This window comes from Vibrio sp. GLN_1 (genome assembly GCF_043106015.1).
GTDB classification, from domain to species: domain Bacteria; phylum Pseudomonadota; class Gammaproteobacteria; order Enterobacterales; family Vibrionaceae; genus Vibrio; species Vibrio parahaemolyticus.
Map to the genome: position 1 here is coordinate 1 of NZ_JBICMD010000031.1, position 50,166 is coordinate 50,166.

Genomic DNA, 50,166 nt, shown 5'->3' on the forward strand with positions numbered 1-50,166 from the left:
TAGTCAGCGTGTCCTGGACAGTCAACGTGCGCGTAGTGACGGCTTGGAGTGTCGTACTCTACGTGAGAAGTTGCGATTGTGATACCGCGCTCACGCTCTTCTGGAGCGTTATCGATAGATGCGAAGTCTTTCGCTTCACCGCCGTACACTTTAGCTAGAGTAGTACAGATAGCAGCAGTTAGAGTTGTTTTACCGTGGTCAACGTGGCCGATTGTACCAACGTTAACGTGCGGTTTCGTACGTTCAAATTTTTCTTTAGACACGATCGTGTTCCTTCCTAGTTATGATTCGCCGTGATCATTATTGATCTACGACGCGCCAGAAATTGTTATTTTATGCGCCAACGCCCGTTAGCGCAATATTTGGACGGCTTGATCTCGCAAAAAGTCGTAAACTTTTTGTAGTTCAATCGTCAATTAGTAACCACGCTCTGCAATAATTTTATCTGCGAAGTTTTTCGGCACTTCAGCGTACTCGTTAAACTCCATAGAGTAAGACGCACGGCCTTGAGTTGCAGAACGTAGGTCAGTTGCGTAACCAAACATCTCAGATAGTGGAACTTGAGCACGGATGATCTTAAGACCAGCCACACCTTCATCCATACCTTCGATCATACCGCGACGACGGTTTAGGTCACCAACAACGTCACCCATCCAATCTTCCGGAGTGGTTACTTCGACATTCATCATTGGTTCTAGAATCACAGGTTGTGCTTCTAGTGCACCTTTCTTGAATGCCATCGAGCCAGCGATCTTAAACGCCATCTCGCTTGAGTCTACATCGTGGTAAGAGCCATCAAATAGTGTAGCTTTAATATCTAGGACAGGGTAACCCGCTAGAACACCACTATTCATTTGCTCTTCGATACCTTTCGCTACCGAACTAATGTATTCCTTAGGAATCACACCACCCACGATTTCGTCTACGAATACGAAACCTTCACCAGGTTCTGAAGGCTCAAGTTTGACCCATACGTGACCGTATTGACCGCGACCGCCAGATTGACGAACGAACTTACCTTCCACTTCCGCTTTACCACGAATGGTTTCACGGTAAGCAACCTGAGGTTTACCAACGTTACAATCAACGCTGAATTCACGCTTCATACGATCAACGATGATATCTAGGTGAAGTTCACCCATACCAGAGATCAGAGTCTGACCTGTTTCGTCGTCCGTTTCTACGCGGAATGATGGATCTTCCGCAGCCAGTTTACCTAGCGCGATACCCATTTTCTCTTGGTCTGCTTTAGAACGAGGTTCTACAGCGATCTGAATAACTGGTTCAGGGAATTCCATGCGCTCCAGAATCACTTTGTGGTTCTGGTCACACAGTGTGTCACCTGTCGTTACATCTTTCAGACCGATAGCAGCAGCAATATCACCAGCGCGAACTTCTTTGATTTCTTCACGCTTGTTTGCATGCATCTGAACGATACGACCAAAACGCTCTTTCTTCTCTTTTACAGAGTTGTAAACCGCGTCACCTGAGTTAACAACACCAGAATAAACACGCATGAAAGTAAGCGTACCCACGAATGGGTCTGTCGCGATCTTGAACGCCAGTGCTGAGAACGGTTCATTGTCGTCTGCGTGACGCTCAATTTCGTTATCTTTCTCGTCAACACCTTTAATTGCAGGTACGTCAGATGGCGATGGCAAAAATTCGATTACTGCATCCAGTACCGCTTGAACACCTTTGTTTTTGAACGCACTACCACAAGTAGCCAGTACGATTTCGTTGTTTAGTGTGCGAGTACGTAGAGCTTGTTTGATCTCAGCTTCGGTCAATTCACCTTCTTCAAGGTACTTGTCCATCAGCTCTTCACTTGCTTCTGCTGCAGACTCAATCATGTGATTGCGCCACTCTTCAGCAAGCTCGATCATGTCTGCTGGAATGTCTTCGTAAGTGAACGACATGCCTTGATCGGCATCATTCCAGTTGATCATCTTCATCTTGATAAGGTCGATAACACCACGGAAGTCCTCTTCAGCACCAACGTTTAGTTGGATTGGAACAGGGTTCGCACCAAGACGGTTTTTAATTTGATCCACAACGCGTAGGAAGTCTGCACCTGCACGGTCCATCTTGTTTACAAACACCATGCGAGGAACGTGGTATTTGTCAGCTTGACGCCATACTGTTTCAGACTGAGGTTCAACACCAGACGAGCCACAGAACACAACCACTGCACCATCAAGTACACGAAGAGAACGCTCTACTTCGATCGTAAAGTCAACGTGTCCTGGAGTATCAATGATGTTTACGCGATGCTCAGGGAACTGTGCTTCCATACCACGCCAGAAAGTAGTCGTCGCAGCTGAAGTGATAGTGATACCACGTTCCTGCTCCTGCTCCATCCAGTCCATGGTTGCTGCACCATCGTGAACTTCACCGATTTTATGAGACAGACCAGTGTAGAACAGAATACGTTCAGTAGTGGTTGTTTTACCTGCATCTACGTGAGCACAGATACCGATATTGCGGTAGTGCTCAATAGGAGTTTTGCGAGCCACGATTGAATCCTCTTAACTTAGAGATAGGGACTATTGCTATAGCTAAAAAATGCTATCCCCTAGATATAGCAATAGTTCCTAGCATAGGCATAGGAACTAAAGAAGTGCTGCAAGGAACCTTGCAGCACTGAAAAGGTATTACCAACGGTAATGTGCAAACGCTTTGTTCGCTTCTGCCATACGGTGAACGTCTTCACGTTTCTTAACAGCAGTACCTTTGTTCTCAGACGCGTCTAGCATTTCAGCAGCTAGGCGTTGAGCCATAGATTTTTCACCACGCTTACGCGCAGCTTCAACCAACCAACGCATAGCAAGTGCGTTACGGCGAACCGGACGTACTTCTACAGGAACTTGGTAAGTTGAACCACCAACACGGCGAGATTTAACCTCTACCGCTGGGCGAACGTTTTCAAGAGCTTCTTCAAAAATAGCTAAGTGGTCTTTACCAGACTTTTCAGCCATAGAATCTAGTGCAGTGTAAACGATTTTCTCTGCAGTAGATTTTTTACCGTCAACCATTAGGATGTTAACGAATTTTGCCAGCAATTCAGATTTGAATTTTGGATCTGGAAGGATCTTACGCTGACCAATGACGCGACGACGTGGCATGGATTTATCTCCGTTGTCTTCTTCAGGTTTTATCCAAAACTTTTCAGTTTTTTCAAAAAATTAAAAATAATTTAGTGTTTGGCCTTACTTAACGGAATCCATTAAGACTTAGGACGCTTCACACCGTACTTAGAACGACCTTGTTTACGGTCATTTACGCCAGCACAGTCTAGTGCGCCGCGAACAGTGTGGTAACGCACACCTGGAAGGTCTTTAACACGACCACCACGGATTAGAACAACTGAGTGCTCTTGAAGGTTGTGACCTTCACCGCCGATGTACGAAGTAACTTCGAAGCCGTTTGTCAGACGTACACGACAAACTTTACGAAGTGCTGAGTTAGGTTTTTTAGGTGTAGTAGTGTAAACACGAGTACATACACCACGTTTTTGTGGGCACGCTTCTAGTGCAGGCACGTTGCTTTTAACAACTTGCTTTGCACGTGGCTTACGTACCAACTGGTTAATAGTTGCCATTAACTAGCTCCTGATTTACTTGAAAGTAAGCTTTGTGAAAAATCTATCCCTAGCCACCATTGGCAGTTAGGGACGCAAAATTCTATGCAGCAGTGAGAGGTGTGTCAAGAAATATACGGATCTTTTTTGTTCAATTAAAGCAATTCATCCGTAAAGCTTTATCGACAGGAAAGGTGTATTAATCCCAGGTGAGAGATTTATCGTGTTTTGCCGTCAATTCGACAAAGCCAACGTAGTCTACGACAGTCACTGATGGACTGATACGATTTGCCATTCCACGCGCTTGAATATCGCTTTCTAATGCGAACACAGTGGCGTGTTTTACATGGCTAAACGCCTTGTGCTGTGGATTTGCGGCGTAGACGGCATCTTCAATCAGCAAGGCAGCATCTTGTTCGCTATACAATGCGAATGCATCTTCTAAGGCTGAAACAGTTTTGATGATGTGTAACATAGCGTCCTCAGAATGACAGTAACTTGCCAGCTTGCTGCAGTTTTTCTTTTACTTGCTCAAGGCTGAGTGCTTGAGCATCTATAACGAGATCAGCTTGAGCCAATCCTCTCTGCGCTAACGATTCTGAACACACAAACACCTGTTCGATGTCGTATAGATCGAATAACTTGAGCATCGGCGCGTAATCTTTGCTTAAGATACCACTAGGTTCTTGCCCCAATAGAAGCTGATACACGCCATCTCCGATAAAGATCACGGTGATATCTTCGCAATACGCGGAAGCCGCCAAAAGCGCATCAACGCCTTCGCGACCAGCTGCGCTGCCATGCGGTGCGCTTCGAAATAGATAAGTTAACTGACTCAAAACTGTACCACTCTGTCTTGGGTTAACATCGCTTCGGCTAGACTGCCCAAACCCGCTTGTACAAAACCTTCTGCAAGATTGTTTTGTGTTAAACCATGTTGAGTGGCTTCATCCTCACTAATGATGCCACGACGCAGCGCTGCAGCGACACACGTTTCCAAACGCACATCATGTTCTTTAGCGAGACCTTGCCATGCTTTAGTCAAATCAAACTCATCATTAGCTGGCACACTTAACGCAGTACCGTTGGTCACACCATCTTGATAAAAGAACACACTCACCAGAGTATGCCCTTGTTCAATGACTGCTTGTGCGAATTGGTATGCGCTGCGTGCCGATTGGCTGCCGTAAACAGAGCCATTTACCACCAGCGTGTAAGTTAATCCACCCACGCTTATTCGTCCTCGGTTTTACGTTGACGAATGTATAAGTACACGGTGTGTTTTGAAATGTTAAGACGATCGGCAACACGGTTGATGGCATCTTTGATGTCGAAGATGCCTTTATCGTACAACTCCATCACGATCTGACGATTCTTAGTGTTGTTCGATACCGATTTATCCGCATTGATTTCTTCAATCGTACGTTCAACGGTTTGGTCCACCAGCTCTTCTACGTCACTCGCGAAGTTCACCGATGAAGCGGCTTCTTTCGCTTCTTGCGTTGGCATGAAAGATTGCAACACTTGCGAAAATGGCGCATCAAGGTTGACGTTGATACACAGCAAACCAATTACGCGATTTTCACCGTTGCGGATCGCAACAGTGATTGACTTCATTAGTACGCCGCCTTTGGCACGTGTGAAGTAAGAACGTGAGAAATTACGCTCAGAGCCTTCAATGTCTTTCAGCATTTTTAGCGCTAAGTCAGTAATAGGCGAACCTACTTGGCGGCCGGTGTTTTCGCCATTAGCGATTTTGATTGCAGAGGTATTTAAGTCTTCCAGAGAGTGAAGAACGATTTCACAAAACGGACCGATCAGGCTCGCGATACCGTCCACGACCGCTTCGTAAGATCTCAAGATGATTTTGTCGTGCTCAGTAAATGGCATCACGTTAACCGATTCCATTTCGAGCAACATCTCCGCATTTATTGTTTCTGTAGTTGTCATAAGCCTTCGAGCGAAAAATCAACAAATTGGTGTAAGTTTATCAGAAAATTTGAAACGCAACCTAGCAAACTCACCAACTAGTGACCTAGAACAAAAAAGGCCCGTTAAACGGACCTTTTTCAATAACTTAGCTCAGCTCGTTCTTATTGCTCAGCTTTGTCATTCTCAACTTTTAGTAGCTCAACTTCAAATACAAGTGTTGAGTTTGCTGGAATGCTTGGTGTGTCTTGGTCACCGTATGCAAGCTCTGGCGGGATAACAAATTTGAATTTAGAACCCACAGGCATTAGCTGAACACCTTCTGTCCAACCTGGGATAACGCGGTTTAGAGGGAACGTTGCTGGCTCACCACGATCGTAAGAGCTGTCGAACTGAGTACCGTCAATCAACGTACCTTTGTAGTGTACTTGTACAGTGTCAGTGTCTTTTGGCTTCTCGCCTTCAGCAGGTGTGATTACTTGGTATAGAAGACCGGTGTCTGTTTTCACTACGCCTTCTTGCTTTTCGAATTCCGCACGGAAATCATCGCCAGCTTTTTTCGCTGCCGCTGCTTTTTCTGCTGCTTGTGCTTGCATCTTCTCAGCAACACGCTTGTCTAGAGATTCTAGAGCAGCACGTGTTTCTTCTTCGTTTAGCTCTGCGTTGCCTTTAAAGACATCTTCGATACCTTTAAGAACAAGGTCTTTGTTTAGGTTGATACCGATTTCGCTTGGTTTTTCGATGCTAGTGCTTAGGTAGTTAGCAAATGAAACACCGATTGCGTATGCCGCTTTGTCGTCGTCGGTTTTAAAGTGAACCGCTTTACCTGTTTCTGCTTGAACTTGTTCTGCTTGAGGTGCTGCTTCTGGTTTTGTTTCTTCTTTCTGACAACCTACCGCTAGCATTACTGTTGCAGCAAGTAGCGACACTTTTAAAACTGATTTCATTAAATTCTCCCAATAATGGCTTCGCCATTGGTTATTGTGCACAAATCTTATATGAGACTGGTGAAGACAATCGTTATACCAATATACTAGCTATATGTCTTAAGACACAAACCGGATTATTAGATGTGATGCAAAGAATTTCTCATTTATTCCTATATTTAATTGTCATCACCACGTTAAATGGTTGCTTTTTTACCGAGCATGAAGTTCAACGTTGGCCACTCGAACCGCAGGGCTCAACGAGCTTTGGACTCAGCCGAGATGGTCGATTTGCCCTGCTCTACTCTGAAGAACACCACTTGGTTTTGTGGGACCTAGAGCAAAACAAAAAACTCGCAACGCTCGGAGAGCTTGATGCCGATGGCAACGCGGTATCTCATATTCGTATTTCAGACAACGGCCGTTTTGCTGTAACCGCAGGTCAAATCAACTTTGCCGTTTGGGACCTTGGCTGGACGCAAGCACAAGGGCTGTGGTCCATTTCTGACGCGTTAATTCGCGACATCGACATCACCAGCAACGGTGAACAAGTGCTACTCGGGCTCTCAAACGGTAAAGCCATTTACGTCAACTTAGTCACCGGTCGTCGCTTGGAGTTCCTCGCTCACCGAGAAAAAGTCAACTCTGTCGCCATCTCTCCCAATGGTCGATTCGCATTAACAGGCGGTAACGACTACAAAGCTTACCTCTGGGATACTGAATCTGGTCAGGTATTACGAACTTTTGAACATGAACAACGTGTTGTGCGCGTAGCACTACAACGAGATGGCAAACTCGCCATGACGTCAGACGGTGGCAATCAAGCGATCATTTGGAATTTAGAAACAGGTCAAAAGGTTTCGCAACTCAGCAGTTGGTCGCGCCAGCTGATTTTCTCTACCGCGCGTTTTTCTGATGATGGTTCTCAACTGGTGACGGGAACACCTTCAGGCCGCGTCTCGATTTGGGATACGCAGAGCGGAAAGCGCATTGACGGATTTGAAGTCGAGCCGAAAAAAGATACTCGCCCTCCTCGCGCGGTCGTGTATGATGCTGCCTTTGATTCTAAGCAACGTGTAATTACTGCCACATCGGCGGGCATCGCCCAAGCTTGGCAACTAGAGAACGGGTCATGACAGAAAAACTCATTGAGCAATTGGAAGCACGCATCAACGACTTAGAGTGTCAGGTGGCGTTCCAAGAGCAAACAATCGAAGATCTGAACAGTGCATTGTCACAACAACAATTGCAGATCACGAAGATGCAAGATCAAATGAAGTACGTAGTAGGCAAAGTGAAAAATATGGATTCTTCGAATATGGAAGATCCAGCCAACGAGCCACCGCCGCCGCATTACTGATCAATACGCGAAAGACAAAACAAAGCCCAGACTTATGCTGGGCTTTGTTGTAATTGCACGGTGGCTCGTCGTGAAATAATCGAACGGTTAGTCGTTAGCGTAGATTTTCACACTCAACTCACCGCGAGTATTGATACCCGCACGATACATCCCCGTACTGTTCATAGCGAAATGCAACGCCCCATTCGCATCAATGGCAATCAGGCCACCTTCTCCGCCCATGGTTTTGAGATCTCCCTGAATAATGGCTTCACACGCGGTATGTACGTCCTCTTGCAGATAACGCATACGTGCTGCTACATCTTCCGCAACACGTTTACGAATAAAGAACTCACCAACACCCGTAGTTGAAACTGCCACCACGCCATTCTCAGCCACCGTGCCACAGCCTATCAGTGCAGAATCTCCAACACGACCATATTGCTTATTGGTTACCCCACCCGTACTGGTCGCCGCAGCTAAGTTGCCTTGCTGGTCTAACGCCACTGCGCCTACAGTGCCGTGTTTACGATCATCCGGGTAACGAGACTCAGATAACGCAAACAAACCTTTCTCACGCATTGAGAGCAGCTGTTCATAACGGCGATCTGTGAAGAAGTAATCTTGTTCGGTGTATTGATGGCCTTGTTCAAAAGCAAACTTCTCAGCACCTTCACCAACCAACAACACATGGTTGCTGCGAAGCATCACATCCCGAGCCAACTCGATCGGGTTTTTAATGTGTCTAACGCCCGCGACAGCACCTGCGGCAAGGTTGCGACCATCCATCACAGAGGCATCCATTTCTACCATTTCGTTGTGAGTAAGAACCGAGCCTTTACCCGCATTAAAGTTGGGAGAGTCTTCCAGTACTTTTACCGCAGCGACCACCGCATCAAGCGCTTCTCCACCTTGTTCGAGTATTTGGTGTCCTGCTTTTACCGCAGCTTCTAAGTCTGCCAAGATGGATTGCTGAAGTTCATCACTCATTTGTTCACGCAAAATGGTGCCTGCTCCGCCGTGAATGGCAATTGAGAACGGTTTCGTCATCGCTTTGTCCAACTGTTATTCCTTGTATGATTTGCACTACACCGCAGATAAACAAAAAGCGCAAGTTGAAACCTCAACTTGCGCTTTTTTAAAGCTTTACTAGATGCGTTTATCTAGTGAAGAGCATGCGATTAGTGAGAACCGCAACCGCCGCCGCCACAACATTCGTGGTCGTCGCCTTTCTCTTCGCCGCCACAGCAACCGCCTTCATGGTCGTGATCGTGGTCATGACCACCACAACAACCACCAGCTTGGTGAATGTGACCGTGTTCGATCTCTTCTGCTGTTGCTTCACGAGTTGCCATTACTTCAACTTCGAATGTTAGCGTTTGACCTGCTAGCATGTGGTTACCATCAACAACCACTTCGTCGCCGTCTACTTCAGTCACTTCTACAGGGATTGGACCTTGGTCAGTGTCTGCTAGGAAACGCATGCCAACTTCGATTTGCTCAACACCTTGGAATACGTCAGCAGGAACGCGCTGAACTAGAGCGTCGTTGTGCTCACCGTATGCATCTTCAGGAGCTACAGTTACTGAGAACTTGTCGCCAGCCACTTTGCCTTCAAGCTCTTTTTCAAGACCTGTGATTAGGTTGTTGTGACCGTGAAGGTAATCTAGAGGCGCGTCTGCAGTTGATTGGTCAACTACTACACCGTCTTCCATCATTACTTTGTATGCAAGGCTTGCAACAACGTTCTTTTCAATTTTCATACTAACTCCAGAGAGATTAATTGACTTAACCAGAATGGGGTTAAGTACTGCGATGGTAGTATTATGGGGATCAATTATCGAAGTTCAATTACTCAGGCTTAAAAATCCCAATCATTTCCTGCGCGGAGTGTTTATTTTTCTCTACAGATTGCGGTTTACGCTGCTCGGTGTAGTCACACTCAACGCACTCGACTAACTCAATATTGTTTTCTATCCACCAGCGTAGGGTATCTTGCTGGCTGCACTGTGGGCAATTTGCCCCCGCAATAAAACGTTTCTTGGCTTTCACTTTTGTTCCTTTTCCCGCTTAGGTCTGCGGGTACTACTTCCAATGATTAGGCGACTGGTGATCACTTTCCATCTCACGACCAAAAATTTCTTCTAGCTCTTTACGAGCTTCTTTGGCTCTTTGGGCGAGCTTCTTATCTTCATTATGCTGAGGCAGCAAGTCTTTAAGCATAGCATTATCGAGCTTACGAAAATGTGCTTCTGCCCGCTTTGCTTGATATGGGTGCATGCCTAACTCAACCAGAGTTTGACGACCAAGATCCAGTGCGCCTAAAAAGGTCTCACGTGAATAGTTTTGCACACCATGGCTCATCAACTGATAGGCCTCAACTCGGCTTCGAGCACGAGCGAGCAATTTGAGATTCGGAAAATGCGTACGGCAGATATCGACAATCGCCATCACTTCATCCGGCGAGTCTGTACAAATCACTAACGCTTCCGCTTTGTCTGCGCCAGCGGCGCGCAACAAATCGATTTGCGTGGCATCGCCATAAAATACTTTGTAGCCGTACTTACGCAGTAAGTGAATTTGGCTGGCGTCACTTTCCAATACCGTAACTTTGATTTTATTGGCGTACATTAAGCGCCCAACGATTTGCCCAAAACGACCAAAACCCGCAATGATGACGCGAGGACGACGATCAACCACGTGACTGGTGACGCTCTCTTCTTCCTGATTAAGCGTATGAGCGAACCACTTCTTTTGTCCCATCAACAAGAGTGGCGTGGTCACCATCGATAGGCTCACCACAACCAACAAAAACGCCACTTGTTCTTTGGATAAAATGCCTTCTTGGCTTGCCGCGGTGAAAATCACAAAAGCAAACTCACCACCTTGGCTCAAGATGGCGGCCATACGGCTACGTGCTTTTTCTCGCACTCGCCCCGCCCTGGCTAGGGCGTACAACACCAAACCTTTCACCACAACCAAAGCCACCACCGCACCAAGAATTTCAAGAGGATGCAACGCCAGTAAGCCTAAGTTTACCGCCATGCCAACCGCGATAAAAAACAGACCAAGCAGCAAGCCTTTAAACGGCTCGATAGCGATTTCTAACTCATGGCGATATTCACTTTCGGCCAGCAACACTCCAGCTAAGAAAGTTCCTAGCGCCATGGACAAGCCCAGTTTTTGCATCACCACAGAAATGCCTAGCACCACCAAGAGTGAAGCCACAGTAAATAGCTCGCGAACCCCACTCATCACGACAAAACGAAACAGAGGACGCAATAAAAAGTGACCACCAATCAACAAGGCTACGACACTACCTAAAACGGTAAAAGCATCGAACCAACTACCTACATTCTGTTCACCAGCCAAAAGCGGTAACATAGCCAACATCGGTATGACGGCGATATCTTGAAAAAGCAGCACAGCAAAACCAGACTGGCCCGTTTCGGTGCCATTGAGGCCTTGCTCTTCAATCACTTTAAGTGCAATAGCCGTAGAGGAAAGGGCTAGCCCCATGCCGATGACCAAACTCACCTGCATACTCAAGCCAAACAAACTGACAATGCTACCAATAACCGCCGTCGTCACTACAACTTGCGCGCCGCCAAGACCTAAAATCGGCCCTCGCATTTGCCATAATTTTTTCGGGTTCAATTCCAAGCCAATTAAGAACAGCAGTAACACCACCCCGAGCTCGGCAAAATGCAGAATCGCATCGACATCGCTAATCAGGCGTAATCCCCATGGGCCAATCAATACCCCTGCCAACAAATAGCCAAGCACTGAACCTAAGCCAAATCGCTGCGCCAAAGGAACAGCAATCACCGCCGCCGACAGAAACACGACACTGCTTTGTAGAAACTCACTGGTTATCGCCATGCTGACCTCCTTGGTGCAACGCTTCCCACTCATCAAGAGGATTACTCAGCCATCGACGATACTGCTCCGCGTGGTCATAGCGTTCAATATCAGAAACATTGCGCGACCAATACAACACCAGCGGCTCCATCCAATGCATCTGACATAGTGCAGCCGTCAACTCGAACGGTTGCAGAATCTGCTCTAACGGATACTTGTTATACCCCCTAGCACTGAAGGCTTCTTCTTTACCACCCGTGGTGATCACACTGCGCCAATATTTGCCTTCCAGTGCAGAACCGTCGCCAAACGCAAAGCCCTTGCCGAGCACACGGTCTAACCACTCTTTCAACAACGCCGGACATGAATACATATAAAGAGGATGATGAAAGACAATCACATCATGATTCATCAGTAGATCATGTTCGTGATTCACATCGATAAAGAAATCAGGATAAGCGCCATAAAGATCGTGCACCGTCACGTGCTCAAGTGATTGCACTCGCTTTATCATCACTTGATTAGCAATGGAGTTGTGCGGCTCTGGGTGAGCATAAATGACCAGAACTCTTGGGAGAATAGACGCTGCTACAGCCAAATGGTCGTCCTTGTGGTGATTTTTATCCGTTATCAAATTGTTATACTTTTTTGTATAGCATAATGCAATTAAAGCTCAGTGATCGACTTTTCCCGTCAATAGCCCTACTATTCATCGCGAGATCAACGACCAAGAAACGCGCGCTGCGCAAAGTGAACAAAAACCCTATGATTACCTTCTCTGATATTCAGTTACTGCGTGGCGGTAAACCTCTTTTAGACCAAGCATCGGCAACCATTCACCCAGGTGACAAAGTAGGTCTGGTTGGCAAAAACGGCTGTGGTAAATCGACCTTATTTGCTCTACTGAAAGATGAACTGTCGATTGACGCGGGCTCGTTCAGCCAACCTCAGCATTGGGAATTGGCGTGGGTAGCGCAGGAAACACCGGCTTTAGAACGCAGCGCACTGGAATACGTCATTGATGGTGATCGCGAATACCGCGGTCTTGAGCAACAGCTAGCGGTTGCCGAAGAAAAAGACAACGGTACGCTGGTGGCAGAAATTCACGGCAAGATCGAAACCATTGGCGGCTATAGCATCCGTGCCCGTGCGGCAGAACTGCTTGACGGCCTTGGCTTTAGCCAAGAACAGATGAGCTGGAACTTAACTCAGTTCTCTGGTGGTTGGCGTATGCGCCTTAACTTAGCTCAAGCACTATTGTGTCGTTCCGATCTACTACTGCTCGACGAACCAACCAACCACTTGGATTTGGACGCCGTAATGTGGCTAGAACGCTGGCTGCAAAACTACCCTGGCACGCTGATCTTGATCTCGCACGACCGAGATTTCCTAGATCCGATCGTTGGTCGCATCATCCATATCGAAAACCAACAGCTGAACGAATACACGGGCAACTACTCGTCATTCGAAAATCAACGTGCGCAAAAAATGATGCTGCAACAAGCGATGTTCGAGAAGCAACAAAAGCAAATGTCGCACATGCAAAGCTACATCGACCGCTTCCGCTACAAAGCGTCGAAAGCGCGCCAAGCGCAAAGCCGAATCAAAGCGCTAGAACGCATGGAAAAAGTCTTGCCCGCGCAGTTCGATAACCCATTCAGCTTTGAATTCCGTCAACCAGCTGCGCTGCCAAATCCAATCATGATGATGGACGACGTATCGGCAGGTTACGGCGACAACCTAATTTTAGAAAAGATTCGTCTGAACTTAGTACCGGGCAGCCGTATTGGTTTGCTTGGCCGCAACGGCGCAGGTAAATCGACCTTAATCAAACTGCTTTCAGGTGAACTTAAAGCGCAAGGCGGCGATCTCACCTATTCGCAAGGCGTAAAGATCGGCTACTTTGCTCAGCACCAGTTGGAAACGTTGCACCCAGAAGAAACACCACTGCAGCACATGATGCAGATTGCACCGGATCAAACAGAGCAGCAACTGCGCGATTACCTAGGTAGTTTTGGTTTCCAAGGCGACAAAGCGCTAGAAAAAGTCGCACCGTTCTCTGGTGGTGAAAAGGCACGCTTGGTGTTGGCATTGATCGTGTGGCAAAAACCAAACCTATTGCTACTCGACGAACCAACCAACCACCTAGACTTAGACATGCGCCAAGCGTTAACCATGGCTCTGCAAACGTTCGAAGGTGCGATGGTGATTGTTTCACACGACCGTTACTTACTGCGCGCAACCACCGATGATTTGTACTTAGTGCATGATCGTCAAGTTGCGCCATTCGATGGTGACCTAAACGACTACTACAAGTGGCTGACTGAACAACAAAAAGCCGAGCGAAAAGAAGCACAAGCGTCGCAACCAGTTAAAGATACCGCAAACAGTGCCGCTGCGAAGAAAGAGCAAAAACGTCGCGAAGCGGAATTTCGTAAACTGACGGCGCCAATTCGCAAAACCCTGACACAATTAGAAAATAAAATGGATAAGTTAGGTGTAGCACTGGCAGAGGCTGAAGAACAATTGGCGGATAACTCACTGTATGAAGCCGAAAATAAAGCTAAACTAAATGAAGTGCTGGCCCTTCAAGCTTCGAGCAAATCAGAACTTGAAGAAGTGGAAATGGAATGGATGTCTGCTCAGGAAGAACTGGAGCAGATGGAGCTAGAGTTTAACCAATGACAAACAAACACGCGGAATACACTCTTACCCTAGAACACCTTTGGCAGTTCAGCCTGCAGTTTTATGGCGTGCGAGAAGTAAAAGAAGCGTGTTTATCATTGCAAAACAATTACCACGGTAACGTGAATCTATTACTGCTGCTCCGTTGGCTCGACGAGCAGCAGCTTATCTTCCAAGAGAAAGATTGGCATTTGGTTCAAAGCTGCCTTGGCCGTAGTGAAACGCTGCTACACTCTTTTCGCGACCTGCGACGTCATCTAAAATCCCAAGTGAACGATGCGTTATATCGAGAAAGCCTGCAGTTTGAACTGCAACTCGAAAAGCAACAACAAGCCGATTTGGTCGACTGTATTAACTCACTTACACTGATTAAAAACGATGGCGATCCACTCACGCTCAGATACTGTCGTCAGCTTGGTGGAGAGCATTTGCAACAAGCCTTTGCTATCCCTGTGCCAAACATTCACCCACCAAAACACTCATAACGCTGTAGAATACCTATAATCTTTATAAAGGATTATATTAATAAGTTCTTCAACTGACATGAAGGACCATATAAGAGCAGTTAGGTATGACACAATTTTTCGCAGCCGCCGGGATCAAGAACCCGCACCTTCAGACCCTTTTACCGCGCTTTATTCGTAAAAAAGCGCTGTTTACGCCTATTTGGCAGACGCTGGATACCGACGATGGCGACTTCCTCGATCTCGCTTGGAGTGAAGATCCCACCAAAGAACGTGCGCAGAACAAACCCATCTTCGTTTTGTTTCATGGTTTGGAAGGATGCTTCTACAGCCCGTATGCAAACGGCCTGATGAATGCGTTTGCGAAATCTGGTTGGTTATCGGTGATGATGCATTTTCGTGGCTGTAGCGGCAAACCGAACAAAAAAGCTCGCGCATACCATTCAGGAGAAGTAACGGACGCTCGCTTCTTTTTGGAACACCTTCATCTGCGCTTTCCAAACAATCCAAAAGTCGCCGTCGGCATCTCCCTTGGTGGCAATATGCTGGCGAACTACTTAGCCCAATACAAAGATGACCCGATTTTAAAAGCGGCCACCATCGTCTCTGCACCACTGGATCTGGCAGCTTGTGCCAATCGAATTGAGCAGGGCTTTTCCAAAGTGTATCGCCGTTACCTACTCTCTTCGCTCAAACGGAATGCTCTACAAAAACATCATTTACTGCATGGAGAATTGGCGCTGTCGTACAACTCCATCAAGCGCGTCACTCGTCTGTACGAATTTGATGACTTGATCACTGCACCTCTGCATGGTTTTAAGGATGCACAAGATTATTACGATCAATGCTCAGGATTGAGCAAGTTACAGCGGATCACCTTGCCAACTTTGATCATCCACGCCAAAGACGACCCGTTCATGACCGAAGAGGTGATCCCCAAATTTGTTCTGCCAGATAACATTGATTACCGTCTGTTTGAGCACGGCGGACACGTTGGTTTTCTGACTGGTACAGCATTAAAACCAAAGTTCTGGTTAGAGGAAGCCCTGCCCGCGTACTACGAAAGTGTCGCGGCAGAGTACCTTTCAGCTGTATCCAAACCGCGAACACAGTAAACTAGCCTTTCATCATAAAAGTTTGAGGTATTTATGATCATTCCTTGGCAAGACATCGCGCCAGAAACACTGGAAAATCTAATTCGTGAGTTCGTGCTACGCGAAGGCACCGACTATGGCGCGGTTGAAATTTCACTGCAAAACAAAATCGATCAAGTGAAGACGCAACTAGAAAAAGGTGAAGCCGTCATCGTGTTCTCAGAACTGCATGAAACGGTTGATATTCAACTCAAAGCAAAGTTTTAGCACGTTCACATTTTTACCGTATCCCACTCGATGACAAGTCGTTGTTACATGCTATAGTGGGTTATCGACCGTGCAGCGGTTCGCTGCTGCACTTTACAGGTACGTAATTTTCGACAAGGTTTGTCATGTCAGCTAAACACCCAATCATTGCGGTTACTGGTTCATCCGGTGCCGGCACAACCACGACGTCTGAAGCATTCCGCAAGATGTTCAATATGATGAACATCAGGCCAGCATGGGTGGAAGGAGACAGCTTCCATCGCTTTACTCGCCCTGAAATGGACATCGAAATTCGCAAAGCCCGCGAGCAAGGCCGACACATCAGTTACTTTGGTCCGCAAGCGAATGACTTCCCGGGATTAGAAGAGTTTTTCCGTAAGTTCGGTCATGACGGCACTGGCAGCGTGCGCCGTTATCTGCATACGTTTGACGAAGCGGTTCCCTACAATCAAATGCCAGGCACATTTACACCGTGGCAAGACTTACCTGAAAACAGCGACGTGCTGTTTTATGAAGGGCTGCATGGTGGTGTGGTTGATGGCGATGTTAATGTTGCTCAGCATGTGGATTTCTTGATTGGCATGGTGCCAATTGTGAACTTAGAGTGGATCCAAAAATTCGTGCGCGACACTCGCGATCGCGGCCATTCGCGTGAAGCGGTGATGGACTCAATCGTGCGATCAATGGACGATTACCTCAATTACATCACTCCGCAGTTTTCTCGTACTCACATCAACTTTCAACGCGTCCCAACCGTCGATACCTCCAACCCGCTTAACGCCAAAGGCATTCCGAGTTTAGATGAAAGCTTTGTGGTGATTCGTCTGCGCGGCATTAAGAATGTCGACTTCCCATATCTACTGGCCATGATTGATGGCTCATTTATGTCGCGCCACAACACCATTGTTGTCCCAGGCGGCAAAATGAGCTTTGCAATGGAGCTCATAGTTAGGCCTATCCTACAACAGCTGATTGAAACAGGAAAAATTGGCTAAAAACGTAGCGGGCTAGATGTTTACTTTTCATACCGTGATCATGTGCACAGTTTTGCTTACAAAATCTCAATCATGGCACGATTAAAATCAAGAAATCGTTTTCGAAAAAGGATACTATTTCTTACCGAAACACAAGAGAGCTTGCAGCATATAAAAAGTGCTCTTATTCTAGTAAGCCTAATTCAGGCTTAGCTAAAATATGGATAGCGCAAGCGTACCCTGCAGAGGAAGTGAGATATTATGGTTCTAGGTAAACCTCAAACCGACCCAACATTAGAGTGGTTTCTTTCACACTGTCATATTCATAAGTACCCATCAAAGAGCACGCTAATTCACGCAGGTGAAAAAGCTGAAACGTTGTACTACATCGTTAAAGGCTCTGTTGCGGTTCTTATCAAGGACGAAGAAGGTAAGGAAATGATTCTTTCTTACCTAAACCAAGGTGACTTTATTGGTGAACTTGGTCTATTCGAAGAAGACCAAGAGCGTACAGCTTGGGTTCGCGCTAAATCTCCTTGTGAAGTTGCTGAAATTTCTTTCAAGAAGTTCCGTCAGCTTATCCAAGTAAACCCAGACATCCTAATGCGTCTTTCTGCGCAGATGGCTCGTCGTCTTCAAGTAACTAGCCAAAAAGTGGGTGACCTAGCGTTCCTAGACGTAACTGGTCGTATCGCTCAGACGCTTCTGAACCTTGCTAAACAACCAGATGCGATGACTCACCCAGACGGCATGCAAATCAAGATCACTCGTCAAGAAATCGGTCAAATCGTTGGCTGTTCTCGTGAGACGGTAGGTCGTATCTTGAAGATGCTAGAAGAGCAGAACCTAATCTCTGCGCACGGTAAAACTATCGTTGTTTACGGTACTCGTTAATCTCAATTTAGAGTGACACGAACAAAATTATAAAAGCCACCAATGGCGACATTGGTGGCTTTTTATTTACTTTGTTATTTGCCTTGCAGTCAGGCTCTAGGTCGCAACTAGCAGGTTAGCCCAAGGTATTCCATGGCGTTTAGCCATTGGTACGTTTAACCATTAGTGCTTTCAAAAATTTTGTCTGCTGAAGCGGCAACAAAGCCTGGATACAACTCGCCATTCTCCATTGGGTAACGTTTAGCAAACTCGTAAAAGCCACCTGGGATAATTTCCGAACCTTCTTCGAAGGTCACTGGCACTTTGTCTGCCATCGTAGACGATTGCTCAAGCAGCACTTCCGGCGAGCCTTTCACCTCACCGCCCGACTCATTGATCACAAACCCTGCTTGACGAAGATGGTCGTTAACCTGTTTGACTTCATCGTGTTGATTCAGCTGATTCACACTCACCGTAAAATGATTAGCACCATAACCGTGCGCGGCCAGCCAAGACGCATACTCGCTCTCTTTAGCCAACGTTTGGTAATCAGCAAAGCTTAGATCCCATAAGCGACCGCCATGCAGAAATGCACTGCCCGACAGTTTTTCAGCATCCACTTGCGCAACCAGTTTCGCCACAATATCTTGCAGCTCTGGCGAACACTCTTCGACTTTCAGCTCACTGATGAAGACTTTAGGCTGCTTCGGGTCTGGGTGCTCATAGTGTTTTGCGACCAGTTTTTTGCTCTCAAATACGTAGTCCCCACACGCTTTATAGCCAGCAGCTAAAAACGGTTTCGCCAATGTCTCAATACCTAGCGGCTCAACATTGAAAGTACGTAAAGCAATATGATCATTAATCAGAGCCTCATCTTCTTGTAGAAGCTGATGCACCTTAGCAGCAGAAGGACAAAGACGTTGGATGTAGTCTTGCCATAGCGATTCAAATAACACATCGGGCGTCATAACGACTCCTTGTTACGAGATGTAGGATTAAGATAAGAGTGTGGTCGCTCGTTCACAGCCCAAAAGCTGTCCAGAATAATGAACGAGCAACCATCAACCTGTGACGGTAAATGTCAGTCAGTCAAACACGCTTTTTGAGTCTGTGCTCACTTGCCGTGTAATGCCAACGCGTACTACCCAAACCTAAATGATGCGTCAGCACATTGGGCCACGATGCATGGTCGTGACCCTGTTATTGAAACTTAAAGCGTCACGCCAGGGCTCAATGTCGCAGGTAATTCCGTCTCCTGCCCTTCCATAGATGCCATAGGGTAAGCACAGTAATCCGCCGCGTAGTAGGCGCTTGGACGAAGGTTGCCTGATGCACCAGGGCCACCAAATGGGGCGTCACCACTTGCGCCCGTCAATTGACGGTTGCGGTTTACGATGCCTGCGCGAATGTGGTCAACAAAGTATTCCCATTCTTGATCGTCTGTTGATACAAGACCTGCCGACAGGCCAAAGCGCGTGTCATTCGCCAGCTCGACGGCTTTATCCAAACCTTCATAGCGCACGACTTGCAGCAGCGGTCCGAAGTATTCTTCATCTGGCAACTCGGCAATGTTAGTCACATCGATGATGCCTGGAGAAACAAACGCCGCCTCTCCTGCTTTCGCTTCAATTAAGCTTTCACCGCCTAGAGATTGCAGGTTTGCTTGCGCATCAAGTATGAACTTCGCCGCAGCCACTGAGATTTGTGGGCCCATAAATGGCGCAGGTTCTGCGAATGGTTGATCCATGCGAATGTTTTTCGTCGCTTCCACCAGCTTAGTGATCAGAGCATCCCCTTTCTCACCAAACGGCACGTATAGACGACGAGCACAAGTACAACGTTGACCAGCACTGATGAATGCCGATTGGATGATGGTGTACACCGTTGCATCCAAATCACCGTAGTTATCAGAGATGACCATCGGGTTGTTGCCGCCCATTTCTAGCGCTAACATCTTGCCTGGTTGACCTGCAAACTGACGATGCAGAATGTGACCCGTGTTCGCACTGCCCGTAAACAGAATGCCATCAATACCTTTCGCATCAGCCAACGCAATACCGGTTTCCTTCGCACCTTGAACAAGGTTGATCACGCCTTTTGGCAAACCCGCTTCTTCCCACAATTTCATAGCTAGCTCGCCAGTCCAAGGCGTTTGCTCAGATGGTTTGAACACAACTGTGTTCCCCGCTAGCAAGGCAGGAACGATGTGGCCATTCGGTAAGTGACCAGGGAAATTATATGGCCCAAACACCGCCATTACGCCAATAGGGCGATGTCGCAATACAATCTGGTTGCCCGCAGCTTCGCGAGTCGCTTCACCAGTACGGTCATGGTAGGCACGAATAGAAATAGCGATTTTTCCAGCCATTGCAGCCGCTTCTGTACGCGTTTCCCAAATTGGTTTACCCGTTTCTTTCGCGATCACTTCGGCAATTTTTTCACTGTTTTCTTTCACTTTTTCAGCAAAAGCCAACACAATTGCTTCGCGTTCAGCGAATGGACGTTTTTTCCATTCGACGAACGCAGCACGCGCTGCAGCAACGGCTTGGTCTACTTGTTCCGCCGTTGCACCGTTACCGCGCCAAATTACTTCTTGGTTGTACGGCGACAGAGACACAAACTCTTCACCCTGACCTTGTACCCATTCACCTGCAATCCAATGTGTCATTGTTACTATCCTTAAATTCTGTCGTCTGTTACTGCGGTAGAAGGCGAACGAAATCCCCTTCCTTCACCAAGAGCGCATCAGCTAATTCAGGCGCCAACACAACGCTTTGCGTTTCTGCGTCGTACGCAGCTTTTGCTGCAGCGGCACGGAAGTTCTCGAATGACGAGTTACACATCAAGAAGTCTTGAGTGCTGGTATGCGCTGAGATTTTGACTTGAGCACGGAATGAATGACGTACCGATTCGATATTGCGTAAGTCACATTCAACCGTTGGACCGCCATCGAAGATGTCGACGTAGCCACGGTTGGTAAATCCTTCACGCTCTAGCAGCTTCAGCGCTGGGCGCGTGTTGTCATGCACTTGACCAATCACCGCTTGTGCTTCTGGGCTCAATAGGTTGATGTAAATTGGCAGCTTTGGCATCAAGTCAGCGATAAAGCCTTTCTTGCCGATGCCGGTAAGATAATCTGCAAGTGTGAAATCAATAGAGAAGAAATGCTCTTGTAACCATTGCCAGAATGGAGAATTACCATTCGCATCAGAGACGCCACGCATCTCGGCAAAGATGGTTTTAGAGAAACGCTCTGGGTGCTCCGCCATCATAAGAAAACGGCACTTAGACATCAGACGGCCATTTAGGCCCTGGCGATATTTTTCGCGTAGAAACAGCGTACAAATCTCACTGTTCCCCGTGTAGTTGTTGCCAAATGTCAGTAGTTTAACGACGTTATTTACGCCGAGTTTTGGCGAAGAGTGAACCACTTTACTGATGTGATATGAGTAGAACGGTACGTCCCAGCCAATAGATGCTTCGATTCCGGTGGTACCCGCAACCTCACCCGATTCAGAGTCAAAACCCACCATTAGGTAGCCTTCGTCACCGGGTTCGGTCACGTCGGGTTTACCAAAGCTGTACTCCGAGTGTTTGATTCGATTGGTTAACAGTTCTTCGTTAACCGGTAGAGATGTAAATCCGTGACCAGACTCCACCGCACAAGTGTGCAGCGCGTCATAATCCGACATCGCGATAGGGCGAACTACTAGCATCAATACTCCCTCCAGATGCAAGAAGATCCTAACTATATTGTAGGAACAATTCCCCCATCAGAGATCCTTGACGGGGGTGTCTGCGTTGACGTTTAAACTGATATCGCGCTTAAACTAAAGTCGCGATGGCTTTATCCAGTTTCGCCAAGCCTTCTTCAATTTCTTGTTGTGTGATAACGAGTGATGGTGTGAAACGCACGACATTGGCACCCGCAACCAATACCAATAGACCTTGTTTACCTGCAGCAACCAGCACATCACGTGCACGGCCTTGCCACTCTTCATTCAGCGCAGCGCCTAGCAATAGACCTTTGCCACGAACTTCAGAGAATAGGTTGTACTTCGCATTGATCTTTTCTAGACCTGCGCGGAACAGCGCTTCGCGCTCTAAAACACCAGCAAGCACTTCTGGTTTTGTCACTTCGTTAACGACCGCTTCTGCCACTGCACATGCCAATGGGTTACCACCGTATGTTGAACCGTGAGTGCCCACTTTCAGATGCTCAGCCAGTTTTGCTGTTGTTAGCATTGCACCGATAGGGAAACCACCACCCAGTGATTTCGCTGTGCTTAGAATGTCTGGCGTGATGCCTAGACCTTGGTAAGCATAGAAATGACCAGTACGTCCGTTACCCGTTTGAACTTCATCAAAGATAAGTAGCGCGTTGTGCTTGTCACACAGTTCACGTACTGCTTGGGCAAATTCCGGAGTTGGTGGCACGATGCCGCCTTCGCCTTGTAGCGGCTCCATCATAACCGCACATGTGCGATCCGACATGTGTGCTTGAAGTGCTTCGATATCGTTGTATGGTAAGTGCGTAACATCGCCTGGCTTAGGACCAAAACCGTCTGAGTAAGCCGCTTGACCGCCAACCGTCACAGTAAAGAATGTACGACCGTGGAAACCTTGTTTAAACGCGATGATTTCTGATTTTTCAGGGCCATGAACATCTGCCGCGTAACGGCGTGCTAATTTCAGTGCCGCTTCGTTTGCTTCTGCGCCCGAGTTGGCAAAGAATACGCGTTCAGCAAAGCTCACTTCAGTTAGCTTTTTCGCAAGGCGAAGTGCCGGCTCGTTCGTCATCACGTTACTTAGATGCCACAGCTTGTTGCCTTGCTCAGTCAACGCATCAACCATTACTGGATGACAATGACCCAAGCAGCTCACTGCAATACCACCAGCAAAGTCGATGTACTCGTTATCGTCCTGATCCCAAATACGTGAGCCTTTGCCTCTTACAGGGATCATTTCCATCGGGTTATAGCAAGGTACCATCACCTCATCGAATAAACCGCGCTCTACTTTAATTTCCGTTGTCATTGCACATTCCTTCTTGATACCGCATGCGTAGCAGATAAGCGAATTTAACCGGCCATCGTTGCCAGCAAATAATGTTTTGCATTTAAGCTATTGCGGCATTGTATTTACATTTAATTAACCATTTCAATAGTGATTTATTCTTTTCGTATTGCTGCGCAACTGCCATTAATCACTACTTATGAGTATTTATGCATCAAGAAAGTAAAATAGAGAAGTGAATTTTTATAAAAGTTATGTAATACAGGGGTTAGACGAGTCAAAATGGCGTGCATAAGCAGACCATCAACCATGAAACGCATAGTTTTGCATTCCACTTACACCGTCAAAAAGATGAACAATTTGTTAAGAAAAGTGATCGAGATCAGATCGCTCTGCGTGCAAGAAAGTTGGCTAACAGCTCATGTCCTTGCTCAGTTTTGATTGATTCTGGATGAAACTGCACAGCATCAATAGGCAGGGTTTTGTGCTGATATCCCATAATTTCGTCCATGCTTCCATCAGGCAGTTCCGTCCAAGCGGTCAATTCAAACACATCGGGTAACGTGCCGTTTTTCACCACGAGAGAGTGGTAGCGGGTTACCGTAAGTGGGTTATTTAGATTTTTAAACACACTGCGACCCGTATGGCGGATAGGCGATGTTTTACCATGCATGACTTGTCTCGCACGCACAACTTCGCCACCGAACACTTGCGCAATGGCTTGATGGCCAAGGCACACCCCTAAAATAGGAAGCTTACCGGCAAAATGCTCTATGGCTTGCAGGGAAATACCCGCTTCGTTTGGCGTACAAGGCCCAGGGGAAATCACCAAATGGGTTGGATTGAGGGCTTCGATACCTTGAATGTCGATTTCGTCATTGCGCACGACCTTTACCTGAGCACCAAGCTCGCAAAAGTATTGATAAAGGTTGTAAGTGAAAGAATCGTAGTTATCGATGATCAACAACATAACGTGTCGGCTGCTCCAATCCGTTTTGGCAAGGCTTAAGGATCAATTGTCTGGTTTACCACAATTGAGGGCGGTATTTTGCAACACCCAATTAGAAAGGCAAGTCTTTGCGCAATAAAAAGGCCAGCATCGGCTGGCCTTTGAGTTTTACAGCTATGTTTTTAGGACAGGAGTGGCTTAACGGCGGCGGCGGAACAAGCCAAGTCCAAGCATTGCTAGCAGTGCACCAAACCCAAACGAACCACCATCAGAGTCTTTCGAATCTGTGGTGCCCGTTTCAGGTTGAGTCATAGAGACTGCACGAGCAGAGCTAAACTTAACGACGTTGCCAGTCGAGTCTGTCACTTTCTCTTCCAGTTGGTAGTTACCTTGCTCTGGCGCCTGTTCAAACTCAACATTCACGCTGCGCGCTTTAATGTCCGTTTGATCTAAAGTCTTGCTCGCTGAGTAAGCTTTTGCATCACTACTTACAGCGGCAGCTTGAGTCGCGACGGTTAAGCTAACAGTCACGATGTCACCTGCAAGCGCATTTGGTGGCAAACGTACATCTACCGCTAAGTTTTCACCCGCTTTCGGTAAATCGATGTCCGTATCAGGTAAATCAATCGCGATGATCACAGGATCGTGGTCAGATGCCGAGAACGCGTCTTTGTATTTCGGCATATCACCTGTGTATTTGCTGCCGTACTCAAACAAGTTACTTTCTAGTGAGTTAATGTGCCAATCTTCAATCGCTACCACTTTTTGCGCCAAGCTGTTGCTTGCCAAGGCGTGGTCTAAATTGCCCAGCTCACCAGAATAGGTGTACGAGAACGTGTCTGTGCCATGCAGCAAGGTATTAAGGTTGTTCAGGCCGTAACCTTGTTTGATTTGCGTTTGCTCAACTTGCAACTCACCACCGTTGATTGTGGTGTAACCCGCCGTGTAAATATCACGTCCGTATTTCTCTTTCGAGTAATCAGTCAGTGTCAGTAGTGGATCTTCCATACCATACGCATTGAGATCCCCCATCAGCAACACATCGCCTTTCACGTCTTTCAACGCTTCACCCACTGCGTGCGCAGCAGAAACACGGAAGTTGTTACAGTTACCTTGCAGATCCGCAGGCTCCGAGTCTTCTACGCCAGCGATCCACTCTTCAATACATTCAGAACCTTTCGATTTGAAGTGGTTAACGACGATAGAAAGATCTTCACCGCTCTCTTGTACCGTGAAGGTTTGCAACAAGCTGTGGCGTTGGTATTTGTCGTACGCAGGGTTGCTCTCAGCACCATCTTTACGAGTAATGGTGTTTTCGGCAATGTGCTGCTCTGGCGTGAAGATCACTTTCGCCGCTTCTTTTGGCGTGACCACTTTCGCGCGGTACAAGATAGCAACCATGATCGCATCACTTCCGAAGTACTCTTCTTGGTACTTGTCTTTATCTGCGATTTCAACGTAAGTGTAATGATCGTCTGCGTCATCGATTTCTGCATTCAATGCATCCACCAAGTTTTGCACAGCACTGCCATCACCGAAGCCGTTATTCTCCACTTCCATCAAACCAATGATGTCAGCATCCATCTTGTTCATCGCAGACACGATCTTCGCTTGTTGGATCAAGAACTCATCGTGATTCGTCGCGCCACGGTTTTGGCCTGTCGGGTTGTTGTTTCCGCTGTCTGCAACCGAAGTGAAGTAGTTAAGCACGTTAAAGCTTGCAACGCGTAAATCCGACTCAGCGATAGCTGGCGCCGCTTTACGCTCTACATCAAAGCCATCACCTGCTGCCACAAAGTTAGTGTTATTTACATCATTCGTCGCGATCAGACGGTATTCGTTGTAGCTGTAATTCACTACGCCCTGTAAACCTTCAACGCGCGAACCTAAGCGAATGTGCTGTTCAGATGAACCGTCTTGATCCAAATCTTGACCAAACTCAGGGTAGTAAGGAATTTTGCCGTTCGGTGCTTTGGCATCAGATTCTAGGAAAACTCGATTCTCTGCATTTTGTTTTGCTAATGCGACCGCTTCTGCACTGTCTGCTGCGTGAAGCTGAGTTGGCTTAAAGAGCGGAGCTTGGTGCGACAACATCATGTTGTTACGTTTTGAATCGTAATCGTAAGAGAAGTTGCGAGTAACAAACAAATCACTGGCTGAGTTCAGCGTCACTTGCATCCCTTCATAGCGCTCTAATGCATCACGCAGAGTTTCGCCTTCTTTGATCACAAGCGGCGTCACCAATGGAATGTCTGACGTGCCAGTTTTTACATAGCTGGTTGCGTCAGAAGAAAGCTGAGTATTGCTGTAGTACTCCTGAATCTTACCTTTCACACAAACTACGTCACCAGGCTTTAGCTCGGTATCGGCGGCGTTCGTATGAATAAATAGACCTTCTGACGTCTTATCGTTGTTATCATTCTCGATAGCTTGCAGGTAGAAGCCTTTCGTCAAACCGCTAGTAACAGTGCTCACGACACCAGTAACAAAATGCTCTTCTGTCGTAATGTATGGGTAACCATCGATAAATGGCGAAGAAGCACCTTCACCTTGAATGTTTTGAATGGATGTGAACGTTGGCGCGTGTCCATCCACTTCACACACAAACGCTGCAGGTGGCTCAGCTGCGTTCAGCTCGCCCAAGCCATCAATGTTGTCTTTCGTTAATGTTGTCCATTGAGAAGATTGGAAAGTCGCAGAAGGCGTCAGTGCGTCACCGTTGCGTACCAAAGTGGCGTCTTTGCCAAATGCCACACCACCCATCACGCCAACCATGTCGTGAACTTCACCATCTTTTAGTAGTGCGAGAGGATCGTCACCATTAAAGTTCGCGACGTTTTTATCGGTCTGGTCAGCCACTGCTTTAATCGCATCGCTGGCATCACCATGGGCAAGAACAAACACCTGCTTCGCTTGCAACGTCACTTGGCTCAAATCGATCTTGCTGCCCCAAGTGCCACCACCATTAGATGATTTCGCTAGCTCATAACCTGTTAGCGTGACTGCGGCATCACCGGTATTCGCGATCTCGACCGCTTTATTATACGAGCCACCTTCTACGTACTGGGAAATGATAATTTCTGCATTCGCGTTAGCGCTAAGCGCACTGGCGATGGTTAATGCAAGTATTGAGGGTTTGATTAACGTGTCCATTGTCGTACCTGATATTTATTTAAATGCAAACTAAGCTCCGATCAGAGCCTACCATTTGCGTCTACTATCAGGTTTATTTATGAAATAAATAAGAAAGAGCAGTAAAAGCCGTGAAATAAATCACATGTGAATCTATAAAAATATGCCAAAACAGCGTATTCAAACATATTTTGTAATAAATACAGTCCAGTAGTGCAGCTGGAAAGAAAAATTAGACTAATTGCTCAGTTTATTTTTCCGTTCCATGTTATGGAATACATCAATGCTTTCTTGGTACACCAAGTTATTATTTCGAGCGCTTTCATGCTTCATTAAATATAATTAATTACTAATTTAGAATATTGCTACTTTAGTTTATTTCAGGCTCTCGCTTGTTATTTACTCCCCCGCTTTGCGCACTCGCCATTTACACTTCAAATTTTTATCAATCAAAAATGATAAATTCCGACAACACAGTGGAGAAAAACATACACAAGCGTTATAAAACCAACGCGAGACAATAAGATCTCATCCATCATCTATCGTGGAAAAATCAATGAAAACAATTCAACGTATTGGGCTAGCTCTCTCCGCGTTTGGGCTTATGACGGGCTGTCAGCTAACATCTTCTAAACCGCTTTACCCAACCGCCAATCAAAAAACTATCCAATCAGCAAAAAATGAGTTCAAGGGAATGGAAGAGTTTGAAGTCAGTGACGATGGTGTCATTTCTTTTCGTGCCCGCCTGCCTGGACCAGACTATTACTGGGAGCCATATAAAATCAAACAGTTAAGTTACGAGATATCCTGTGTTTTCCTCACTAATTATGTGGATCGTGGGATGGTAGTGAAGTCTTCGTTTTTAGGCGCTCGTGGCCGCGTTGAGTACTATGATATGGAGCGCTGTATGGACAACACACCCTTCGAGTAATTTTCTCAGCACATAAAAAAAGCTCCACCGAAGTGGAGCTTTTTGGGTATTGGATTACTTGAGATTACGGACGAGCAACAAAACCAACAGCTTCGTATGCTTTTTTCAGTGTTTCCGCCGCGCGAGCCGATGCTTTCTCCGCGCCTTGCTTCATCACTTCATCCATAAACGCGCGATCTGCGCGAATACGACGGTATTCTTCTTGAATTGGCTCAAGCATCGCAACAACCGCTTCACCCACGTCTTTCTTGAATGGGCCGTACATTTCAACGCCTTTGTATTTCGCTTCAATCTCTTCAAAGCTCATGCCTGTCGCTGCAGAGTAAAGACCCATTAGGTTTGCAATACCCGCTTTGTTTTCAACATCATGGCGAATGCTTGGTGGCGTTTCGGTATCCGTTTGCGCTTTGTTGATCTTCTTGATGATCGATTTTGGCTCTTCAAGCAGCGTGATAACGTTCTTACGGTTATCATCAGACTTCGACATTTTCTTCGTCGCATCTTGAAGGCTCATTACGCGCGCGTTAACCGTTGGAATGTATGGCTCAGGCACCGTGAAGATTGGGCTTTCTGGCGAGTAAATGTTGTTGAAACGCGTTGCGATATCACGCGCTAATTCTAGGTGCTGCTTCTGGTCGCTACCTACTGGCACTTGGTGTGCGCCGTAAAGCAGGATGTCTGCTGCCATTAGCACTGGGTAATCAAACAGACCCACGTTTACGTCGTTCGCGTAACGTGCAGACTTGTCTTTAAACTGAGTCATACGGCTCAGTTCACCCATTTGAGTGTAACAGTTAAGAAGCCAACCAAGTTGAGCATGCTCTGGTACGTGTGACTGAACAAATAGCGTGCTCTTCTTCGGATCAACACCAACTGCCAGACAGATCGCCAATGCGTCTAGAGTCGCTTCATGTAGGGCTTTAGGATCTTGGCGAACCGTAACCGCGTGAAGGTCTACAACACAGTATTGGCAATCATAATCGTCTTGCATCTGCTGCCATTGACGTAGAGCACCCAAGTAGTTACCGATACTTAGTTCACCTGACGGTTGAACACCACTCAATACAATGGGTTTGCTCATTAGAATGATTCCTTTGACTTCTTAATCTAATTAAAATGAAAAACCGTGCGGCTTTTAGCGCACGGTTTACTCAGTGTACTCATTAACAAGTATTTTGGAAGCTCTTTTGTTGCCGTTATGCAGAAACGGCTACTACTTCCAATAATTCAGATAAACTGTCTGCGACAAAATCTGGGTTTGAAGCTGAAATAGGCTCACCATGGTTGTAACCGTATGTTAAACCAAACGAAGCACAACCTGCGTTTTTCGCCGCAAGGATGTCATTCTTCGAGTCGCCAACCATCAGCATTTCGCTCGCTTTCACCTGATGTTTTTCCATCAACCAGTTCAGTGCGACTGGATTTGGTTTTTTCTCAGGGAATGCATCACCACCCAATACGTCCACGAAGTATTTTGCAATGCCATGTTGCTCTAGAATTTCTGGAACAAACTTCGATGGTTTGTTCGTTACAAGCGCCATCGTAAAGCCTGCCTGATGTAGCTCTTCTAGCGTCTCTTTTACTGTTGGGTAAAGATGGCTCAGCTGATGACCGCTTTGCGCGTAAAAGTCATCAAACAGCTCGCGTCCTTTTGCACACAGCTCTTCACTAAGATCGCTACTGATGGTCATGCTTTGGCTTAGCGCGCGACCAATCAGGACGTCAGCACCGTTACCTACGTAATCACGTACTTGCTCTTCCGATACTGCAGGGTAACCCAAAGCTTGTACCGCTTGGTCTGCAGCAACGGCCAAATCAGGTACGCTGTCCAACAATGTGCCATCCAGATCGAACGCAATCAGTTTAATATCTTGTTGAGTCATAATTTCCCTAGCTAAAAATAACAAAGGATGGTTTCCCACCCTATGTGTTTGATTCTTCAAGCCGCTAAGCCTTTGGGCTCAGTGACATATGTTCTCATTCGCTTACTTCGCAGCCAAGCGCTGACGAACTGCTTCGAATAAACAGATGCCTGATGCAACCGACACATTCAAACTTGATACGCTACCTGCCATTGGGATTTTAATCAAATCATCGCAAGTTTCTCGCGTTAGGCGGCGCATGCCATCACCTTCTGCGCCCATGACAATTGCCAGAGGACCAGTCAGTTTTGCTTGGTAAATGTCGTGTGTCGCTTCACCCGCCGTACCCACGAACCAGATGCCCTGCTCTTGCAGAGTACGCATTGTGCGCGCTAGGTTGGTTACACGAATCAAAGGCACCACTTCTGCAGCGCCACAGGCTACTTTGCTTACTGTCGCATTCATTGGTGCTGATCGATCTTTAGGAACGATAATCGCAGCAACACCAGCAGCATCGGCGTTACGTAAACAGGCACCCAGGTTGTGAGGGTCAGTCACGCCATCCAAAACCAATAGCAACGGTGTCTCATGCTGAGCTAGGATGTCGTCGATGTCGTTTTCGTTCAGCTGTTTTGCTGGTTTTACGCGCGCGATGATGCCTTGGTGGTTTGCACCATGTGCTTTGTCATCCAAGGTTTTACGCGTCATTTGTTGGATAGAAACACCACACACCTGCAAATCGTTCAAGATTGGCATTAGGCGATCGTCTTGGCGTCCTTTTAGAACGTACGCTTCAATAAAACGTTCTGGTTCGCGTTCCAATACCGCTTTCACGGCATGAATGCCGTAAATAAATTCGTTACTCATTACTTAACCTGTTTCTGTGCTTCGCTCACCGCCAATCTGCGATAACAGATTGGCGCTTCAGCCTACTGCGCGTCTTGCTTAGTGCGCTTGGTTTTCTTTGGCTTACTGTGTGGCTTTTTCTTGTGGGCTTTCTTCACCTTTGGCTTCTTTGCGCTGTCGTCATCCCCACGTTTTGGCCCTTTGCGTTTACGGCCAGAATCCGTTTGTTCTGGGCGCTTAGTTGGCTCAATAGTAGGAACAGCGCGCGCTGTAGCACCTTCTTTTGATGAAGAACGTGTCGCCGCACGTTTTTTCTCTTTGGCTTTGCGTTTCGCTTCCGCAGCTCGTTTCTTAGCTGTCTTACCTTCGCCGCGTAGCTTACGACTTGTTTCGACCAATTCAAAGTCAATTTGCTTGTCATCTAGGTTAACAGCCAGCACTTTTACTTTGACCGCATCACCCAGACGATAGATGTTACCGAAGCTTTCACCGATAAGTCTTTGACCAATAGGATCAAACTGGTAGTAGTCGTTCGCAAGCGTTGAAATATGCACCAAACCATCGATATGCAGATCGGTCAAGCGCACGAAGAAGCCAAAACTGGTGACGTTAGCAATCACGCCTTCCAGCTCATCGCCGACGTGATCTTGCATGTATTCACACTTCAACCAATCCGCAACTTCACGCGTTGCATCATCAGCGCGGCGCTCTGTCATTGAACATTGTTCGCCGTAGAAGTCCATGTCATCGAATGAGTAATGGTAACCACCCGTTGGCGTCCAACGGTCTTGGTTGCGGCCTTCTTCTTTAGCGATCAAATACTTGATAGCACGGTGCAGCAACAAGTCTGGGTAACGACGAATTGGTGACGTAAAGTGCGCGTAACGCTTAAGCGCCAAACCGAAGTGGCCTGCGTTGTCCGCGTTGTACACCGCTTGCTTCATGGAGCGCAACAGCATGGTTTGGATCAGCTCTTGGTCTTGACGACCTGCAATTTGACGCGCGAGATCGGCGTAGTCTGTCGGAGAAGGCTCTAAACCACCTTTCAACTCTAAACCTAGCTCACTTAGGAAATCGCGGAAGCCTTGCAAGCGCAGCTCACCCGGAGATTCGTGAATACGATACAGTGCAGGCTCTTTGGCTTTTTCTACCAATGATGCCGAGGCAATGTTAGCTAAGATCATACATTCTTCGATGATCTTATGCGCATCATTACGAATCACTGGCTCAATGCTTTCAATCTTGCGCTCAGCATTAAAAATGAATTTGGTTTCGACGGTCTCAAACTCAATCGCACCACGTTGATCACGCGCTTCTTTCAACACTTTGTACATCGCGTGCAACTCTTCAAGATGCGACACGAGTGGCTGGTAGCGTTCACGCAGTTCTTCATCACCTTCAAGAATCGCGCTCACTTTGCTGTATGTGAGACGAGCGTGGGAATTCATTACCGCTTCGTAGTGCTTGTAGCTTGAGAGCTTACCGCTTTCAGAAATGGTCATCTCACACACCATACACAAGCGATCCACTTGCGGGTTAAGCGAACACAAACCGTTTGAAAGCACTTCAGGCAACATTGGGACAACTTGCGATGGGAAGTACACAGAGTTACCACGGTTGATGGCTTCTTTGTCTAACGCTGAATCTGGGCGCACGTAGTAGCTTACGTCTGCGATTGCGACCCAAAGACGCCAACCACCATCTTTTTTCTTCTCACAGAAAACGGCGTCATCGAAGTCTCGCGCATCTTCACCGTCAATAGTAACAAGCGGCAATTCACGCAAGTCAACACGGCCAACTTTCGCTTCTTCAGGCACTTCTTCGCCCAAGTTTACGATTTGTTTTTCGACCGCTTCTGGCCACTCATAAGGGATTTGATGGGTGCGAATTGCGATTTGTGTTTCCATACCTGGCGCCATATTTTCACCAAGAACTTCAACCACTTTACCCATCATGCCACGCGAGCGAGAACCACGATCGGTAATTTCAATCACCACGACGTTACCCATACGAGCGCCAGCTTTGTGCTCGTTCGGGATCAGAATATCTTGGCTGATACGCGAATCATCCGGCACAACATATGAGTAGCCGTACTCAAGGAAGAAGCGGCCAACAATCTGGCTATTGCGCTCTTCAAGTACGCGAACTAAGCGACCTTCACGACGACCACGCTTGCTGTTGTCTGTTGGTTGCACCAGCACGAAATCACCATGAATGATGTTCTTCATTTGGTGATGTGGCAGCAAAATATCATCGTCCTTGCCGACGCTGCCTTCTGGACGTACCCAACCGTGACCATCTTTGTGGCCAATCACGTAACCTTTCACCATTTCAAGTTTTTCAGGCAATGCGTAGCACTGACGGCGGGTAAACACCAGTTGACCATCTCGTTCCATGGCACGTAAACGGCGGCGCAACCCTTCGTATTGCTCTTCGCCCGCTAACTTTAAAGCTTCAAACAAGTCATTGCGATTCATTGGTACGCCCGCTTGTTCAAGGAACTCGAGGATGAACTCTCGGCTTGGAATTGGATTTTCGTAATTTTGGGATTCACGATCTGCGAATGGATCGTTTGGAATATTGTCTGACATAGGCACGCCTATCTAGCAAGGAAGGTATAGAGCTAGTATATCTGAGTCTCTCGATAACCTACAGAATTGCTTTGAAAAAAGAATGATCGAGATCGACTCTGGAACTGCAAATAAACTAAGGGCGAGCAAGCAGGATCAAAAGCTCAGAGTTATCGCTCAGTAAGGATTCAATGGTGCACTCATCCAACTCGGCGAGGAAGGCACTTTTTGCTTTGGCAAGCTTATCTTTGAGGCGACATGCGGGGGTAATGTGGCAAAACTCCACCCCACAATTGACCAAATCTAACGGCTCCAAATCTCGCACGACACCACCAACGGTGATCTCAGACGCTGGCTTCATCAAGCGAATACCACCGTTTTTACCGCGCACGGTATGCACGTAGCCTAGCTGCCCTAAACGGTTGATTACTTTGACCATATGATTACGAGACACACCAAACAAATCCGTCACTTCAGTGATATTGGTCAGCTCATCTTTTGGCAATGATGCTAAGTAAATCAAGGTTCTCAGCGCGTAATCAGTAAAGCTCGTTAACTGCATGTTCTCTCCCAGAGTGCGACTTAATAGCTCAATGTCAGTGACGAAACAACTAACTTACGCTATCGACAAAAGTGTAAATCTTTTCTTGATCGAAAGATACATTTGAGATACAACTTTAAACATGCATTACAAATACAACTTAAAAATAGGAAGTTCTTATGCTCAGCAATCAAACCATTGAGATCGTGAAAGCGACCGCGCCACTAATCGCAGAAACAGGACCAAAACTGACCGCTCACTTCTATGACCGCATGTTTACTCACAACCCTGAGTTAAAAGACATTTTCAACATGAGCAATCAGCGCAATGGCGATCAGCGTGAAGCGCTATTCAATGCCATCTGTGCATACGCTGCTAACATTCAAAACTTGCCTGCTCTGCTTGGCGCAGTGGAGAAAATTGCGCATAAACACACCAGCTTTTTGATCACGAAAGATCAATATCAAATCGTAGGTAAACATTTGATCGCTACGATTGATGAGTTATTCAATCCGGGCCAAGAAGTTTTAGATGCGTGGGCTGAAGCTTATGGCGTATTGGCTAATGTATTTATCCAGCGCGAAGAGCAAATCTATCAAGCGAATGCATCGCAAGAAGGTGGTTGGCGAGGGCTACGTGAGTTTGAGTTGGTCGGTAAACAATTGGAAAGTGAACACATTTGCAGTTTTGTTTTCAAACCGACGGATGGCAGTAAAGTGACGAAGTACAAGCCTGGGCAGTACCTCGGCATCTACATCAACAGCGATAAGTTTGAAAACCAAGAGATCCGTCAATACAGCCTATCTTCTTCGGTTCAAGAGAACACTTACCGCATCTCCGTAAAACGTGAACAAGGCGGTAAAGTATCCAACTACCTGCACGATGAGCTAAACATCGGCGATAAAGTAAAACTCGCAGCGCCAGCGGGTGATTTCTTTATGGATGTAGATACCAATACACCAGTGGTGCTGATTTCTGCAGGTGTCGGCCTTACGCCAACACTGTCAATGCTAGAAAGCTTGACGGAACATCACGCGCCAGTGACTTGGGTACATGCAACAGAAAACAGCAAACACCACGCCTTTAAAGAGCACGTAAACCAGCTAGTCACGGCGAAAGAAAACATGAACGCGCTCATTTGGTATAACCAACCAACGGCAGAAGACAAGATAGGTGAAGACTTCCACTTTACCGGCTTTGTAAACCTGCATGAAATCGAAGCCGCACTCAAACAAGACAACGTACAAGTGTACTTCTGTGGTCCGGTGGGCTTTATGCAGCACGTCGCGAAACAGCTACAAGAACTTGGCGTCCCTCAGGAACAATTCCATTACGAATGCTTTGGCCCACATAAGGTGGTTTAAGCGCGTTCACCTATCGGGAAAACAACAAAGCCCACGAAGTGTGGGCTTTGTTGTATGAAGTTACCGAGAATTTTCTGGAGATCTACCAGAACATGTCACGCCTTTTTGCGCGTGCAATGATGTTTTGTGGCATACGCTGTTCTAGCCCACGCCTTAACACGGCAATGCGTTTGTGTTGACGCTGATCGGCGGTCACCGAGTTGTACAACCAGCGGTAAGCATCTTCATAGTCCAACGGACTACCGTAATCGCGTAGCAGCAATTCAGCCAGATGAATACGCGCGTTTAAATTACCCATAGAAGCCGCTTCACGCAAATACGGAATCGCACGCTCTTTGTCTTGTTGCACCAAAGTACCGCGCGAATAGTAACGCCCAATCTGCTCTAATGCCGCAGGTAAGCCTTGCTGCGCGGCATTTTCCATGTAGTAGAGCCCCAGCTCGACATCTTGCTCGACACATACGCCCCACGCCAACATGTCGCCATATAGGAACTCGTAAGCAGGCAAGTTAATTCGAGTCGCACGAGCTACGATATCTTCCACCAGCTGGCAGTTATCAGCGCGCACGCGTTGTAAATGCTTATTCTGCTCAATAAGCTTTATCAGTTCTGCTTCGGTGTAGATGGGGACTGGCGCGCCAACATCAGCAGCACTCGCTCGCACTGTTGTGGCAGACAGCATCAGTAACAGTGAAGCAGCCACTGTTCGTAACTTCATAAACGTACTCTTCAAGGTATCTGAGAAACCAAAGATCAGCCAAGGATCTCCTCTGCTTGATAAACTTATCGGCAATCAGCAGCTAAGCTTTAGACAATTTTTGCCTCTTCCTTAAGCTTAACGGCAATAACTTGCCATATGCAGATTATTTATCGCTGTGGGTATTTTTATCTCAGATACAAAAAAGCCGACCTTGAGGTCGGCTTTTAAAATCTCTAACGAGTACTTATTAAGCTTCGAATGGGTGAACCTTAATGATAGTTTCGTTACGGTCTGGACCAGTTGAGATGATGTCTACTGGTACGCCCGTTAGCTCTTCGATACGTTTGATGTAGTTTAGAGCTGCTTGTGGTAGAGCATCTAGTGACTTAGCACCAAATGTGTTCTCAGACCAACCTGGCATTGTTTCGTAGATTGGCGTCGCTTTTTCGAATGCTTCAGCAGCCATTGGCGAAACTTCTAGTACAGAGCCATCTTCCATCTTGTAACCAGTACAGATTTTTAGCTCTTCTAGACCATCTAGTACGTCTAGTTTAGTTAGACAGAAACCAGATACAGAGTTGATTTGGATTGCACGACGCATAGCTACAGCATCGAACCAACCAGTACGACGTAGACGACCAGTGGTTGCGCCGAACTCGTGACCTACAGTACCTAGGTGCTTACCTACTGGGTCTTGCTTCTCTAGACCATCGTACAGTTCTGTTGGGAATGGACCTGCACCAACACGAGTACAGTACGCTTTCGCGATACCTAGAATGTAACCGATGTGACGAGGACCGAAACCAGAACCTGCAGCAACACCACCAGCAGTCGTGTTAGAAGAAGTTACGTATGGGTAAGTACCGTGGTCGATATCAAGTAGTGTACCTTGCGCACCTTCGAACATGATCTTGTCGCCGCGCTTGCGTGCTGCGTCTAGTTCGTCAGTTACGTCGATAACCATTGAAGTTAGTAGCTCTGCGTAGCCTTTTGCTTCTTCAAGCACTGCTTCGTAGCTTACTGGCTCAGCTTTGTAGAAATTAACTAGTTGGAAGTTGTGGTATTCCATAACTTCTTTAAGTTTCTCTGCGAAAGCTTCCATATCGAATAGGTCGCCAACGCGTAGACCGCGACGAGCAACTTTATCTTCGTATGCAGGACCGATACCACGGCCAGTTGTACCGATAGCTTTTTTACCGCGAGCGATTTCGCGAGCTTGGTCCATTGCAACGTGGTAAGGAAGAATTAGAGGACATGCTTCAGAAATGAAAAGACGTTCGCGTACTGGAATACCACGCTCTTCAAGAGGTTTCATTTCTTTAAGTAGAGCTTCAGGTGATAGTACAACACCGTTACCGATAACACATTTTACGTTATCGCGAAGGATACCTGATGGAATTAAGTGAAGAACGGTTTTTTCACCGTCAATTACAAGAGTGTGACCTGCGTTGTGACCGCCTTGGTAGCGCACCACGTATTTTGCATCTTCAGTTAAAAGGTCTACAATTTTACCTTTACCTTCGTCACCCCATTGGGTGCCTAGAACGACTACGTTATTTCCCATCTTTCCAAGTCTGATTGCTAGTTAAAAATGGATTCTAGCACCGAATCGCAATTCTTGCAGTCATTTTTTGTTCACAGAGTTGATACCAGAATGTAATCTCATCAACGCTGTACATTTCGAAATCAATACATCACTGATAATATTTACTTTTCTAAATTCGACTGGAAATCTTTATGTCTGACTCTATTTGGCTAGCAATTGGACTTGTTTTAATTGTCGAAGGCATAGGCCCTTTGATCGCGCCAAACGGCTGGCGAAACATGGTGGCACAGCTGAGTGAACAACCGGACAACCAGCTACGGCGCATTGGTGGCTGCCTTGTGGTGGCGGGAGCCGTCATCGCATTTATGATGAGCTAATGTTTGGTGGCATACCAAAACCAACGGTACAACCGATACAAAAAAGGCTCCTTACGGAGCCTTTTTAGATTTCAGATGGTTCGCTTATTCAGCTTTCGCACCTTTCGCGTTATTCATGTACTGGAAGAAGTCACTCTTCGGATCCAGAACAAGAATGTCGTTCTTAGAGCTGAATGATTTTTCGTATGCTCTTAGAGAACGTAGGAAGCTGAAGAACTCAGGATCTTTGTTGTATGCATTCGCATAGATCTTCGCTGCTTCTGCATCCGCTTCACCGCGTGTAACACGAGCGGTTTTATCCGCTTCTGCAAGAATGGTTGCTACTTCAAGTTCCGCTTGTGCACGAATGATTTCTGCTTTCTCACGACCTTGAGAACGGTGCTTACGAGCTACCGACTCACGCTCAGCGCGCATACGACGGTAAATTGACTCACTGATCTCATCAGGAAGGTTGATTTTCTTCATACGGAAATCGACAACACGAACACCCAAGTCTTTCATTGCACTTTCTCGAGTATCTCGCAGTACGTCCGACATGATTAGGTCACGTTCACCATCAATTTCTAACGCTTCACGTGCCGCTTCTGTGTTCACTTCATCACTGCTTGCGTCTTCTGGTAGCACGTCATCATTACGTGGACCTGAAACGATTTGTTTGATTTCACGAGCACCGATTTCAGAACGAAGTACGTCTGTGACTTTACGCTCAAGAAGTGCTTCAGCTGTCAGAGAGTTACCACCGCCTGTTGCTAGGTAGTAACGGCCGAAGTCTTCAATACGCCATTTCACGTACGAATCGATGATAACGTCTTTTTTCTCTGACGTTACGAAACGGTCAGCACGTCCATCCATCGTTTGAATACGAGCATCTAACTGCTTCACGCGATCAAACAGTGGCATTTTGAAATGCAGACCCGGCTCATAAATTCGAGTGATGTCGTTGTTGTCTTTAAGAACACGACCAAATCGAACCACAATACCGCGCTCACCTTCAGGAATCACAAACAGAGACATCAGCATCAATGCTAGTGCGATTACCAGTACAGGGATCATTAACTTACGCATTCTTAGTATCTCCCTTGACGTGTACCTGTTGAACGAGACTGCGTGTTCGATGTTTCTTCTTGTGTACGCTCAGACTCTAGTTGAATGTGATCGTAGGTTGAAGAAGATTTCGATTTACGTTTAGTGTCTGTTTGACCTTCTTGACCTGCCAATTTATCGATTGGTAGGTACAAAAGGTTGCCGCTTGATTCAGAGTCGATCAACACTTTAGATGTGTTGGTGTAAACCTCTTCCATCGCGTCAATGTACAGACGGTCACGTGTTACGCCAGGCGCTGCTTGGTATTCAGGTAGTAGTTTTTCAAACTGTGCTACTTGACCTAATGCTTCGTTAGTTACACGCTCGTTGTAACCTTGAGCTTCTTTCTTCAAACGTTCAGCACGACCCGTTGCCTTCGGCAAGATTTCGTTCTTGTAAGCTTCTGCTTCACGGATGAAACGCTCTTCATCCTCACGCGCAGCAATCGCGTCATCAAAAGCATCTTTTACTTGCTCTGGCGGACGTGCAGACTGGAAGTTCACGTCAACAATCACCAGACCCATATCATAGCTATCGATGATTTGGTTTAGTGTTTCTTGAGTGCTTTGACGAATTTGCTGACGACCACTGGTTAGAATGCTATCCATTAGTGAATCACCAATTACCGCACGTAGCGCAGAGTCTGTTGCTTGACGCAAGCTATCATCTGCATTAGTCACGCGGTATAGGTATTTGTATGGGTCAGCAACTCGGTATTGAACGTCCATTGCAACCGTAACTACGTTTTCATCTTTCGTCAGCATTAGACCAGATGCACGTAGTGAACGAATCGCTTGTACGTTAACCGCTTCGTATTCATCAATAAAACGAGGACGCCAGTTAAGGCCTGGGTCTACGATACGATCGTATTTACCTAAACGCAGTACAACACCACGTTCTGCTTCACCGATGGTGTAAAAACCAGCGAAAATCCACACAGCAATTGCAATGATCGCAATGACACCAAAGCCAATTGCACCACCGCCACCGCCGATAGAGGAACCACCGCCGCCTTTTTTACCAAACTTGCCACCCAGCTTTTGACTCAGTTTGTTGAACACTTCATCTAAATCTGGCGGACCTTGATCTCGGCCACCAGGACGCTGGCCACCACGATTATTATTACCCCAAGGGTCATTATCGCGGCCATTGTTGCCGTTGTTATTTCCAGGCTCATTCCACGCCATTAGAAAGCTCCATCATTTGATATGACGTTATACTGTAGCAGTCCTTTAAGTGACTATAAAGTCAGTCAAAACTGCCCCTTCTCTTTTTTCAAGTCTAGACCAATCTACTTGCTGCATTCGAATATCGATCAACAAGTTACCATCCTGGTCGTATTCCTCACGTTGAATACACTTCATTTGGAAGAATGTACTACGGAATCTTCCTTGATACTGTGGAGGAATTCGCAACTGATGCTCGACCATTTGCGACGCCAGACGTTCCGTCAGCGCGTCAAACAGGAGCTCAATGCCCAATCCTTCCATTGCAGATACCCAGACCGCACGAGGAACCCCTTCCTCATCACGTTCTATACGTGGTGTCTGCGACTCTAGATTGTCGATTTTGTTCATGACGACAAGCGTCGGCACTTCGTGCGCGTCGATCTCTTCTAATACTTCATGAACAGCTTGAATATTCTCACGAAAACGCTCATCACTGGCATCAACAACATGTAACAAAATGTCAGCTTCTTGCGTTTCCTGCAAGGTCGCTTTGAAGGCAGCAACCAAGTCGTGAGGCAAATGTCGAATAAAACCAACCGTATCTGCCAGTATGGCTGGGCCAACATCCGCTAACTCCATCTTACGTAGTGTAGGATCCAAAGTAGCAAACAATTGGTCAGCGGCATACACGCCAGCTTCGGTTATTCGGTTGAAGAGTGTCGACTTACCCGCGTTGGTGTAACCCACGAGAGAAATTGTTGGGATTTCAGCTCGATTTCGGGCACGGCGTCCTTGTTCACGCTGCTTGGCTACCTTTTCTAGGCGGCGCAGGATGGCTTTGATTCGTTCACGCAATAAACGACGGTCGGTTTCCAGCTGGGTTTCACCCGGGCCACGTAAACCGATCCCCCCTTTCTGCCTTTCAAGGTGCGTCCAACCACGAATTAAACGAGTAGAAATGTGTCGAAGTTGGGCCAGCTCGACCTGTAGCTTACCTTCGTGTGTTCGTGCTCGTTGAGCAAAGATATCGAGGATGAGACCAGTGCGGTCGAGAACTCGACATTTGCACAGTGCTTCGAGGTTACGTTCTTGGGCAGGAGAGAGGGAGTGATTAAAAATCACAATTTCAGCACCAGTCAATTGTACCGTAGTAGCAATTTCTTGGGCCTTACCCTCTCCGACATAGTATTTCGGGTGTGGGGATTGACGACTACCAGTTACCACTTGCAGCGTCTCAACCCCAGCGGAAGAAACCAGCATTTCGAACTCAGCCAGATCTTCCCATTCACCTTCTTGCGTGAAGTTGATATGAACAAGTACGGCTCGCTCACCGGATTCATAACGGTCAAACAAGCAATCAACTCCTTATTTTAAAAATACTCGATGAAGAATTAATCTTCTGATTTCTCTTGTGGACGGTCACCTTGAGGACGATCACCGCTGTGGTGGCTCACAGGACGAGCCGGCACAACTGTAGAAATCGCGTGCTTGTACACCATTTGGTTTACAGTATTTTTCAGCAGGATCACGAATTGATCGAATGATTCGATCTGACCTTGTAGTTTGATACCGTTCACAAGGTAGATAGACACTGGAATACGCTCACGACGTAGCGCGTTTAGAAATGGGTCTTGTAGAGATTGCCCCTTAGCCATTTTATTTTCCTTATTTAATTTGTAGTTGTAATTATTTAGCTAGTGGTGCAATGCAAAAAGTACTGCTTTTGCATCTGAGCTAAACGAATCAAAAATGCACTCTAAGTAATTAGCAGCATAGTATAAAAACTGCCAACAACAGATCCTTTGAGAGTGCGTTCACGCAAAAACGATCACATTATACACAGCTATCTCAATCAGATGCTATTGCTTCTGACATGGTTTCGAGTGCCTGCTCAATGTTATCGCTATCCAACCAAGTTAAGTCATCCCAGCTGCGTAACCAGGTGATTTGACGCTTGGCCAATTGACGAGTCGCACATACGCCACGAAATACAGCTTCATCACGTGTGCACTCCCCATCTAAATACTCCCACATCTGTCGGTAACCAACGCAACGAATAGAGGGAAGATCCGGATGAAGATCTTTGCGCGCATACAACGCTTTCATTTCCTCTTCAAAACCCGCTTCCATCATTTTGTCGAAACGCAGTTCAATGCGACGGTGAAGTTCTGCCCTATCCTTGGGAGCTATTGCAAACTGTTTAACTCGGTACGGCAGGCTTTCACCTTTAGTTTGAGTCAACTCAGTAAGAGTTTTACCTGAAATACGATACACTTCCAACGCCCTAGATAAACGCTGGGGATCATTTGGATGTATTCTCGCAGCTGATACAGGATCAATTTCTTTCAGTTCATCGTGCAACACTGACCAACCTTTAGTCAATGCTTCTTGTTCAATTTGCTGACGAATTTCAGGATTTGCAGCAGGAAGAGGTGATAAGCCTTCAAGTAATGCCTTGTAATACAGCATTGTACCACCCACTAGGAGCGGAATTTTTCCTTCTGCAACAATATCATCCATCGCTTGCAAAGCATCGCGGCGAAAGTCCGCCGCCGAATAAGATTCGCTAGGATCTAGGATATCAATTAAGCGGTGAGGCGCTAAACTCAACTCTCTTTCGTCAGGTTTTGCCGTACCGATATCCATTCCTTTGTAGATCAATGCAGAATCCACACTGATGATCTCAACCGGAAACTTTTGACGCAAGCGAATCGCTAGCTCGGTTTTACCTGATGCAGTTGGCCCCATCAAGAAAAGAGCCAAAGGTAGTTTGTCTGTCATGGTTTTAATTTGGCTATCGTGGCAGAGAAATCAACAGCAGATACGAATGTTTTATCGTCTAGTGGCAATTGACCATGCCTTAACTGTTCAAGTTCCGCAATAATTTGAATGGCTTCAGAGAGAGTATAGTGACTCTTGACCGTTGTGACCTGCACAGCAAGCCAATCGATCAGCGCAGGAAGCATCTGAGTTGACGCCTTTTCTCCCTTCATCCACGTTTGCGCGTAAGATAACAGATCTGGCACTAAATTTTGTAAGTTTTGTTGGCGTAATGGTGCTGGCACGCCCATGACCATTAGCGCTTTATCATTTCTGGCTTTTAATTGGATACCCAACTGAGCAAAGTCTTGTTGATAATCTTGTGCCAACTTCACTAAGTCAGTGTCCAACTTCATCGACAACGGTACTAATAAAGGCTGCGCTTTTAACGCTCCTTCACTTGGCGTCAACTGACCTTTGGTGCGATAGAACTCAGCTCGAGGTAATGAAACTAATGCTACGCCACTGTCGCTGCTCATCAGAACAAATTGTTCATCCACAGCGGCCAACGCTTTCCCCAACGCTGTAACTTGAGGCAAACTCACTTCTCGAACGGACCCTGTCGATGTCGGTTGCTCAGCTTGTTGCGATTCGAAGTCGGGTGTTTTTAGCAGTTCATGGTAAGCGTGGACTTCTCGCTTGCTTGGTGCAGGTTCAGCATAACGCTCTTTACCGACACTTGGTTTAGGCGCAGGTTTGGATTCAATCCAATCCGTTCGCTTAAAGGAATCTGCAATGCGCGCTTCACGCACAGATGAATCACTCGGCGCACGATCGCGTGGCTTTATCTCATAATCAGTACGTCCAGGGTACGTAGGCGTTTTATCAATCGCTTGATACACACGCTCTGGGACAGTAGTACTCACTGGTTGTGGCGAGTATTGAGGCGTCGTTTCCGATTGGCTTTCTCGTACTTCAGGCTCTGCTCGATGGAACGCGGACTCATTGACTTGCGGCTTATCAATCACAGAGCTTTGTGCCAGTGCATCAGCCAAAGCTTGATAGATAAAGTCATGTACCAATCTTGCTTGGTGGAAACGCACTTCATGCTTCGCTGGATGAACGTTCACGTCCACCTGATGCGGGTCTAGCTCGATGAACAACACATAAGCGGCGAATTGATCCGGCTTTAAACTCATTTCGTAGCTTTGACGGATCGCATGATTGATCAGTTTGTCCCGCATCATGCGGCCATTCACGTAACAATACTGCAAATCGCTTTGCTGACGAGCCCCATCCGGGGTGGTGATCCAACCATGCAACTTGAGGCCTTGATGCTCAAGCTCAATACGAAGCATGTTACGCACAAATGCATTACCACACACCGCCGCTATACGCTTTTCGGTTTGCAGTTGATTCTTAGCCGCACGGTACTGGCGGATCACTTTGCCGTTATGGCGCACGTTGATCGAGACATCAAAGCGGCTCAGTGCAATGCGTTTTAACAGCTCGTCAATGTGAGCAAATTCCGTTTTTTCGGTACGCAGAAACTTACGGCGTGCAGGAGTATTGAAAAACAAATCCAGCACTTCAACCGTGGTACCAATGGGATGGGCAGCAGGCTGCAATTTGACCTGCATATCACGCCCTTCCGAATATGCACTCCACGCTTCTTCTTGCGCAGCTGGGCGAGAGGTTAATGTAAGACGAGAAACGGAACTGATACTCGCCAATGCCTCTCCACGAAAGCCCAAGCTCATGATCGCTTCTAAATCATCTAAGGTATGGATTTTAGACGTTGCATGACGACTGAGTGCCAGCCCGAGCTCATCTTTCGCAATCCCTTTTCCGTTGTCACGAACACGAATAAGCTTGGCACCGCCTTTTTCGATATCGATATCGATTCGGGTTGCGCCAGAGTCGAGGCTATTTTCCACCAACTCTTTGATGACAGAGGCAGGTCTTTCGACCACTTCCCCTGCCGCAATTTGGTTGGCGAGCCTAGCTGGCAAAATTTTTATCGTCATAATGAGTTAGAAGCTCACTTACTTATTTGTTTGGAATGATCAAGACTTGCCCAACAGCAAGCTCGTCCGAGCGCAAGTTGTTTGCTTGGCGAATACTCGCAACGCTCACGCCATATTTGGACGCAATCTTACCAAGGTATTCCCCTCGTGCCACTTTGTGCTTGCGGATCGGCTTATCTTTCACTGCTACGGTGATCTTAAGTTTTTGACCGACCCATAATGTATCGGATTTTAAGTTATTCTCACGACGAATATCCGACAGCTTCACTTTGTAGTGGCTTGCGATCTTACCCAAGAACTCACCCGATTTAACGGTATGAGTAATCGTTTCAGTCTCTACTGTAATAGGCTTGCTTGGCACTTGGATTTTGCCAGCTGACGGAATACGCAGTTTTTGTCCAACCGCTAAGCTGGTCGATTTCAACTTGTTCTCGGCCATCAACGCTTTCGAGTTAGTACCGTATTTATTCGCAATCACAGACAGCGATTCACCACGCTTAACAATGTGCACAATTGGTTTAGAGGAAGGTGAGAACACCGTGCCTTCAGGTGGGTTATCTTTTAGATATTTAACCACCGCTTTAGAGATAGCCTGCGCTAACTTATCTTGGTGTGCGCGTTGGAACAGCAGTTTCTCTTCTGTTGGGTTAGAGATAAATCCAGTCTCTACAAGGACCGATGGAATTTGTGGCGAACGCAGTACTGCCAAGCTAGTGTTGATTGGCTTGGTGTTGTGTAGATGCGCGACGCGTCCCATTTCACCCAAAATTTCGGTCGCCAACTTGTAGCCTTCTTTTTGCGAATGGCTGAACTGGAGATCGAGCAAAGTTTGGTTCACGTTGCGGTCTTTCGTGTTCGTGACAAATGCATTGCCAGAACCACCAAGCAGCTCAGACTGTTTCTCGTGGTTCTCAACCCAACGAGCAATCTCAGTGTTTGCGCGACGCGTATTCAATACGAATACCGATCCCCCACGAGGTTGTGGTGACGTGAACGCATCCGCGTGAACTGAGATTAACAGGTGCGCATCATTTTCGCGGGCAAATGCAACACGGCGGTTTAAGTTAACAAAGTAGTCACCGGTACGCGTCATGCGCGTTTTGATTCCTGGCGTCGCATCAAGTTGCGCAGCAAGCTTGCGAGAAATGCTCAGTACCGCGTCTTTTTCATACTTGCGACGAGATGGACCAATTGAGCCAGGGTCTTCACCACCATGACCAGGATCGATCACGATCAATACTTCTTGAGCACGCTGTACGGTACTCATGTCTTTGCTGGTTGTCGCCGGTTTGCTTGGTTTCGCTGCTGTTGTCGCGGTTTTCTTACCGTGTGGCAGGTCAATCACCAAACGATGCCCATATTGGCCGCCCGGCGTTGGACTGAGTTTGAATAACTCTGCCTGAACGTTTTTCTTTAATTCAAAAACAAGGCGATAGGTGCCTTTCTCTGGAGGCGAGCTTTTACGCACCAATTTAAGCACTGGGCTATCAGAAACGGTCACTGGCAATTTAGCTTGCATGGTGGTGTCTTTCATATCCACCACAAGACGGTCCGGCCCTGACAGAGAAAAATAGGAATAGTCCGCTTCCGAGCCTAAATCGATGACAACACGAGTTTCATCTGGGGAAGGCCACACTCGGAAACTTTTAACGACGTTAGCAAATGCTAAATTGGGGATGATAAGGAGAAAAGTGGCGACAAACGTCGCCACTGCTCTAAAATTTGAAAGACTCAACATAGCTCCAATCGACTGAGTAACTGCACACCGTAATCATTGTTCGCCGTTATCTCAGCGACGCGTTGCTCACCTTGATAACGAATTTCTACATCTAAATCTGGTTGTGGCAGCAATCCTTGCCCTTTTTCAGGCCATTCAACCAAGCAGATCGCATCATCTGTGAAGTAATCTCGGATCCCCATGAATTCCAATTCTTCCGGATCCGCCAATCGGTAAAGATCAAAGTGGTAAACCTGCCACTTATCTAATTGGTAAGGTTCGACAAGCGTATAAGTCGGACTTTTCACGTTTCCTTGATGCCCAAGAGCACGGACAAAACCACGACTGAAGGTTGTTTTACCTGCACCTAAATCACCATGCAGATAAATAGTGGTTTGTTGAGAACAAAGTTGAGCCAGCTCGGTGCCCAGTGCTACCGTTTCTTGCTCATCTTTTAAAGTAAATTGTTTCGTGCTCATTGATGCTTCTCTAACTAATGATCGTTGACTATATAAAAATCAAAAGAACAGGAATAGTAAACCGTGTTGGTTTTGAGAGACAAGCTTTCAAATGTCATATGTGCGAAAAAAGTAGCCAAAAACTGTAACTTATTTACCGAGTATTAACTTTGATCGAAAAGAGTTTAACTCACAGTTATAAGAACGCCGTACATAGCAGAAGGTTCCGTGATACATGCATAATGATTTTGCTGATAGAAACGCGCCAATGGCCATTCAGCCTGAAATTTGAGAAACGAATTTCCGAGTACCAACCTCAACTTTACGGTAGCACCAATAGAATAGATCCGTTAAGATCCCGCCCCCTTTATCTCGGTGATAAAACATGAACTACGAACAACTCGCACAACAAATCAAAGTTTGGGGAAAAGAGCTCGGCTTTCAAAAAGTGGGCATCTGCGACGTTGATCTTAGTGAACATGAAGCCGCACTACAAAAATGGCTAGATGCTGGCTATCACGGCTCAATGGATTGGATGGCTCGTCACGGAATGATGCGCGCCAGACCCAATGAGTTATTACCGGGAACCGTTCGCGTTATCAGCGTCCGGATGGACTACCTACCGCCAGAAGCGCAATTCGCTTCAAATCTCGCGAATAAAAATCATGCTTATATTAGCCGCTATGCGCTAGGGCGTGATTACCATAAGCTGGTCAGAAAGCAGCTCAACAAGTTGGGTAAGCTCATAGAAGAAGAAGTGGGTCAGTTTGGTTATCGCCCTTTTGTCGACTCTGCGCCAATACTTGAGCGCCCTTTAGCCCAAAAGGCCGGATTGGGTTGGACAGGTAAACACTCACTGATCTTAGATAAAGAGTGTGGTTCTTGGTTCTTCCTTGGTGAACTGCTGATTGACCTACCTTTGCCAGTCGATACTCCAAGTGTCGACCAATGCGAAAAATGCCGAGCGTGTATTACGTCATGCCCGACTCAAGCCATTGTAGAAGATAAAGTTGTCGATGCGAGACGCTGTATCTCTTATCTCACGATAGAGTTTGATGGTGTCATCCCTGAGGAATTCCGCAAACCGATGGGTAACCGCATCTACGGCTGTGATGACTGCCAACTCGTCTGCCCATGGAACCGCTATGCAGACGTAACCGAACAAGAAGATTTCCATCGCAGGGAAAGCTTTCACAATCCAGACTTAGTTGAATTATTCCAATGGGACGAGGCGACGTTCTTAAAAAATATGGAAGGTTCTGCTATCCGTCGTATCGGTCACGAACAATGGCTACGTAATATATCTGTCGCACTTGGTAATGCAGAATACAACCAACGGGTGATAGACGCACTTAATGCGCGACTTGGTGAAAGTAAATTACTGGATGAGCACATCGAATGGGCACTTACCCAGCAGCTCAACCATATCCCTTCTTTAGATGCAGAACCGATTGAGACGAAGAAAAAGCGTTTAATTAGAATTGTTGAGAAAGGCTTACCTAGAGATGCCTAGTGCGTAGCCTATATGCAAGAGATTGAAAACACTTTTTGCATGCTCAATACATGACCCTGTTCTCAATTCTGTAATGTGGAAAAAAATTCTAGATTTGATTAAAAATGGGTTGCAAAAAAAAGTTAAACACAACCTGAGTAAATGACTAGGATCAAAAAAAGACAAGGTTATGATCGTATTTTAACGTATTCGATCCGATGAAATAATACATTTAACCTTAAATAACAACAAGTTAAGACCAAATCACCAGCAACCAAGACTTCCTAAAAAAGAAAAGATCTTTCTTTACCCATCAAAATCCTCAAGCTAAAAACACTTTATCAACCAACTTATCCACAGAACGTTATATGTGGATAACTCTGTTAATTAACATAGGTAAAACGCTCCGAACATCATGAAATGATTACGCCAGCCGATTCATATCGTGTTTTAAACACAAACGAAACCGTCCGACATCATTTGATGCGGATTAAGATATGCTTTTAGGGGATTCATGCTTCGCAGCATTATGAAAAGAGCGATGGAATGGAGCGAAAGCCAAAGTGAACTGGGCGGCGCATCCGTGACGATCTGAGAGCTAGAAAATACCAACCACTCAAACTGTAACTATCGTCTGAAATTGGTTGCGGGGGCCGGATTTGAACCGACGACCTTCGGGTTATGAGCCCGACGAGCTACCAAGCTGCTCCACCCCGCGTCCGTATTACGTCACCGTTAAATACGATGAGAACTTTGCTTTTTCATTAGAGAAAGTGGAGCGACACACGAGGTTCGAACTCGTGACCTCAACCTTGGCAAGGTTGCGCTCTACCAACTGAGCTAGTGTCGCACATTCTCTTAAAAGAATTGGTTGCGGGAGCCGGATTTGAACCGACGACCTTCGGGTTATGAGCCCGACGAGCTACCAAGCTGCTCCATCCCGCGTCCATGTATTATCGCGTAGTGCAATAATATAAATTTGGAGCGACACACGAGGTTCGAACTCGTGACCTCAACCTTGGCAAGGTTGCGCTCTACCAACTGAGCTAGTGTCGCAATGTCACTGTTAAGCACAATGAGGGCTATGCAGTTCACTTTGAAGAAAGTGGAGCGACACACGAGGTTCGAACTCGTGACCTCAACCTTGGCAAGGTTGCGCTCTACCAACTGAGCTAGTGTCGCATGTCACTGTTAAGCACAATGAAGGCTTTACTTTCCACTTAAAGAAAAGTGGAGCGACACACGAGGTTCGAACTCGTGACCTCAACCTTGGCAAGGTTGCGCTCTACCAACTGAGCTAGTGTCGCATGTAATTGTTAAGCACAATGAAGGCTTTACTTTTCACTTAAAGAAAAGTGGAGCGACACACGAGGTTCGAACTCGTGACCTCAACCTTGGCAAGGTTGCGCTCTACCAACTGAGCTAGTGTCGCATATCAACAGCAAATGCTATTGATTGAATTTGGTTGCGGGGGCCGGATTTGAACCGACGACCTTCGGGTTATGAGCCCGACGAGCTACCAAGCTGCTCCACCCCGCGTCCGTATTTCATTGTTAAGCACAATGAGAGCTATACTGTCCACTTAGAAAGAAAGTGGAGCGACACACGAGGTTCGAACTCGTGACCTCAACCTT

The 50,166-nt window shown here is 46.7% G+C and carries 47 protein-coding genes and 8 tRNA genes; 12 read left to right on the top strand and 43 right to left on the bottom strand.

All coding sequences use genetic code 11. The features are described 5' to 3' along the window. From ACF8OV_RS13355 to fkpA, 9 genes are all read right to left on the bottom strand, one after another. Nucleotides 1-263: GTP-binding protein (locus ACF8OV_RS13355; RefSeq protein WP_245398261.1), on the bottom strand; the 263-nt coding region annotated here is incomplete at its 3' end. Between the two features lie 153 nt (nt 264-416). Beyond that, nucleotides 417-2,516, bottom strand: coding sequence for an elongation factor G (gene fusA / locus ACF8OV_RS13360; RefSeq protein ID WP_005496543.1), 2,100 nt, complete (start codon nt 2,514-2,516; stop codon nt 417-419). Nucleotides 2,517-2,654: 138 nt separating this feature from the next. Beyond that, entirely contained in the window at nt 2,655-3,125 is a 471-nt protein-coding gene (gene rpsG, locus ACF8OV_RS13365; protein WP_005488949.1) for a 30S ribosomal protein S7, read from the bottom strand. A gap of 101 nt (nt 3,126-3,226) precedes the next feature. Continuing rightward, nucleotides 3,227-3,601 carry a 30S ribosomal protein S12 gene (gene rpsL, locus ACF8OV_RS13370; protein ID WP_004399892.1) on the bottom strand — a complete coding sequence of 125 codons (375 nt, stop codon included), beginning with the start codon at nt 3,599-3,601 and terminating at the stop codon, nt 3,227-3,229. A 178-nt stretch (nt 3,602-3,779) separates the two neighbouring features. Beyond that, nucleotides 3,780-4,055, bottom strand: a complete 276-nt coding sequence (tusB, locus tag ACF8OV_RS13375) for a sulfurtransferase complex subunit TusB (protein ID WP_005481146.1) — start codon at nt 4,053-4,055, stop codon at nt 3,780-3,782. Between the two features lie 7 nt (nt 4,056-4,062). Beyond that, nucleotides 4,063-4,419 (bottom strand): sulfurtransferase complex subunit TusC, encoded by a 357-nt coding sequence (tusC, locus tag ACF8OV_RS13380; RefSeq protein WP_005458285.1) that lies wholly within the window; start codon nt 4,417-4,419, stop codon nt 4,063-4,065. Beyond that, nucleotides 4,416-4,811: a sulfurtransferase complex subunit TusD gene (tusD, locus tag ACF8OV_RS13385; protein WP_005458288.1), complete on the bottom strand. Its 396-nt coding sequence runs from the start codon at nt 4,809-4,811 to the stop codon at nt 4,416-4,418. Before tusD ends, tusC begins: the two co-directional genes overlap by 4 nt. 2 nt (nt 4,812-4,813) lie before the next feature. Next, nucleotides 4,814-5,530 carry a transcriptional regulator gene (locus tag ACF8OV_RS13390; RefSeq protein ID WP_005438378.1) on the bottom strand — a complete coding sequence of 239 codons (717 nt, stop codon included), beginning with the start codon at nt 5,528-5,530 and terminating at the stop codon, nt 4,814-4,816. A gap of 143 nt (nt 5,531-5,673) precedes the next feature. Continuing rightward, nucleotides 5,674-6,456, bottom strand: a complete 783-nt coding sequence (gene fkpA / locus ACF8OV_RS13395) for an FKBP-type peptidyl-prolyl cis-trans isomerase (RefSeq protein ID WP_005458290.1) — start codon at nt 6,454-6,456, stop codon at nt 5,674-5,676. Nucleotides 6,457-6,584: 128 nt separating this feature from the next. On the opposite strand from fkpA, the gene ACF8OV_RS13400 reads away from it, so the two are divergent. Together ACF8OV_RS13400 and ACF8OV_RS13405 are read left to right on the top strand one after the other, a co-directional pair. Further along, nucleotides 6,585-7,571, top strand: coding sequence for a WD40 repeat domain-containing protein (locus ACF8OV_RS13400; protein ID WP_140050292.1), 987 nt, complete (start codon nt 6,585-6,587; stop codon nt 7,569-7,571). Further along, nucleotides 7,568-7,795, top strand: a complete 228-nt coding sequence (locus ACF8OV_RS13405) for a SlyX family protein (RefSeq protein ID WP_005458294.1) — start codon at nt 7,568-7,570, stop codon at nt 7,793-7,795. Before ACF8OV_RS13400 ends, ACF8OV_RS13405 begins: the two co-directional genes overlap by 4 nt. Nucleotides 7,796-7,882: 87 nt before the next feature. Here ACF8OV_RS13405 and ACF8OV_RS13410 read toward each other — a convergent pair whose 3' ends face one another. From ACF8OV_RS13410 to kefG, 5 genes are all read right to left on the bottom strand, one after another. After that, nucleotides 7,883-8,824 (bottom strand): isoaspartyl peptidase/L-asparaginase family protein, encoded by a 942-nt coding sequence (locus ACF8OV_RS13410; RefSeq protein WP_029817810.1) that lies wholly within the window; start codon nt 8,822-8,824, stop codon nt 7,883-7,885. A gap of 131 nt (nt 8,825-8,955) precedes the next feature. Beyond that, a complete protein-coding gene (gene slyD / locus ACF8OV_RS13415; RefSeq protein WP_005485547.1) occupies nt 8,956-9,537 on the bottom strand; it encodes a peptidylprolyl isomerase in 582 nt (193 codons plus the stop codon). 88 nt (nt 9,538-9,625) lie between these two features. Further along, on the bottom strand, nt 9,626-9,826 hold the full coding sequence (locus ACF8OV_RS13420; RefSeq protein ID WP_140064862.1) for a YheV family putative zinc ribbon protein: 201 nt from the start codon (nt 9,824-9,826) through the stop codon (nt 9,626-9,628). 33 nt (nt 9,827-9,859) lie between these two features. Beyond that, nucleotides 9,860-11,656, bottom strand: a complete 1,797-nt coding sequence (kefB, locus tag ACF8OV_RS13425) for a glutathione-regulated potassium-efflux system protein KefB (protein ID WP_005464769.1) — start codon at nt 11,654-11,656, stop codon at nt 9,860-9,862. Beyond that, nucleotides 11,640-12,233, bottom strand: a complete 594-nt coding sequence (gene kefG, locus ACF8OV_RS13430) for a glutathione-regulated potassium-efflux system ancillary protein KefG (protein ID WP_203505019.1) — start codon at nt 12,231-12,233, stop codon at nt 11,640-11,642. Before kefG ends, kefB begins: the two co-directional genes overlap by 17 nt. A 167-nt stretch (nt 12,234-12,400) precedes the next feature. Here kefG and ACF8OV_RS13435 point away from each other — a divergent pair, with 167 nt between their 5' ends. From ACF8OV_RS13435 to crp, 6 genes are all read left to right on the top strand, one after another. Next, a complete protein-coding gene (locus tag ACF8OV_RS13435) occupies nt 12,401-14,320 on the top strand; it encodes an ABC transporter ATP-binding protein (protein WP_021449774.1) in 1,920 nt (639 codons plus the stop codon). Beyond that, nucleotides 14,317-14,805, top strand: a complete 489-nt coding sequence (locus tag ACF8OV_RS13440) for a TIGR02444 family protein (RefSeq protein WP_005458139.1) — start codon at nt 14,317-14,319, stop codon at nt 14,803-14,805. Before ACF8OV_RS13435 ends, ACF8OV_RS13440 begins: the two co-directional genes overlap by 4 nt. Before the next feature lie 86 nt (nt 14,806-14,891). Continuing rightward, nucleotides 14,892-15,899 (top strand): hydrolase, encoded by a 1,008-nt coding sequence (locus ACF8OV_RS13445; protein WP_203505017.1) that lies wholly within the window; start codon nt 14,892-14,894, stop codon nt 15,897-15,899. 33 nt (nt 15,900-15,932) lie between these two features. Beyond that, nucleotides 15,933-16,145 (top strand): YheU family protein, encoded by a 213-nt coding sequence (locus ACF8OV_RS13450; RefSeq protein ID WP_005458136.1) that lies wholly within the window; start codon nt 15,933-15,935, stop codon nt 16,143-16,145. A gap of 125 nt (nt 16,146-16,270) precedes the next feature. Next, nucleotides 16,271-17,140, top strand: a complete 870-nt coding sequence (locus tag ACF8OV_RS13455; protein ID WP_005458134.1) for a phosphoribulokinase — start codon at nt 16,271-16,273, stop codon at nt 17,138-17,140. A 240-nt stretch (nt 17,141-17,380) separates the two neighbouring features. Continuing rightward, a complete protein-coding gene (gene crp, locus ACF8OV_RS13460; RefSeq protein WP_005381432.1) occupies nt 17,381-18,013 on the top strand; it encodes a cAMP-activated global transcriptional regulator CRP in 633 nt (210 codons plus the stop codon). A gap of 155 nt (nt 18,014-18,168) precedes the next feature. On the opposite strand, the gene ACF8OV_RS13465 is transcribed toward crp, so the two are convergent. The 6 genes from ACF8OV_RS13465 to ACF8OV_RS13490 all read right to left on the bottom strand — a co-directional run bounded on the left by ACF8OV_RS13465 (nt 18,169) and on the right by ACF8OV_RS13490 (nt 27,110). Further along, the gene (locus tag ACF8OV_RS13465; RefSeq protein ID WP_025534964.1) at nt 18,169-18,960 is read right to left on the bottom strand and encodes a DUF1338 domain-containing protein; all 792 of its coding nucleotides are present in this window, start codon (nt 18,958-18,960) and stop codon (nt 18,169-18,171) included. Nucleotides 18,961-19,202: 242 nt separating this feature from the next. Continuing rightward, nucleotides 19,203-20,660, bottom strand: a complete 1,458-nt coding sequence (astD, locus tag ACF8OV_RS13470) for a succinylglutamate-semialdehyde dehydrogenase (protein ID WP_203505015.1) — start codon at nt 20,658-20,660, stop codon at nt 19,203-19,205. Between the two features lie 28 nt (nt 20,661-20,688). Next, nucleotides 20,689-21,708, bottom strand: a complete 1,020-nt coding sequence (astA, locus tag ACF8OV_RS13475) for an arginine N-succinyltransferase (protein WP_005458129.1) — start codon at nt 21,706-21,708, stop codon at nt 20,689-20,691. A 109-nt stretch (nt 21,709-21,817) separates the two neighbouring features. Next, entirely contained in the window at nt 21,818-23,029 is a 1,212-nt protein-coding gene (locus tag ACF8OV_RS13480; protein WP_005458126.1) for an aspartate aminotransferase family protein, read from the bottom strand. 361 nt (nt 23,030-23,390) lie between these two features. Continuing rightward, complete coding sequence (locus ACF8OV_RS13485) at nt 23,391-23,978, bottom strand: aminodeoxychorismate/anthranilate synthase component II (protein ID WP_005458124.1); 588 nt, start codon at nt 23,976-23,978, stop codon at nt 23,391-23,393. Nucleotides 23,979-24,155: 177 nt separating this feature from the next. Continuing rightward, a complete protein-coding gene (locus tag ACF8OV_RS13490) occupies nt 24,156-27,110 on the bottom strand; it encodes an ExeM/NucH family extracellular endonuclease (RefSeq protein ID WP_274056177.1) in 2,955 nt (984 codons plus the stop codon). A gap of 535 nt (nt 27,111-27,645) precedes the next feature. Here ACF8OV_RS13490 and ACF8OV_RS13495 point away from each other — a divergent pair. Then, nucleotides 27,646-28,020, top strand: coding sequence for a hypothetical protein (locus ACF8OV_RS13495; RefSeq protein ID WP_021484688.1), 375 nt, complete (start codon nt 27,646-27,648; stop codon nt 28,018-28,020). Between the two features lie 64 nt (nt 28,021-28,084). On the opposite strand, the gene trpS is transcribed toward ACF8OV_RS13495, so the two are convergent. From trpS to nsrR, 5 genes are all read right to left on the bottom strand, one after another. Further along, a complete protein-coding gene (gene trpS, locus ACF8OV_RS13500) occupies nt 28,085-29,101 on the bottom strand; it encodes a tryptophan--tRNA ligase (protein ID WP_005468382.1) in 1,017 nt (338 codons plus the stop codon). Nucleotides 29,102-29,216: 115 nt separating this feature from the next. After that, nucleotides 29,217-29,903 (bottom strand): phosphoglycolate phosphatase, encoded by a 687-nt coding sequence (locus ACF8OV_RS13505; RefSeq protein ID WP_031855206.1) that lies wholly within the window; start codon nt 29,901-29,903, stop codon nt 29,217-29,219. 102 nt (nt 29,904-30,005) lie between these two features. Next, the gene (rlmB, locus tag ACF8OV_RS13510; RefSeq protein WP_005455666.1) at nt 30,006-30,749 is read right to left on the bottom strand and encodes a 23S rRNA (guanosine(2251)-2'-O)-methyltransferase RlmB; all 744 of its coding nucleotides are present in this window, start codon (nt 30,747-30,749) and stop codon (nt 30,006-30,008) included. 62 nt (nt 30,750-30,811) lie between these two features. Beyond that, the gene (rnr, locus tag ACF8OV_RS13515) at nt 30,812-33,319 is read right to left on the bottom strand and encodes a ribonuclease R (protein WP_025533719.1); all 2,508 of its coding nucleotides are present in this window, start codon (nt 33,317-33,319) and stop codon (nt 30,812-30,814) included. 115 nt (nt 33,320-33,434) lie between these two features. Then, nucleotides 33,435-33,860, bottom strand: a complete 426-nt coding sequence (nsrR, locus tag ACF8OV_RS13520; RefSeq protein ID WP_005460673.1) for a nitric oxide-sensing transcriptional repressor NsrR — start codon at nt 33,858-33,860, stop codon at nt 33,435-33,437. A gap of 158 nt (nt 33,861-34,018) precedes the next feature. Between nsrR and hmpA the strand changes: the two genes are divergently transcribed. Then, nucleotides 34,019-35,203, top strand: coding sequence for an NO-inducible flavohemoprotein (gene hmpA, locus ACF8OV_RS13525; protein ID WP_065780600.1), 1,185 nt, complete (start codon nt 34,019-34,021; stop codon nt 35,201-35,203). A gap of 82 nt (nt 35,204-35,285) precedes the next feature. Here the strand turns inward: hmpA and ACF8OV_RS13530 are convergent, their stop codons facing one another. Both ACF8OV_RS13530 and ACF8OV_RS13535 read right to left on the bottom strand, forming a co-directional pair. Continuing rightward, nucleotides 35,286-35,921 (bottom strand): flagellar protein MotX, encoded by a 636-nt coding sequence (locus ACF8OV_RS13530; RefSeq protein ID WP_005496512.1) that lies wholly within the window; start codon nt 35,919-35,921, stop codon nt 35,286-35,288. 229 nt (nt 35,922-36,150) lie between these two features. Beyond that, nucleotides 36,151-37,467, bottom strand: coding sequence for an adenylosuccinate synthase (locus ACF8OV_RS13535; RefSeq protein ID WP_005460670.1), 1,317 nt, complete (start codon nt 37,465-37,467; stop codon nt 36,151-36,153). 173 nt (nt 37,468-37,640) lie between these two features. Here ACF8OV_RS13535 and ACF8OV_RS13540 point away from each other — a divergent pair, with 173 nt between their 5' ends. Next, complete coding sequence (locus ACF8OV_RS13540; protein WP_005480030.1) at nt 37,641-37,826, top strand: DUF2065 domain-containing protein; 186 nt, start codon at nt 37,641-37,643, stop codon at nt 37,824-37,826. A gap of 84 nt (nt 37,827-37,910) precedes the next feature. Here ACF8OV_RS13540 and hflC read toward each other — a convergent pair whose 3' ends face one another. The 8 genes from hflC to tsaE form a co-directional block, all read right to left on the bottom strand. Continuing rightward, a complete protein-coding gene (gene hflC / locus ACF8OV_RS13545; protein ID WP_005460668.1) occupies nt 37,911-38,891 on the bottom strand; it encodes a protease modulator HflC in 981 nt (326 codons plus the stop codon). Between the two features lie 2 nt (nt 38,892-38,893). Beyond that, entirely contained in the window at nt 38,894-40,096 is a 1,203-nt protein-coding gene (gene hflK / locus ACF8OV_RS13550; RefSeq protein ID WP_005460667.1) for an FtsH protease activity modulator HflK, read from the bottom strand. Between the two features lie 45 nt (nt 40,097-40,141). After that, a complete protein-coding gene (hflX, locus tag ACF8OV_RS13555; RefSeq protein WP_005496507.1) occupies nt 40,142-41,431 on the bottom strand; it encodes a ribosome rescue GTPase HflX in 1,290 nt (429 codons plus the stop codon). A 38-nt stretch (nt 41,432-41,469) separates the two neighbouring features. Beyond that, nucleotides 41,470-41,733 carry an RNA chaperone Hfq gene (hfq, locus tag ACF8OV_RS13560; protein ID WP_005438329.1) on the bottom strand — a complete coding sequence of 88 codons (264 nt, stop codon included), beginning with the start codon at nt 41,731-41,733 and terminating at the stop codon, nt 41,470-41,472. A gap of 193 nt (nt 41,734-41,926) precedes the next feature. Further along, nucleotides 41,927-42,859: a tRNA (adenosine(37)-N6)-dimethylallyltransferase MiaA gene (gene miaA / locus ACF8OV_RS13565; RefSeq protein WP_005480058.1), complete on the bottom strand. Its 933-nt coding sequence runs from the start codon at nt 42,857-42,859 to the stop codon at nt 41,927-41,929. After that, nucleotides 42,856-44,865, bottom strand: coding sequence for a DNA mismatch repair endonuclease MutL (mutL, locus tag ACF8OV_RS13570; RefSeq protein ID WP_140263132.1), 2,010 nt, complete (start codon nt 44,863-44,865; stop codon nt 42,856-42,858). Before mutL ends, miaA begins: the two co-directional genes overlap by 4 nt. Before the next feature lie 22 nt (nt 44,866-44,887). Beyond that, nucleotides 44,888-46,603, bottom strand: a complete 1,716-nt coding sequence (locus tag ACF8OV_RS13575; protein ID WP_029810424.1) for an N-acetylmuramoyl-L-alanine amidase — start codon at nt 46,601-46,603, stop codon at nt 44,888-44,890. Next, nucleotides 46,597-47,061: a tRNA (adenosine(37)-N6)-threonylcarbamoyltransferase complex ATPase subunit type 1 TsaE gene (tsaE, locus tag ACF8OV_RS13580; protein ID WP_005457080.1), complete on the bottom strand. Its 465-nt coding sequence runs from the start codon at nt 47,059-47,061 to the stop codon at nt 46,597-46,599. The genes ACF8OV_RS13575 and tsaE overlap by 7 nt, the downstream gene beginning before the upstream one ends. A 364-nt stretch (nt 47,062-47,425) precedes the next feature. Here tsaE and queG point away from each other — a divergent pair, with 364 nt between their 5' ends. Beyond that, nucleotides 47,426-48,553 (top strand): tRNA epoxyqueuosine(34) reductase QueG, encoded by a 1,128-nt coding sequence (gene queG / locus ACF8OV_RS13585; RefSeq protein WP_203505011.1) that lies wholly within the window; start codon nt 47,426-47,428, stop codon nt 48,551-48,553. Nucleotides 48,554-49,173: 620 nt separating this feature from the next. On the opposite strand, the gene ACF8OV_RS13590 is transcribed toward queG, so the two are convergent. The 8 genes from ACF8OV_RS13590 to ACF8OV_RS13625 form a co-directional block, all read right to left on the bottom strand. Then, a tRNA-Met gene (locus ACF8OV_RS13590) sits at nt 49,174-49,250 on the bottom strand. Between the two features lie 56 nt (nt 49,251-49,306). Next, nucleotides 49,307-49,382 (bottom strand) — tRNA-Gly (locus ACF8OV_RS13595). An 18-nt stretch (nt 49,383-49,400) separates the two neighbouring features. Continuing rightward, nucleotides 49,401-49,477, bottom strand: a tRNA-Met gene (locus ACF8OV_RS13600). A gap of 35 nt (nt 49,478-49,512) precedes the next feature. Continuing rightward, nucleotides 49,513-49,588 (bottom strand) — tRNA-Gly (locus ACF8OV_RS13605). Between the two features lie 50 nt (nt 49,589-49,638). Beyond that, nucleotides 49,639-49,714: transfer RNA gene (locus ACF8OV_RS13610), tRNA-Gly, on the bottom strand. 49 nt (nt 49,715-49,763) lie between these two features. Continuing rightward, nucleotides 49,764-49,839: transfer RNA gene (locus tag ACF8OV_RS13615), tRNA-Gly, on the bottom strand. A gap of 49 nt (nt 49,840-49,888) precedes the next feature. After that, nucleotides 49,889-49,964 (bottom strand) — tRNA-Gly (locus ACF8OV_RS13620). Between the two features lie 30 nt (nt 49,965-49,994). Next, nucleotides 49,995-50,071 (bottom strand) — tRNA-Met (locus tag ACF8OV_RS13625). Nucleotides 50,072-50,166: the final 95 nt, after the last annotated feature.

Coding starts and splice junctions, on each gene's coding strand:
- rpsG (WP_005488949.1), bottom strand. CDS start 3,125: ATGCCACGTCGTCGCGTCATTGGTCAGCGTAAGATCCTTCCAGATCCA.
- rpsL (WP_004399892.1), bottom strand. CDS start 3,601: ATGGCAACTATTAACCAGTTGGTACGTAAGCCACGTGCAAAGCAAGTT.
- tusB (WP_005481146.1), bottom strand. CDS start 4,055: ATGTTACACATCATCAAAACTGTTTCAGCCTTAGAAGATGCATTCGCA.
- ACF8OV_RS13390 (WP_005438378.1), bottom strand. CDS start 5,530: ATGACAACTACAGAAACAATAAATGCGGAGATGTTGCTCGAAATGGAA.
- fkpA (WP_005458290.1), bottom strand. CDS start 6,456: ATGAAATCAGTTTTAAAAGTGTCGCTACTTGCTGCAACAGTAATGCTA.
- ACF8OV_RS13400 (WP_140050292.1), top strand. CDS start 6,585: ATGCAAAGAATTTCTCATTTATTCCTATATTTAATTGTCATCACCACG.
- ACF8OV_RS13405 (WP_005458294.1), top strand. CDS start 7,568: ATGACAGAAAAACTCATTGAGCAATTGGAAGCACGCATCAACGACTTA.
- ACF8OV_RS13410 (WP_029817810.1), bottom strand. CDS start 8,824: ATGACGAAACCGTTCTCAATTGCCATTCACGGCGGAGCAGGCACCATT.
- slyD (WP_005485547.1), bottom strand. CDS start 9,537: ATGAAAATTGAAAAGAACGTTGTTGCAAGCCTTGCATACAAAGTAATG.
- kefB (WP_005464769.1), bottom strand. CDS start 11,656: ATGGCGATAACCAGTGAGTTTCTACAAAGCAGTGTCGTGTTTCTGTCG.
- ACF8OV_RS13435 (WP_021449774.1), top strand. CDS start 12,401: ATGATTACCTTCTCTGATATTCAGTTACTGCGTGGCGGTAAACCTCTT.
- ACF8OV_RS13440 (WP_005458139.1), top strand. CDS start 14,317: ATGACAAACAAACACGCGGAATACACTCTTACCCTAGAACACCTTTGG.
- ACF8OV_RS13445 (WP_203505017.1), top strand. CDS start 14,892: ATGACACAATTTTTCGCAGCCGCCGGGATCAAGAACCCGCACCTTCAG.
- ACF8OV_RS13450 (WP_005458136.1), top strand. CDS start 15,933: ATGATCATTCCTTGGCAAGACATCGCGCCAGAAACACTGGAAAATCTA.
- ACF8OV_RS13455 (WP_005458134.1), top strand. CDS start 16,271: ATGTCAGCTAAACACCCAATCATTGCGGTTACTGGTTCATCCGGTGCC.
- crp (WP_005381432.1), top strand. CDS start 17,381: ATGGTTCTAGGTAAACCTCAAACCGACCCAACATTAGAGTGGTTTCTT.
- ACF8OV_RS13465 (WP_025534964.1), bottom strand. CDS start 18,960: ATGACGCCCGATGTGTTATTTGAATCGCTATGGCAAGACTACATCCAA.
- astD (WP_203505015.1), bottom strand. CDS start 20,660: ATGACACATTGGATTGCAGGTGAATGGGTACAAGGTCAGGGTGAAGAG.
- astA (WP_005458129.1), bottom strand. CDS start 21,708: ATGCTAGTAGTTCGCCCTATCGCGATGTCGGATTATGACGCGCTGCAC.
- ACF8OV_RS13480 (WP_005458126.1), bottom strand. CDS start 23,029: ATGACAACGGAAATTAAAGTAGAGCGCGGTTTATTCGATGAGGTGATG.
- ACF8OV_RS13485 (WP_005458124.1), bottom strand. CDS start 23,978: ATGTTGTTGATCATCGATAACTACGATTCTTTCACTTACAACCTTTAT.
- ACF8OV_RS13490 (WP_274056177.1), bottom strand. CDS start 27,110: ATGGACACGTTAATCAAACCCTCAATACTTGCATTAACCATCGCCAGT.
- ACF8OV_RS13495 (WP_021484688.1), top strand. CDS start 27,646: ATGAAAACAATTCAACGTATTGGGCTAGCTCTCTCCGCGTTTGGGCTT.
- trpS (WP_005468382.1), bottom strand. CDS start 29,101: ATGAGCAAACCCATTGTATTGAGTGGTGTTCAACCGTCAGGTGAACTA.
- ACF8OV_RS13505 (WP_031855206.1), bottom strand. CDS start 29,903: ATGACTCAACAAGATATTAAACTGATTGCGTTCGATCTGGATGGCACA.
- rlmB (WP_005455666.1), bottom strand. CDS start 30,749: ATGAGTAACGAATTTATTTACGGCATTCATGCCGTGAAAGCGGTATTG.
- rnr (WP_025533719.1), bottom strand. CDS start 33,319: ATGTCAGACAATATTCCAAACGATCCATTCGCAGATCGTGAATCCCAA.
- nsrR (WP_005460673.1), bottom strand. CDS start 33,860: ATGCAGTTAACGAGCTTTACTGATTACGCGCTGAGAACCTTGATTTAC.
- hmpA (WP_065780600.1), top strand. CDS start 34,019: ATGCTCAGCAATCAAACCATTGAGATCGTGAAAGCGACCGCGCCACTA.
- ACF8OV_RS13530 (WP_005496512.1), bottom strand. CDS start 35,921: ATGAAGTTACGAACAGTGGCTGCTTCACTGTTACTGATGCTGTCTGCC.
- ACF8OV_RS13535 (WP_005460670.1), bottom strand. CDS start 37,467: ATGGGAAATAACGTAGTCGTTCTAGGCACCCAATGGGGTGACGAAGGT.
- ACF8OV_RS13540 (WP_005480030.1), top strand. CDS start 37,641: ATGTCTGACTCTATTTGGCTAGCAATTGGACTTGTTTTAATTGTCGAA.
- hflC (WP_005460668.1), bottom strand. CDS start 38,891: ATGCGTAAGTTAATGATCCCTGTACTGGTAATCGCACTAGCATTGATG.
- hflK (WP_005460667.1), bottom strand. CDS start 40,096: ATGGCGTGGAATGAGCCTGGAAATAACAACGGCAACAATGGCCGCGAT.
- hfq (WP_005438329.1), bottom strand. CDS start 41,733: ATGGCTAAGGGGCAATCTCTACAAGACCCATTTCTAAACGCGCTACGT.
- miaA (WP_005480058.1), bottom strand. CDS start 42,859: ATGACAGACAAACTACCTTTGGCTCTTTTCTTGATGGGGCCAACTGCA.
- mutL (WP_140263132.1), bottom strand. CDS start 44,865: ATGACGATAAAAATTTTGCCAGCTAGGCTCGCCAACCAAATTGCGGCA.
- ACF8OV_RS13575 (WP_029810424.1), bottom strand. CDS start 46,603: ATGTTGAGTCTTTCAAATTTTAGAGCAGTGGCGACGTTTGTCGCCACT.
- tsaE (WP_005457080.1), bottom strand. CDS start 47,061: ATGAGCACGAAACAATTTACTTTAAAAGATGAGCAAGAAACGGTAGCA.
- queG (WP_203505011.1), top strand. CDS start 47,426: ATGAACTACGAACAACTCGCACAACAAATCAAAGTTTGGGGAAAAGAG.